The 57,061-nt window shown below is 65.7% G+C and carries 51 protein-coding genes (2 of these 51 cut by a window edge); 36 read left to right on the top strand and 15 right to left on the bottom strand.

The window, feature by feature from the left end:
- Window positions 1-855, bottom strand: the 5' portion of a protein-coding gene (locus tag ACFSCT_RS09380) for an MORN repeat-containing protein (protein WP_379142181.1). It extends 624 nt beyond the left edge of the window; 855 of the gene's 1,479 nt are visible here — the first part of the coding sequence; the start codon lies at window positions 853-855; its stop codon lies off the left edge, out of view.
- A 116-nt stretch (window positions 856-971) separates the two neighbouring features.
- On the opposite strand from ACFSCT_RS09380, the gene ACFSCT_RS09375 reads away from it, so the two are divergent.
- A complete protein-coding gene (locus tag ACFSCT_RS09375) occupies window positions 972-2,642 on the top strand; it encodes an NAD+ synthase (RefSeq protein WP_379142179.1) in 1,671 nt (556 codons plus the stop codon).
- 57 nt (window positions 2,643-2,699) lie between these two features.
- On the opposite strand, the gene ACFSCT_RS09370 is transcribed toward ACFSCT_RS09375, so the two are convergent.
- Window positions 2,700-2,906 carry a DUF1674 domain-containing protein gene (locus ACFSCT_RS09370; RefSeq protein ID WP_379142177.1) on the bottom strand — a complete coding sequence of 69 codons (207 nt, stop codon included), beginning with the start codon at window positions 2,904-2,906 and terminating at the stop codon, window positions 2,700-2,702.
- Here ACFSCT_RS09370 and ACFSCT_RS09365 point away from each other — a divergent pair.
- From ACFSCT_RS09365 to ACFSCT_RS09340, 6 genes are all read left to right on the top strand, one after another.
- The gene (locus ACFSCT_RS09365; RefSeq protein ID WP_379142176.1) at window positions 2,905-4,332 is read left to right on the top strand and encodes an RsmB/NOP family class I SAM-dependent RNA methyltransferase; all 1,428 of its coding nucleotides are present in this window, start codon (window positions 2,905-2,907) and stop codon (window positions 4,330-4,332) included. The genes ACFSCT_RS09370 and ACFSCT_RS09365 overlap by 2 nt on opposite strands.
- Window positions 4,333-4,458: 126 nt before the next feature.
- Window positions 4,459-6,075, top strand: coding sequence for a bifunctional phosphoribosylaminoimidazolecarboxamide formyltransferase/IMP cyclohydrolase (purH, locus tag ACFSCT_RS09360; RefSeq protein ID WP_379142175.1), 1,617 nt, complete (start codon window positions 4,459-4,461; stop codon window positions 6,073-6,075).
- A complete protein-coding gene (gene lspA / locus ACFSCT_RS09355; protein ID WP_379142174.1) occupies window positions 6,075-6,740 on the top strand; it encodes a signal peptidase II in 666 nt (221 codons plus the stop codon). Before purH ends, lspA begins: the two co-directional genes overlap by 1 nt.
- 21 nt (window positions 6,741-6,761) lie before the next feature.
- Window positions 6,762-7,304: a DUF3035 domain-containing protein gene (locus ACFSCT_RS09350; protein ID WP_379142173.1), complete on the top strand. Its 543-nt coding sequence runs from the start codon at window positions 6,762-6,764 to the stop codon at window positions 7,302-7,304.
- 147 nt (window positions 7,305-7,451) lie between these two features.
- Window positions 7,452-8,930, top strand: a complete 1,479-nt coding sequence (locus ACFSCT_RS09345) for a M16 family metallopeptidase (protein WP_379142171.1) — start codon at window positions 7,452-7,454, stop codon at window positions 8,928-8,930.
- Window positions 8,927-10,237, top strand: a complete 1,311-nt coding sequence (locus ACFSCT_RS09340) for a M16 family metallopeptidase (protein ID WP_379142170.1) — start codon at window positions 8,927-8,929, stop codon at window positions 10,235-10,237. The genes ACFSCT_RS09345 and ACFSCT_RS09340 overlap by 4 nt, the downstream gene beginning before the upstream one ends.
- Before the next feature lie 116 nt (window positions 10,238-10,353).
- On the opposite strand, the gene ACFSCT_RS09335 is transcribed toward ACFSCT_RS09340, so the two are convergent.
- Window positions 10,354-10,530, bottom strand: a complete 177-nt coding sequence (locus ACFSCT_RS09335; RefSeq protein ID WP_379142169.1) for a hypothetical protein — start codon at window positions 10,528-10,530, stop codon at window positions 10,354-10,356.
- A 164-nt stretch (window positions 10,531-10,694) separates the two neighbouring features.
- On the opposite strand from ACFSCT_RS09335, the gene mutL reads away from it, so the two are divergent.
- Entirely contained in the window at window positions 10,695-12,563 is a 1,869-nt protein-coding gene (gene mutL / locus ACFSCT_RS09330) for a DNA mismatch repair endonuclease MutL (protein ID WP_379142168.1), read from the top strand.
- Entirely contained in the window at window positions 12,563-13,708 is a 1,146-nt protein-coding gene (locus tag ACFSCT_RS09325; RefSeq protein WP_379142166.1) for a DNA recombination protein RmuC, read from the top strand. Before mutL ends, ACFSCT_RS09325 begins: the two co-directional genes overlap by 1 nt.
- 60 nt (window positions 13,709-13,768) lie before the next feature.
- Here the strand turns inward: ACFSCT_RS09325 and ACFSCT_RS09320 are convergent, their stop codons facing one another.
- The 5 genes from ACFSCT_RS09320 to ACFSCT_RS09300 form a co-directional block, all read right to left on the bottom strand.
- Entirely contained in the window at window positions 13,769-14,917 is a 1,149-nt protein-coding gene (locus ACFSCT_RS09320; RefSeq protein ID WP_379142165.1) for a saccharopine dehydrogenase family protein, read from the bottom strand.
- Window positions 14,914-15,975 carry a saccharopine dehydrogenase gene (locus ACFSCT_RS09315; RefSeq protein ID WP_379142164.1) on the bottom strand — a complete coding sequence of 354 codons (1,062 nt, stop codon included), beginning with the start codon at window positions 15,973-15,975 and terminating at the stop codon, window positions 14,914-14,916. The genes ACFSCT_RS09320 and ACFSCT_RS09315 overlap by 4 nt, the downstream gene beginning before the upstream one ends.
- A gap of 93 nt (window positions 15,976-16,068) precedes the next feature.
- Window positions 16,069-16,734 carry an RluA family pseudouridine synthase gene (locus tag ACFSCT_RS09310; RefSeq protein WP_379142162.1) on the bottom strand — a complete coding sequence of 222 codons (666 nt, stop codon included), beginning with the start codon at window positions 16,732-16,734 and terminating at the stop codon, window positions 16,069-16,071.
- Complete coding sequence (locus ACFSCT_RS09305) at window positions 16,731-17,357, bottom strand: LysE family translocator (RefSeq protein WP_379142160.1); 627 nt, start codon at window positions 17,355-17,357, stop codon at window positions 16,731-16,733. Before ACFSCT_RS09305 ends, ACFSCT_RS09310 begins: the two co-directional genes overlap by 4 nt.
- Window positions 17,354-17,809, bottom strand: coding sequence for a GAF domain-containing protein (locus ACFSCT_RS09300; protein ID WP_379142157.1), 456 nt, complete (start codon window positions 17,807-17,809; stop codon window positions 17,354-17,356). The genes ACFSCT_RS09305 and ACFSCT_RS09300 overlap by 4 nt, the downstream gene beginning before the upstream one ends.
- 176 nt (window positions 17,810-17,985) lie before the next feature.
- Here ACFSCT_RS09300 and rfbC point away from each other — a divergent pair, with 176 nt between their 5' ends.
- The 9 genes from rfbC to ACFSCT_RS09255 all read left to right on the top strand — a co-directional run bounded on the left by rfbC (window position 17,986) and on the right by ACFSCT_RS09255 (window position 29,349).
- Complete coding sequence (gene rfbC / locus ACFSCT_RS09295) at window positions 17,986-18,546, top strand: dTDP-4-dehydrorhamnose 3,5-epimerase (RefSeq protein WP_379142155.1); 561 nt, start codon at window positions 17,986-17,988, stop codon at window positions 18,544-18,546.
- Complete coding sequence (gene rfbB, locus ACFSCT_RS09290) at window positions 18,543-19,583, top strand: dTDP-glucose 4,6-dehydratase (protein WP_379142153.1); 1,041 nt, start codon at window positions 18,543-18,545, stop codon at window positions 19,581-19,583. Before rfbC ends, rfbB begins: the two co-directional genes overlap by 4 nt.
- Window positions 19,580-20,434, top strand: a complete 855-nt coding sequence (gene rfbD / locus ACFSCT_RS09285; RefSeq protein ID WP_379142151.1) for a dTDP-4-dehydrorhamnose reductase — start codon at window positions 19,580-19,582, stop codon at window positions 20,432-20,434. Before rfbB ends, rfbD begins: the two co-directional genes overlap by 4 nt.
- Window positions 20,431-21,306 carry a glucose-1-phosphate thymidylyltransferase RfbA gene (rfbA, locus tag ACFSCT_RS09280; RefSeq protein ID WP_379142150.1) on the top strand — a complete coding sequence of 292 codons (876 nt, stop codon included), beginning with the start codon at window positions 20,431-20,433 and terminating at the stop codon, window positions 21,304-21,306. The genes rfbD and rfbA overlap by 4 nt, the downstream gene beginning before the upstream one ends.
- A gap of 727 nt (window positions 21,307-22,033) precedes the next feature.
- Window positions 22,034-23,041, top strand: a complete 1,008-nt coding sequence (locus ACFSCT_RS09275; protein ID WP_379142148.1) for a calcium-binding protein — start codon at window positions 22,034-22,036, stop codon at window positions 23,039-23,041.
- Window positions 23,042-23,373: 332 nt separating this feature from the next.
- Window positions 23,374-24,315 carry a calcium-binding protein gene (locus tag ACFSCT_RS09270; protein WP_379142145.1) on the top strand — a complete coding sequence of 314 codons (942 nt, stop codon included), beginning with the start codon at window positions 23,374-23,376 and terminating at the stop codon, window positions 24,313-24,315.
- A gap of 136 nt (window positions 24,316-24,451) precedes the next feature.
- On the top strand, window positions 24,452-25,810 hold the full coding sequence (locus tag ACFSCT_RS09265) for a rhamnosyltransferase WsaF family glycosyltransferase (protein WP_379142144.1): 1,359 nt from the start codon (window positions 24,452-24,454) through the stop codon (window positions 25,808-25,810).
- A gap of 5 nt (window positions 25,811-25,815) precedes the next feature.
- The gene (locus ACFSCT_RS09260; protein ID WP_379142141.1) at window positions 25,816-27,759 is read left to right on the top strand and encodes a GSCFA domain-containing protein; all 1,944 of its coding nucleotides are present in this window, start codon (window positions 25,816-25,818) and stop codon (window positions 27,757-27,759) included.
- Between the two features lie 15 nt (window positions 27,760-27,774).
- Window positions 27,775-29,349, top strand: coding sequence for a class I SAM-dependent methyltransferase (locus tag ACFSCT_RS09255; protein WP_379142140.1), 1,575 nt, complete (start codon window positions 27,775-27,777; stop codon window positions 29,347-29,349).
- Here ACFSCT_RS09255 and ACFSCT_RS09250 read toward each other — a convergent pair whose 3' ends face one another.
- The 4 genes from ACFSCT_RS09250 to hpf form a co-directional block, all read right to left on the bottom strand.
- Window positions 29,350-30,309 (bottom strand): hypothetical protein, encoded by a 960-nt coding sequence (locus ACFSCT_RS09250; RefSeq protein ID WP_379142138.1) that lies wholly within the window; start codon window positions 30,307-30,309, stop codon window positions 29,350-29,352.
- 11 nt (window positions 30,310-30,320) lie between these two features.
- Window positions 30,321-31,286 (bottom strand): glycosyltransferase family 2 protein, encoded by a 966-nt coding sequence (locus tag ACFSCT_RS09245; protein WP_379142136.1) that lies wholly within the window; start codon window positions 31,284-31,286, stop codon window positions 30,321-30,323.
- 18 nt (window positions 31,287-31,304) lie between these two features.
- Complete coding sequence (locus tag ACFSCT_RS09240; protein WP_379142134.1) at window positions 31,305-31,766, bottom strand: PTS sugar transporter subunit IIA; 462 nt, start codon at window positions 31,764-31,766, stop codon at window positions 31,305-31,307.
- Between the two features lie 71 nt (window positions 31,767-31,837).
- On the bottom strand, window positions 31,838-32,413 hold the full coding sequence (gene hpf, locus ACFSCT_RS09235) for a ribosome hibernation-promoting factor, HPF/YfiA family (protein WP_379142133.1): 576 nt from the start codon (window positions 32,411-32,413) through the stop codon (window positions 31,838-31,840).
- A 198-nt stretch (window positions 32,414-32,611) separates the two neighbouring features.
- Here hpf and ACFSCT_RS09230 point away from each other — a divergent pair, with 198 nt between their 5' ends.
- Window positions 32,612-33,769, top strand: a complete 1,158-nt coding sequence (locus tag ACFSCT_RS09230) for an MFS transporter (protein ID WP_379142131.1) — start codon at window positions 32,612-32,614, stop codon at window positions 33,767-33,769.
- Between the two features lie 7 nt (window positions 33,770-33,776).
- Here the strand turns inward: ACFSCT_RS09230 and ACFSCT_RS09225 are convergent, their stop codons facing one another.
- Window positions 33,777-34,691: a lytic transglycosylase domain-containing protein gene (locus ACFSCT_RS09225; RefSeq protein WP_379142128.1), complete on the bottom strand. Its 915-nt coding sequence runs from the start codon at window positions 34,689-34,691 to the stop codon at window positions 33,777-33,779.
- Window positions 34,692-34,962: 271 nt separating this feature from the next.
- Between ACFSCT_RS09225 and ACFSCT_RS09220 the strand changes: the two genes are divergently transcribed.
- From ACFSCT_RS09220 to ACFSCT_RS09140, 17 genes are all read left to right on the top strand, one after another.
- Entirely contained in the window at window positions 34,963-36,528 is a 1,566-nt protein-coding gene (locus tag ACFSCT_RS09220; protein WP_379142126.1) for an OpgD/OpgG family glucan biosynthesis protein, read from the top strand.
- Complete coding sequence (mdoH, locus tag ACFSCT_RS09215; protein ID WP_379142124.1) at window positions 36,525-38,648, top strand: glucans biosynthesis glucosyltransferase MdoH; 2,124 nt, start codon at window positions 36,525-36,527, stop codon at window positions 38,646-38,648. The genes ACFSCT_RS09220 and mdoH overlap by 4 nt, the downstream gene beginning before the upstream one ends.
- The gene (opgC, locus tag ACFSCT_RS09210) at window positions 38,645-39,745 is read left to right on the top strand and encodes an OpgC domain-containing protein (protein ID WP_379142122.1); all 1,101 of its coding nucleotides are present in this window, start codon (window positions 38,645-38,647) and stop codon (window positions 39,743-39,745) included. The genes mdoH and opgC overlap by 4 nt, the downstream gene beginning before the upstream one ends.
- A 111-nt stretch (window positions 39,746-39,856) precedes the next feature.
- A complete protein-coding gene (locus tag ACFSCT_RS09205) occupies window positions 39,857-41,389 on the top strand; it encodes an aromatic amino acid ammonia-lyase (RefSeq protein ID WP_379142120.1) in 1,533 nt (510 codons plus the stop codon).
- A 52-nt stretch (window positions 41,390-41,441) separates the two neighbouring features.
- Window positions 41,442-42,353 carry a glycine betaine ABC transporter substrate-binding protein OsmF gene (gene osmF / locus ACFSCT_RS09200; RefSeq protein ID WP_379142118.1) on the top strand — a complete coding sequence of 304 codons (912 nt, stop codon included), beginning with the start codon at window positions 41,442-41,444 and terminating at the stop codon, window positions 42,351-42,353.
- Between the two features lie 54 nt (window positions 42,354-42,407).
- Window positions 42,408-43,616, top strand: coding sequence for an ABC transporter permease (locus ACFSCT_RS09195; RefSeq protein WP_379142117.1), 1,209 nt, complete (start codon window positions 42,408-42,410; stop codon window positions 43,614-43,616).
- Window positions 43,613-44,548 (top strand): ABC transporter ATP-binding protein, encoded by a 936-nt coding sequence (locus ACFSCT_RS09190; protein WP_379142115.1) that lies wholly within the window; start codon window positions 43,613-43,615, stop codon window positions 44,546-44,548. Before ACFSCT_RS09195 ends, ACFSCT_RS09190 begins: the two co-directional genes overlap by 4 nt.
- Window positions 44,545-45,288 (top strand): ABC transporter permease, encoded by a 744-nt coding sequence (locus ACFSCT_RS09185; RefSeq protein ID WP_379142114.1) that lies wholly within the window; start codon window positions 44,545-44,547, stop codon window positions 45,286-45,288. Before ACFSCT_RS09190 ends, ACFSCT_RS09185 begins: the two co-directional genes overlap by 4 nt.
- A gap of 28 nt (window positions 45,289-45,316) precedes the next feature.
- Window positions 45,317-46,696 (top strand): dihydroorotase, encoded by a 1,380-nt coding sequence (locus tag ACFSCT_RS09180; RefSeq protein WP_379142112.1) that lies wholly within the window; start codon window positions 45,317-45,319, stop codon window positions 46,694-46,696.
- Window positions 46,693-47,922 (top strand): Zn-dependent hydrolase, encoded by a 1,230-nt coding sequence (locus ACFSCT_RS09175; RefSeq protein ID WP_379142111.1) that lies wholly within the window; start codon window positions 46,693-46,695, stop codon window positions 47,920-47,922. Before ACFSCT_RS09180 ends, ACFSCT_RS09175 begins: the two co-directional genes overlap by 4 nt.
- Before the next feature lies 1 nt (window position 47,923).
- Window positions 47,924-49,030, top strand: coding sequence for a DUF917 domain-containing protein (locus ACFSCT_RS09170; protein WP_379142109.1), 1,107 nt, complete (start codon window positions 47,924-47,926; stop codon window positions 49,028-49,030).
- Window positions 49,017-50,675 carry a urocanate hydratase gene (locus ACFSCT_RS09165; protein ID WP_379142107.1) on the top strand — a complete coding sequence of 553 codons (1,659 nt, stop codon included), beginning with the start codon at window positions 49,017-49,019 and terminating at the stop codon, window positions 50,673-50,675. Before ACFSCT_RS09170 ends, ACFSCT_RS09165 begins: the two co-directional genes overlap by 14 nt.
- A 17-nt stretch (window positions 50,676-50,692) precedes the next feature.
- Window positions 50,693-51,691, top strand: coding sequence for a TRAP transporter substrate-binding protein (locus ACFSCT_RS09160; protein ID WP_379142104.1), 999 nt, complete (start codon window positions 50,693-50,695; stop codon window positions 51,689-51,691).
- A complete protein-coding gene (locus ACFSCT_RS09155) occupies window positions 51,688-52,239 on the top strand; it encodes a TRAP transporter small permease subunit (RefSeq protein ID WP_379142102.1) in 552 nt (183 codons plus the stop codon). Before ACFSCT_RS09160 ends, ACFSCT_RS09155 begins: the two co-directional genes overlap by 4 nt.
- Window positions 52,236-53,528: a TRAP transporter large permease gene (locus ACFSCT_RS09150; protein ID WP_379142100.1), complete on the top strand. Its 1,293-nt coding sequence runs from the start codon at window positions 52,236-52,238 to the stop codon at window positions 53,526-53,528. Before ACFSCT_RS09155 ends, ACFSCT_RS09150 begins: the two co-directional genes overlap by 4 nt.
- A 48-nt stretch (window positions 53,529-53,576) precedes the next feature.
- Entirely contained in the window at window positions 53,577-54,617 is a 1,041-nt protein-coding gene (selD, locus tag ACFSCT_RS09145; RefSeq protein WP_379142099.1) for a selenide, water dikinase SelD, read from the top strand.
- Window positions 54,618-54,695: 78 nt separating this feature from the next.
- Window positions 54,696-55,733, top strand: a complete 1,038-nt coding sequence (locus ACFSCT_RS09140) for a hypothetical protein (protein ID WP_379142097.1) — start codon at window positions 54,696-54,698, stop codon at window positions 55,731-55,733.
- Between the two features lie 21 nt (window positions 55,734-55,754).
- On the opposite strand, the gene ACFSCT_RS09135 is transcribed toward ACFSCT_RS09140, so the two are convergent.
- Window positions 55,755-56,138, bottom strand: coding sequence for a hypothetical protein (locus tag ACFSCT_RS09135; RefSeq protein ID WP_379142096.1), 384 nt, complete (start codon window positions 56,136-56,138; stop codon window positions 55,755-55,757).
- Window positions 56,135-57,061, bottom strand: partial view of a selenocysteine-specific translation elongation factor gene (selB, locus tag ACFSCT_RS09130; protein WP_379142093.1) — the 3' end only. 987 nt of this gene lie beyond the right edge of the window; 927 of the gene's 1,914 nt are visible here — the last part of the coding sequence; its start codon lies beyond the right edge, outside the window; its stop codon occupies window positions 56,135-56,137. The genes ACFSCT_RS09135 and selB overlap by 4 nt, the downstream gene beginning before the upstream one ends.

Genomic DNA, 57,061 nt, shown 5'->3' with positions numbered 1-57,061 from the left:
ACCGTCGGGATAGGTGATCCGGCCCTCGCCTTCCATCCGGCCGTCGACCCAGTCGCCTTCATAGACAAAGCCGTCGGTGCCGGTGAAGATGCCCTTGCCCTGCCGCTTGTCCTGCGCAAATCCGCCCACATAGGTGTCGCCGTTGGCATAGGTGACCTTGCCCTGCCCCTCGCGCTTGCCATTGGCCATGCGGCCCTCATAGGTGTCGCCGACCGGCTGGGTCAGCTTGCCGTCGCCGTTCATCTGACCGGCCGCCCACATCCCTTCATAGACCAGCCCGTCCGGCCGGGTCAGCTTGCCCTGGCCCGACCGCTGGCCGTCGCGCATCCCGCCCTGATAGACGGTGCCGTCGGCATAGGTGATCTTGCCCTCGCCCGACTTGACGCCATTCTCCCAGTCGCCGTCATAGACATAGCCGCCATCAAGCGTCAGCACGCCCTTGCCCTGATGCATGCCGTTCAGGAACCCGCCGACATAGGTCGAATTATTGGCATAGGTCGCGGTGCCCTGCCCGGACATCTGGCCGTCGACCCAGTCGCCGTCATAGGTGCCGCCATTGGCGAACACGATCTTGCCGCGCCCCGAGGGCTCGCCATTCACGAACTGACCCTCATAGACCGCGCCATCGGGATAGCGCGCCCGCCCCTTGCCAAGGATCTGACCATCGACCCAGTCGCCGGAATATTCGTAACCGGAGGGCAGGGTATAAGTGCCCTGCCCGTGCTGCCGCCCGTTGCGGAATGTGCCCTGATAGACGCCACCGTCATCGAACTGCTTGGTAACGATCTCTTGCGCGCCGGCTGCGCCGGCAAGCATCGCCAGCGCCAGAACCAGTGCCGCGCGTTTGACTGCCATCCTGCCTTCTCCGTATTTTTGCCGGGTTTAACCCAAGCGGGGCTGAGGCGCAAAGCCCGACTTTTCCTTTCGGCGAGGGACGGCTAATCAGGGGCGGACACCAGCCGGAGGCGCATATGACCGACCGTTTCAATCTGACACTCGCGCAGCTTAACCCAACGGTGGGTGATCTGGCGGGAAACGCGGAAAAGGCCCGTAAGGCGTGGGAGGCGGGAAAGGCCGCCGGGGCGGATTATGTCGTTCTGCCCGAAATGTTCATCACCGGCTATCAGACGCAGGATCTGGTTCTGAAACCCGCGTTTGAACGCGATGCGGCCAAGGTGCTGGAAAAGCTGCGCGCCGATTGCGCCGATGGGCCTGCGCTTGGCATCGGCGGCCCGCTACGCCGCAACGGCGGGCTTTATAACGCGTTTTTCGTGTTCCAGAACGGCAAGACCGTCGCCGAGGTGCTGAAGCACGAACTGCCCCACAAGCAGTTGTTCGACGAGATGCGGCTGTTCGACATCGGCCCGATCAGCGGCCCTTACGCGATCAACGGCCTGCGCATCGGCACCCCGATCTGCGAGGACGCATGGCACCCGACCGTCGCCGAAACGCTGGCCGAAACAGGGGCCGAGGTGCTGATCGTGCCGAACGGCAGCCCCTATCACCGCGACAAGCTGGACCTGCGGATGCGCGTCACCGTGCCGCGGGTGGTGGAAACCGGCCTGCCGCTGATCTACCTGAACTCGGTCGGCGGGCAGGACGATCAGCTTTATGACGGCGCGAGCTATGCGCTAAACCCCGATCCGGTGGTGGGCGCGGTCAAGGTCTGGCAACTGCCGCCCTTTGACGAGGCGATCGGGCATCTGACCCTGATTCGCACCCCCGAGGGCTGGCGGATCGAGCCGGCCGGGATGGCGGATCAGCCCGATGTCTGGGAACAGGACTATCGCGCCATGGTTCTGGGGCTTCAGGATTATCTGCGCAAATCGGGCTTTTCCAAGGTCGTGCTGGGGCTGTCGGGCGGGATCGATTCGGCGCTTGTCGCGACCATCGCCGCCGATGCGATCGGCCCTGAAAACGTGCGCGGGGTGCGCCTGCCCTCGACCTATTCCTCCAAGGGTTCGCTGGACGACGCGCAGGATCTAGTCGACCGGCTGGGCATCCGCACCGACACCATCCCGATCGAGGGGCCGCGGCTGGCCATCACCGAGGCGCTGGCGCCGGTGATGGAAGGCACCACCCCCGACACGACCGAGGAAAACATCCAGTCGCGGCTGCGCGGCCTGCTGCTGATGGCGATCTCGAACAAGTTCGGGGAAATGCTGCTGACCACCGGCAACAAGTCCGAGGTCGCGGTCGGTTATGCCACGATCTATGGCGACATGGCCGGCGGCTATAACCCGATCAAGGACCTGTACAAGACCCGCGTGTTCGAGACCTGCCGCTGGCGGAACCGGAATCATCGCGACTGGATGATGGGGCCGCCGGGCGAGGTCATTCCGCAGGCGATCATCGACAAGCCGCCCTCGGCCGAGCTGCGTCCCGACCAGAAGGACGAGGACAGCCTGCCGCCCTATCCGGTGCTCGACGCGATTCTGACCGGGCTGGTCGAGGATGACCTGTCGGTCGCCGATCTGGTCGCGCAGGGCCATGACCGCGAAACGGTGAAAAAGGTCGAAAAGCTGCTGTATACCAGCGAATGGAAACGCTATCAGGCCGCGCCGGGGCCGCGTATCTCGACCAAGGCCTTCTGGCTGGACCGGCGTTATCCGCTGGTCAACCGCTGGCGCGACCCGAATTAGGGCGCAGGCCCAGCCCGGAAACCACGGCCGCGAAATCGCGGCCAGGGGATCGTCGGCTCAGAAATCGACGGCGATGCCCTTTTTCTCATAATCGCCGTAGCGGACCGGCTCGGGTCCGTCGCGGCCGCCAAGCTCGGGCGGCAGGTTCAGGGGCTTGGCGTTGCGGCGGCGCTCCTCGGCCTCGGCCAGCGCGCGCTGCGCGGCGGGCGGCAGGTCGGCCTGTGTATCGGCATCGCCCGGGCCGGAGGATTTGGGGTCTGACATGGCGCTGTCCTGTGAAAACGGCTATGGGGACGTGGTTGACTTAGGCTTTGAGGCGATGATGGGCAAGCCTGCGACGGCAAGGCGACAGGGATCAGGCCCGAGATCAGGTGGCGGATCAGGCGGCGGATCGGGTGGGCGATCAGGCCGGGGTTCGGATCGGCGTACGGGTGCCGATCCGGCACGTCTGGCGGCGCTGACGCTGCTGGCCGGTGTGCGCGGCGGCCAGACCTTGGCCGACCAGATCGGCATGGGCGCGCTTGACCGTCTGGACCCGGGCGACCGGGCCCGCGCCCAGCGGCTGGCGCTGGCGGTGCTGCGGCTGACCGGGCGCGCCGATGCCGTGCTGACGCCGCATCTGGCCCGGCGCCCGGCGCCCGCGATCATGGACATATTGCGACTGGCGGTGGTCGAGATGCTGGCGCTGGATACACCCGCCCATGGCGCGGTCAACGCCGCCGTCGCCGTGGCCCGCGCCGGCAATGGCAAGCAGCGCGCCGCGGCCGGGATGATCAACGCGGTACTGCGCAAGGCGGCCGAGGGGCGCGCGGCATGGGACGCCGCCGGCCCGCAAATGCTGCCGGAATGGCTGCGCGGGCCGCTGATCACCGCGTGGGGCGATTCTGCTGTCCGGGCCATCGAGGCGGTGCAGGAACAGGCCCCGCCGCTGGATCTGACCCTGCGGTCGCCCCTGGAAACCGACCTGCCCGAGGGCATGGCGTTGCCGACCGGATCGCTGCGCCTGACCGGCCCGGTGCAGGTCAGCGCGCTCCCCGGCCATGCGGGCGGCGCGTGGTGGGTGCAGGACGCGGCGGCGGCGCTGGCGGTGCGGGCACTTGCCCCCGAACCGGGCGAAGTCATCGCCGATCTGTGCGCGGCGCCGGGCGGCAAGACCATGCAGCTTGCGGCCGCCGGGGCGCAGGTGACGGCGGTCGATTCCTCGGCCCCGCGCCTGAAACGGCTGGCCGAGAACCTGCGCCGGACCGGGTTGGACGCCAAGGTCATCTGCGCCGACGTGCTGGACTGGCGCCCCGATACGCCGCCCGATGCGGTCCTGCTGGATGCGCCATGCTCGGCCACCGGCACGATCCGGCGCCACCCGGATTTGCCCGTGGTCCGCGACGGCTCGGCGCTGCCCGAAATCACCGACCTTCAGGCAAGGATGATCGACCACGCGCTGGCGATCCTGCGCCCCGGCGGCCGGCTGGTCTATGCCACCTGTTCGCTTCTGCCGGCCGAGGGCGAGGATCAGATCGCCGCCGCACTGACCCGCCATCCCGGCGTGACGGTCGAGCCCGCCGAGGTGCCGGGAACGCGCCCCGAATGGCTGACCGGGGCCGGGGCGCTAAGGCTGCGTCCGGATTATTGGGCCGATCTGGGCGGCATGGACGGATTTTTCATCGCCCGCCTGCGAAAGCCCGCCGGTTAGTCCCGATCCGGGTGCTTCGGGCCCCTGACCCCCTACTGCGACTGGACCTTGGCGCAAGCTCGGGTTAGGCCATCGCCGACCGCATCGCCCCGACCGCCCCTCGTGCCGAACCTGAAGGACCCGCCGATGACCGTGACCGCCCCGACCTCTGCCCCGCCTGACCGCGTAAAGCCAAGCCGCGCGCTTTTGTCGGTCAGCGACAAGACCGGCCTGATCGAGCTTGGCCGGGCGCTGGCGGATGCGGGGGTCGAGATTTTGTCGACCGGCGGCAGCGCGCAGGCGCTGCGCGACGCAGGGCTGGCGGTGCGTGACGTGGCCGAGGTGACCGGCTTTCCCGAGATGATGGACGGCCGCGTCAAGACGCTGCATCCGATGATCCACGGCGGGCTTCTGGCGTTGCGCGACAATCCCGACCACGCACAGGCGATGCGGGACCACGGCATCGACGGCATCGACCTGCTGATCGTGAACCTTTACCCGTTCGAGGCCACCGTCGCCAAAGGCGCCGATTATGCCACGGCGGTCGAGAATATCGACATCGGCGGCCCGGCGATGATCCGCGCCGGGGCCAAGAACCACGGTTTTGTCACCGTGATCACCGATCCCGCGACCTATCCCGATCTGATCGCCGAGCTGCGGGGCAATGACGGCGCGACCTCGCTTGCGTTCCGCAAGCGCATGGCGCAGGCGGCTTTTGCGCATACCGCCGCCTATGACACGGCGGTTTCCAACTGGATGGCCACCGCGACCGGACAGTCCGCCCCGCCCCAGCGCAGCTTTGCCGGACGGCTGGCGCAAACCCTGCGTTATGGCGAAAACCCCCATCAGGCCGCCGCCTTCTATACCGACGGCTCGAACCGTCCCGGCGTCGCCACCGCACGCCAGTGGCAGGGCAAAGAGCTGTCTTATAACAACATCAACGACACCGATGCGGCGTTCGAACTGGTGGCCGAATTCGATCCGGCACAGGGGCCGGCCGTCGCGATCATCAAGCACGCGAACCCCTGCGGCGTGGCCCGGGGCGACAGCGCGCTTGAGGCATATCGCCGCGCCTATGACTGCGACCGCACCTCGGCCTTTGGCGGTATCGTGGCGCTGAACACCACGCTGGACGGCGCCACCGCCGAGGAGATCGCCAAGATCTTCACCGAGGTTGTCATCGCCCCCGACGCGGATGAGGATGCCCGGCGCGTCTTCGCCGCCAAGAAGAACCTGCGCCTGCTGACCACCGGCGGCCTGCCCGATGCCGGCGCGGCGGGGCTGGCTTTCCGGCAGGTCGCGGGCGGGTTTCTGGTGCAGGGCCGCGACAACGGCCATGTCGGCCCGGCGGATTTGCAGCTGGTCAGCGCCCGCAAGCCCTCGGACGCCGAACTGGCGGACATGCTGTTCGCGTGGACCGTCGCCAAGCACGTCAAGTCGAACGCCATCGTCTATGCGCGCGATCTGGCCACGGTCGGGATCGGCGCCGGCCAGATGAGCCGCGTCGACAGCACCCGCATCGGCCGGCGCAAATCCGAGGATATGGCCGAGGTATTGGGCCTGCGCGAGCCGTTGACGGTCGGCGCGGCCGTCGCCTCGGATGCGTTCTTTCCCTTCGCCGACGGGATCGAGGCTTTGGCCGAGGCGGGCGCACGCGCGGTCATTCAGCCCGGCGGCTCGATGCGCGACGCCGAGGTCATCGCGGCCGCTGACCGACTGGGTCTGGCCATGGTATTCACCGGACAACGACATTTCAGGCACTGATGGCACAGACACCGAAACCCACCACACCGCCCGAGAACCCGGCAGAGGCCGCTACCGGCGCGTCCGCGACGCCAAAGCCGCGCACGCCGCGCAAACGCAAACCGGCAGCGCCGCCGCCACCGCCCGGGTATACGATGCGGCTGACGGCGATCGTCGCGGCGGTGACCCTGCTGATCGACCAGATCAGCAAATATATCGTGGTGCACATCCTGCGGCTTGACAGTGTCCGCGAACTGGACCTGATCAACCCGTTCCTGAACCTGCGCATGGCGTGGAATCAGGGGGTCAACTTCGGGCTGCTTTCCTCGGGCGCCAATGCGATGCGCTGGGTCCTGATCGCGGTGGCCGTTGCGGTCAGCATCTGGGTCTGGGTCTGGCTGGCGCGGACCCAGCGCGCCGGTCTTGCCGGGCGCTCGACGCGCATCGCGGCGGGGCTGCTGATCGGCGGGGCGCTTGGCAATGCCATCGACCGGCTGACCTATGGCGCGGTGGCGGATTTCCTGAACATGAGCCTGCCCGGCTGGCAGAACCCCTATAGCTTCAACACCGCGGATATAGCGGTTTTCGCCGGTGCGATCGGGCTGGTTCTGTTTCCACCCGCCACGCCCGAGCCGAACCCGCCAACATCGTCAAAGGCGCGTGACGCGCAGCGGAAATCACGTTAGAAGGCGGTTACAAGAGGAACGATGGGACGGACGGTTATGCGGGTAAACGGGCTGACGATCTCGGCGCTGACGATGCTCATGGCGCTGGCCGCGTGCAGCGATGACGAACCGCGTCTGATGAATATCGACGCGCATCGCAGCACGCCCGACGAATTCGCCATCCTGCCGACCAAGCCCCTGCAACTGCCGCCCGACCTTGCCGCGTTGCCGACGCCGACGCCGGGCGGCACCAACATCACCGATCCCACGCCTGACGCCGATGTGGTGGCCGCGCTTGGCGGTAACCCGGCGCAGCTTTCGGCGGTGGGCGTCTCGCCCTCGGACGCGGGGCTGCTGGCCTATTCCGGCCGTTTCGGCCGCGACGGGGCGATTCGCCAGACGCTGGCCGCCGAGGATCTTGAATGGCGCCGCGCCAATGCCCCGCGTTTCCTTGAAAAGCTGGCCAAGACCAACGTCTATTACCGCGCTTATCAGTCGATGTGGCTTGACCAGCGGGCCGAGCTTTTGCGTTGGCAGCGGGCCGGCGCGCAGACGCCCTCGGCGCCGCCCCGGACCGACAAATAATCCCCACCCCCGCGGGCTTTTGCCCCGACCCATCGCGCACACGCGGCTTCACAGCCGCGCGACAGGGTGCAAAGCGGGCTTGCGCAGCCCCCCCCTAACCGGGCACATCGGGCAGGCCATCACCCACCGCGGAATGACGGAGTGTCCATGCGCGCCTTATCAGCCCTGCTGTTTTCCATCGCTGTCAGCCTTTGCCTGATCAACCCGGCCTTTGCCGAAAACCCGCCGGATGTCAGTCACTTCAAGCTGGACAACGGTCTGGATGTCGTGGTGATCGAGGATAACCGCGCCCCGGTCGTGGTCCAGATGGTCTGGTACAAAGTCGGCTCGGCCGATGAGGTGGCGGGCAAGACCGGCCTTGCGCATTATCTTGAACACCTGATGTTCAAAGGCACGGAAAAGCTGGATCCGGGCGAGTTCTCGAAGGTTGTGGCGGCGAACGGCGGCACCGACAACGCCTTTACCAGCTATGATTACACCGCCTATTTCCAGCGCATCGCCTCGGACCGGCTGCCTCTGGTGATGGAGATGGAGGCCGACCGCATGGCCAATCTGCGCATCGGCGAGGAAGACTGGCAGGCCGAACGGCAGGTCGTGCTTGAGGAACGGGCCCAACGCACCGACGGCGATCCCGGATCGCTGTTCGGCGAGGAACGCAACGCCGCGCAATTCCTGAACCATCCCTACGGCCGCCCGGTGATTGGCTGGCGCAACGAGATGATGGACCTGACCCGCGCCGACGCGCTGGCGTGGTATGACCGCTATTACGCGCCCAACAACGCGATTCTGGTGCTGGCGGGTGATGTCACCGCCAAGAAAGCCCGGGAGCTCGCGCAGAAATACTATGGCTCGATCCCGGCCAAGAAGGGTGCCGAGCGCGCGGACCGTCCGCAGGAACCGATCCAGCGCGCCACCCGGCGGCTGGAAATGCAGGACCCGCGCGTGCCGCAGCCGACGATGATCCGCACCATTCTGGTCCCCGAACGCAACCCGGGCGATCAGAAAACCGCAGCCGCGCTTACCGTGCTGGCGGAACTGCTGGGCGGGTCGGCACAGACCTCGGTCCTTGGCCAGAAGCTGGTCATGACCGGCAAGGCGCTGAGCGCAAGCGCCGGCTATGACGGCTATGCCGTCGATCCGACCAGCTTCTATTTCTCGCTCGTCCCGGTGCTGGGCGAAACCCCCGAAGAGGCCGAAAAGGCGCTGGATCAGGTGTTGCAGCAATTCCTGACCGACGGGGTGGACAGCGCGCAACTGGACCGGGTCAAGACCCAGATCAGCGCCGCGCAGATCTATGCCAAGGATTCCGCCCACGGTCGCGCCTATCAATATGGTCAGGGTCTGGCCACGGGGCTGACGGTCGAGGATGTGAACGACTGGCCCGAGATTCTCGCATCGGTGACGGACAAGGACGTGATGGACGCCGCCAAGATGGTGGTGAACAGCACCGCGACGGTGACCGGCTGGCTGGAACCGGCGGCCGAGGGCGCGGACGCCCCGCCGGCGGAGGAAGATGCCGCCGCCGCACCGGGAATGCCCGCCGATACCGGCGCGCCCGCGCCCGTACAGGCCGCACCGACCCCCGCAACCCCCACCGATGCCCAAAGCGAGGAGGTCAGCCAATGAGCTTTCTGCGTGCCATTCCGTTTCTGCTGACCGCGCTGATCGCCGCCGCCCCGGCCAGCGCCATCGACATACAGCAGATCACCTCGCCCGGCGGCATCAAGGCATGGCTGGTCGAGGATCACACCATACCTTTTGTCGCCCTGAACCTGACCTTTCGCGGCGGGGCGAGCCTTGACGCGCCCGGCAAGCGCGGCGCCATCAACCTGATGACCGCGACGCTGGAAGAAGGCTCGGCCGATATGGATTCGACCCAATTCGCCCAGGCGGTCGAAAGCCAGGCGGCGCGGTTCAACTTTGACGTCGATGACGACGCGCTGGTGGTCTCGGCCAGCATGCTGACCGAAAACCGCGATGCCTCGGTGCAGCTTCTGGCGGACGCGCTGACCAAGCCGCGTTTTGCGACGGCCGATGTCGACCGGGTGCGCGGTCAGGTGCTGTCGATCATCCGGGCCGAGGAAAAGGATCCGCAGTCGATCGCGATCAAGGAACTGGCCAAGGCGGCGTGGGGTGATCATCCCTATGGCACCTCGCTGAACGGCACGGCGGAAAGCGTGGCGGCGCTGACGCCCGATGATCTGCGCGATGCCAAGAACCGGGTGCTGGCGCAGGACCGGGTGCTGGTCGCGGCCTCGGGCGACATCACCCCCGAACAACTGGGCGCAGTTCTGGACAAGATTTTGGGCGGCTTGCCGAAAACCGCCACCGCGCCGCTGCCCGAGCGCCCCGAGATGGGCCTGACCGGCGGCACCACGGTGATCGACTGGGATGCGCCGCAGACCGTGGTTTCCTTTGCCGGTCCCGGCCTTCCGATGAGCGATCCCGACTATTTCGCGGCCTATGTCGCCAACCAGATCCTTGGCGGCGGCGGCTTTTCCGCACGCCTGATGGAGGAGGTCCGCGAAAAGCGCGGGCTGACCTATGGCATCGGCACCGGCCTTGCCAACAGCGTATTGGGCGAGTTGTGGCAGGGCGGCTTCGCCAGCGCCAATGAAAAAGTCGCCGAGGCGCTGGCGATCACCCGCACCGAATGGGACCGCATGGCAAAGGATGGCGTGACCGAAAAGGAACTGAACGACGCCAAGACCTATCTGACCGGGGAATATCCGCTGCGTTTCGACGGAAACCGCAGGATCGCCGGCATCCTTGCCGGCATGCAGTTGATCGGCCTGCCGGCGGAATACGTGAACACCCGCAACGCCAAGGTCGAGGCAGTGACGGCCGAGGATGTGAAACGGGTCAGCGAAAGACTGCTGAAATCCGGCGATCTGCGGTTCGTGCTGGTTGGCCGCCCGGTCGGTATCGACTGACAAGAAACGGCTGACAAGAAACGGCCGACAATAAACGCCGCGTCGCCCGGGCCGTCACGGGCAGAGCCCGTTACCGGCGGCGCGGCGTCATTCAGTCCTGCCGTGGCGGCAAGTGGTCACTTGACCTGAACCGCGCCCGAGCCGCCCAGAGCCGCACCGGCAACCGCGCCGACCGGACCCGCGACGACCGCGCCGGTTGCCGCGCCCGTGGTCGCCCGCGTGGCGGTGTTTGGGCCGCAGCTCGCCAATGCCAAAGTCGCGCCAATGATAAGTACTGAACCAAGTTTTTTCATGGTAAACGCCCCTGCGAAAAATGTTGCGCGTGTTCAGGTAAAAGCAACGGCAGAGTTGAAAAGTTCCCTATTCATGCCGCTTTGGCGTGTCGGCGGGGAATTCGCTCGGGCCGGGTGATGCCGAATCATTCCCTCAGCACGGCCCTTCTGCTAAATATGGGGTTATGAACGCTGACATCCGCAATATCCGGCCCGTTATCAGGCAGCTTGACGAAGCAGACGCCAATCGCATCGCGGCGGGCGAGGTGGTCGAACGTCCGGCCTCGGCGGTCAAGGAACTGGTCGAAAACGCACTGGATGCGGGCGCGCGGCGTATCGAGGTCACCATTGCCCAGGGCGGCAAGGCGCTGATCCGGGTGGCCGACGATGGTTGCGGCATGACCGCCGAGGACCTGCCGCTGGCCCTGGCCCGTCACGCGACCTCGAAACTGGCCGACGGCGATCTGGTCAACATCCGCAGCTTCGGCTTTCGGGGCGAGGCATTGCCCAGCCTTGGCGCGGTCGGGCGGCTTTCGATCACCAGCCGCGTCGCCGCCGAAGCGGCCCGGATCGAGCTTATCGGCGGGCGTCTGTCCCCGGTGCGTCCGGCCGCCGGCAATCGCGGCACGGTGGTGGAGTTGCGCGACCTGTTCTTCGCCACCCCGGCGCGGCTGAAATTCCTGCGCAGCGACCGGGCCGAGCAGCAGGCCGTGCTTGACGTCATTCGCCGCCTCGCCATGGCCGAACCGCATGTCGCCTTTACGCTGACCGATGAAACCGACGGCCGCACCCTGTTCCGCGCCGATGCCGAGCAGGGCGAGCTTTTCGACGCCCTCGCCGCGCGGCTGGATCGGGTCATGGGGCGCGAGTTCGCCGAAAACGCCATGCCCGTTCACGCCGAACGCGACGGGCTGAGCCTGACCGGCATGGCGGCGCTGCCGACCTATTCACGCGGCGCGGCGGTGGCGCAGCATCTGTTCGTGAACGGCCGGCCGGTCCGCGACAAGCTGCTGCTCGGGGCGTTGCGCGCGGGCTATATGGACGTGCTGCCCTCGGGCCGGTTTCCGGCCGCCGCGCTGTTTTTGGGTTGCGCGGCCGAAGATGTGGACGTGAACGTCCACCCCGCGAAATCCGAGGTCCGGTTCCGCGATCCCGCCGCCGCGCGCGCCCTGATCGTGACCGCGATCCGCCATGCGCTGGCCGAGGCAGGTCACCGCGCATCCTCGACGGTCGGCACCGCCACCGTTCAGGCGTTCCGTGCCGAACCTGCTGGCCCGTCCGTCCACACTGCACCCCTGCGCTATCAGGGCGACTATCGCCCCTCGCTCGGCGCCATCCAGTCGTCATTCGCGATGCAGGCCCCGGGCGTTGCGGCCGGTGCGGGCTTTACTGGTGCGGGCTTTGCTGGTGGCGGCTTTGCCGAGGCGCCCTCGGCCCGTGTTGAAACTGATCCAGCGCCGGCAACCGACAGCCCTTTGGGCGCCGCACGGGCGCAGTTGCACGAGAACTACATCATCGCCCAGACCGCCGACGGCATGGTCATCGTCGATCAGCACGCCGCGCATGAACGGCTGGTCTATGAGCGGCTGAAACAGCAGGCCGCCGATACGGGGATCCGGTCGCAGGCGCTGCTGATCCCCGAAATCGTCACCCTTTCCGACTCCGAGGCCGCGCGGATTCTGGCCATCGCCGACGAACTCGCCGATCTGGGTCTGGTGATCGAGCCCTTCGGCGGCGGCGCCGTCGCCATCCGCGAGGTGCCGGCCATGCTGACCCGCATCGACGGCCCGGCGCTGATCCGCGACATTCTGGACGATCTCGAGGAACAGGGCGACAGCCAGCGGCTTCAGGCGCGCATCAACGCGGTGCTGTCCTCGATGGCCTGTCACGGCTCGGTCAGGTCCGGGCGGCGGCTGACGGCGGATGAAATGAACGCCCTTCTGCGCGAGATGGAGGCGACGCCGCATTCCGGCCAGTGCAATCACGGCCGCCCGACATGGGTCAAGCTGCGGCTGGCCGATATCGAGCGGCTGTTCGGGCGGACGGGTCTGTGATGCGCGCCGCATGGGACAGCCTGACGCCCGAAGCGCAACTGCTGGTCCTGCTGGCCGGCGGCGCCGTGGCGCTGATCCTTCTGATGCTGTGGCTGTCCTTGCGCGCCGCCGGACGTTCGGCCGAGATCGCGGCGATGCTGGGTGCCCGGGTACAGGCGATCTCGGACGGGCAGCAGCAACTGACCGGGGGCTTGCGCGCGGTCAGCGACGCGCAGGCCGAAAGTCAGGCCCGGACCCTGCATCTGATGGAAACCCGTCTGGCCGAGGTCGGGCGGGGCATGACGGAAAGCCTTGCGGGCAACGCCACCCGCACGGCGCGCAGTCTGGGCGAGTTGCAGCAGCGGCTGGAGACGATCGACAAGGCACAGGCCAATATCGAAAAGCTGTCGGGCAACGTGCTGTCGTTGCAGGACATCCTGTCGAACAAGCAGACCCGGGGCGCGTTCGGCGAAATCCAGTTGCATGACATCGTGCTCAAGGCGCTTCCGTCCGACAGCTATACGATGCAGGCCACGCTTTCGAACGGCAGGCGCGCGGATTGTCTGGTTCATCTACCGGCCCCGCCGGGCCCGATCGCGATCGACGCGAAATTTCCGCTGAACGCCTATGAGGCTTTGCGCGCCGCCACCAACAACGCCGAACTGATCGAGGCGCAGCGGCGCCTGCGCATCGACCTGCGCGCCCATATTCGCGCGGTTTCCGAGAAATACATCATCGAGGGCGAGACCGCCGACGGCGCGCTTCTGTTCCTGCCCTCCGAAGCGGTCTATGCCGAACTGCACGCGAATTTCCCTGAAATCGTGCGCGAGGGCTTTGCCGCAAGGGTCTGGATCGTGTCGCCGACCACCTGCATGGCGGTTCTGAACACCATGCGCGCGGTGCTGAAAGACGCCCGCATGCGCGAGCAGGCAGGCGCGATCCGGCGCGAACTCGGGCTTTTGTCGCAGGACGTGACCCGGCTGTCGGATCGGGTCGATTCGCTTGATCGCCACTTCGGACAGGCGGCCAAGGATATTTCGGACATCCGCATCTCGGCCGACAAGGCGGGCCGGCGGGCGCGGCGGCTGGACAATTTCGACTTCGAGGAACTGGCGCCGCAGGACGACAATATCGCGCCGCCGCTACCGGGCGCGGCCGCCGAATAACCACCGCGCGTCCAAGGCAGAAAGGCTGCATTGGCGCCGCCGCCGCTCGGTGCTGTGACGTCAGGTCTTTTTCAGATGGTCGACCTTGGCCATATGTTGCGCCAACTGCCCGACCTCGGTCAGCCATTCGCCGACCAGCTCCGGGTCATCCGGCGCGGCGTGGACGCCCGGCTTGATGCGGCCGGCGCCGACCGCCTCGACCGCAAGTGCGACCGGGATCGACACCAGACGCGCCATGGCGGTGCCCTTCTTGTCGCCCCATGCGTCGAGCACCCATTCCTTGTGCCAGACGGGTTTGCCATCGCGGTCCGCGCGCAACGAGACGAACAGAACCACGCGGTCAGCCTCGCCCTTGGCATAGGCGTTCTCGCGCCAGAACTGTTCCGACATCTCGCGCAGACGCGCATCGCCCTCGGGACCTTGCAGGGTCTCGACCTCGCGGAACACCGGCTCCCACGCCTGCGCCCAGCCTTTCAGGCGGATGGTGCCGCGCACGAAATCGCCGATCTTCCAGGCAGGGTCGAAATGGTAATCCTGAAGGAAGGGCAGCGAGTCGCGGTTCGGATAGACCTCGAACCGTTCCGGGGTCGGCAGCGGCGCGTCATAGCCGGTGATCGCGTCCCATGGCCGTTCCACGACCCGCTCGGCCCCGCCTTTCAAGGACCGCGACGGGCTGCGCAGCGCCTTCAGCACGCCAAGCGGCGACCAACTGAACTTATAGCGGAACTTGTTCGGATGCTTCGGAATACCGCCGCAATACGAGGTGAACGAGACCACATCGCCCGGCTGGTTGCCGCCGCCAAGCCGGTAATCGGCGACCAGATCATGGGCCATCAGGTGGTCGATCCCCGGATCCAGCCCGGTTTCATTGACCAGAACCAGCCCCTTTTCGCGCGCCTCGCCGTCCAGCGCGCGCATCTCGGGCGAGATATAGCTTGAACTGACGAAATGGGCGCCATGATCAAGGCAGGTCCGCGCGATGGCGACATGCTGATCGGCCGGCAGCATGGAGACGGCGATATCGCCGGGTCGCAGCGCATCGGCGAAGGCGGTGGCGTCCCATGGCCGGATATCGGATGTCAGATCGCCCACCGCCTCGCGGGCCTTTTCGACGGTGCGGTTCCAGACGGTGACGGGCGTTCGTCCTTTCAGAAGGCGGCGCAGGCCGGGAATGGCCGAGAGACCGGTTCCGATCCAGTGGATTGTCATGCGTTAACCTTTGCGGAATGTTCCGTGTAGATTGCCCGGGCGCGACCCCAGACGCCATCCTCGATCGCGTCCAGCTGCGCCAGAACCGGCAGCAACTGCGCCGCATAATCGGCCGAGGATTCCGCCGGCAGCATCGAGGGCAGATTGTCGATGGCCATCACGTCCAGCGGCGGCTTTTCGGCCACCCGGATGACCGGATGCGCCCAGTCGGTGGTGCGGTCATAGACCTTGACCGGGTTGAATTCGCTGGTCGGATCGCAGGCGACATCGCCGATGACCGTCAGATGCCGCAGCGTGGTCACGGTTTCCGGCGGAACGAAAACGGGACTGCCGGGCATGGCAAGGATCGAGTTGATGAAGACGTCATGCTCCAGCACCTCCGGGAAGGGGCCACCATGCGCGGTTTCGGCCAGATCCCATTTCGTCACACGCACCCCCATCGCGGCACACAGGTCGCTGGCCCCGGTGCCGACGCGGCCCTTGGCGCCGATGACCAGTGCGCTGGGACGCGGGGCGCCGGTCGCATCCAGTTCAGCGCGAAGATCGTCAAGCAGACCCTCCTTGGACCTGTAGGCGTGCACCGGGCCGCAGATCTGCCCGCGCCGTTGCGCGGCCCATGCCTTCAGGGAAACCGCAGCGCCCGCATAGCCCGCCCAGTAACCGAAGGCGGCGACGCGCCGGCCGTTGTCGTCCAGCAGATATTCCAGATCGTAAAGCGCCCCGCCGCCCGCCCTGAACCGGCGCAGAAGCTCCTGCCCCGCCGGCTGACCCTTGTAGGCATGGCCGAACATGATGTGCCGGTGGCGCAGCGGGGTGCCATCCTCGGGCAGTTCCTTCAGGCCGAAGATGATCGCTTCATCCGGGGCGCTGGTCCAGGACCCTTCGGGCACGATCACGGCGCCGGCGTCGCGATACGCGGCGATCGGGATGATGCGACGCGGGCTTTCCTCGACCGATACGTCGAAGCCGCGCGCGATCAGATCCGCCACACCCTCGGGCGTGATACCGACCCGATCCTCATTCGGGCGGCTTTCCGCCCGGACCCAAAGATGCGTCATGCTGGTCCCCTGCAACGCGATTGCCGTTGATCTAATGAAACCCTTGCAGCGCCACAAGGTTTCGCGCGTCCGGGCCGGGCGCTAAAACTGGCGCTAAAACGGCACCGGCGCCGAGAAGGTCATCTGTTTGCCGCTGTCCGGATGGGCGAAACGCAGCGACTGGGCGTGCAACATCAGACGCGCGTGGGCGGCCGTTTCGTCCTGCGCATAAAGCGGATCACCCAGTATCGGATGGCCCAGCGCCAGCATGTGAACCCGAAGCTGATGGCTGCGTCCGGTCAGAGGCGTCAGCCGCACGCGGGTCGCGCCATTTTTACCAACATCATCGTGATACCGCATCACCTGCCAGTCGGTCCGCGCTGGCCGGCCCTTTTCGTGATCGACCATTTGTCGCGGCCGGTTCGGCCAGTCGACGATCAGCGGCAGATCGACGGTGCCGGTCTTTGGCTCCAGCCGGCCATCCAACAGCGCGACATAGGTCTTTTTGGTCCGCCGTTCTTCGAACTGCTTGGACAGATGCCTTTGCGCATGCGGGGTCAGTCCGAAAACCATCACCCCCGACGTGTCCAGATCCAGCCGGTGAACCAGCAGAACGGTCGGAAACGCCGCCCGCAGCCGATTGATCAGGCAATCCGCCCGGTCGTCGCCCCGGCCTGGCACCGACAAAAGCCCCGCCGGCTTGTCGACCACAAGCACCTCGTGATCATCATGGATGATGCGCGGCGGATCGGCGGGCGGGGTATAGATAAAACGGCTCATCTGACGACCAGACGCAGCGCGAGCCCGGCGAACATGACCGCCGCGATGCGGTTCAGGATGCCGATGCGCGGCCCGATGATCTGCCCGGCATAGCCGGCGGCGACGCCGTAAGCCATGGTGATGAGCGTGCCGCCCATCCAGAAGATGATGCCAAGCCCCAGCACCTGCTGCCATACCGGGCCATAGGCAGGGCTGGTGAACTGCGGCAGATAGGCCAGCATGAACATGATCGGCTTCGGGTTCAGCGCGTTGGACAGAAATCCGCGGCGCAGAATGGTCGCGGTCCTGACCGCCCCGCGCGCCGCCGGATCGACCGGCCCGGCGTTCCATGCCGACCACGCCAGCCATAACAGATAACCGGCGCCGATGTATTTCACCACGCGCAGCGCCTCGGGATGGGCGACCATAAGCGCGCCAAGCCCCACCACGGCCAGGGTCAGGTGCATGAGCACGCCCAGCCCGACGCCGACCCCGGCCAGAAATCCGGCCCTTGGGCCGCCCTGAATGCCGCAGGCGCTGGCAAAGAACACATCCGGACCCGGCGCGATGTTCACCACCAGCCCGCCGATGATGCAGGCCAACAGGTCGTCGGTCGGAATGTTGGCCAGCGTGTCCCAGATCATCCGACCGCCCCGAAGGTTTCGGCGAGTATGGCGGCCAGCGCCTCGGCATCCTGCGCGGTGAAGGCGTCGGGCTGGTCGCTGTCGATATCCAGCACCCCGATCAGGCGCCCGTTGCGGTCGTGAACCGGCAGGACCAGTTCCGACCTCGTCGAGCTGGCGCAGGCGATATGACCGGGGAACGCGTCGACGTCGGGCACAAGCTGCACCTGCCCGGTGCGCGCGGCGGCGCCGCAGACGCCGCGTGCGAAGGGAATCACCAGACAGCCGTGACCGCCCTGATACGGGCCGATCTTCAGCACTTCGGGCGCGGTCACCCGGTAAAAGCCGGTCCAGTCAAAGCGGTCGTCCGACCAGTGGATTTCGCTGGCCAATGTGGCCATCAGGGCGATCTCATCGGTTTCGCCATGGGTCAGGGCGCGGATCGTCTCGGCCAGTGCGGCATAATCAGGCATGTCATCCGGCCTCACGAAAGGTTTTTCCTGACATGATCCTCTAGCCTGACCACCGCGCCGGCGAAAGGTGGCACAACAGCGGCGACAACTGGCCTTTGACAAGATGGCGACAAGGTGACAATGCCCGCAGGCTTTGCTAAGCGCAGGTCGCGCGGTTAAACGAAACGAGGTTTCCCTTGCAGATCGAGACTACTCCACTTGCGGGCGTATTGGTGTTGACGCCGCGCCGCTTTGCCGATCATCGCGGCTTTTTCTCGGAAAGCTGGAACCGGCGAACGCTGGAGAATGCCGGGGTGAACCTGCCCGAGTTCGTTCAGGACAACCATTCCATGTCGCGCGATGCCGGCACGTTGCGCGGGCTGCACTTCCAGTCCCCGCCGCATCCGCAGGGCAAGCTGGTGCGTTGCGGGCGCGGGCGGCTGTTCGATGTCGCGGTCGATGTGCGGCGCGGCAGCCCGACCTATGGCCAATGGTTCGGGATCGAACTGTCGTTTGAAAACGGCAAGCAGCTGTGGATTCCCGCCGGTTTCCTGCACGGCTTCGTCACCCGCGAGCCGGATACCGAGATCATCTATAAATGCACCGACCATTACGCACCTGAATGCGATGGCGCGGTGCGCTGGGATTCGGCCGGCATCGACTGGCAGGTCAAGGGCCCGATCCTGTCCGAGAAGGACGCGGTCGCGCAAACTCTGGCGGATTTCGACACACCTTTCGTGTGGGAGAGCGGCAAATGAAGATCCTGATCACCGGCGGCGCCGGCTTTATCGGCTCGGCCGTCGTGCGCGCGGCCATTCCGCGCGGCCATCAGGTCGTCAATCTGGACGCGCTGACTTATGCGGCCTGTCTGGACAACGTGGCCAGCGTCGCGGACGACCCGGGCTATGCCTTCGAGCAGGCGGATATCCGCGACCGCGCCGCGCTGGACCGCATCTTCGCCGAACATCAGCCAGACGCGGTGATGCATTTGGCCGCGGAAAGCCATGTCGACCGCTCGATCGACGGGCCGGGCGATTTCATCGCCACCAACATCAACGGCACCTATGAGATGCTCGAGGCCGCCCGCGCCTATTGGACCCGCAAGGGCAAGCCCGGGGATTTCCGCTTTCACCATATCTCGACCGACGAGGTGTTCGGGACGCTGGGCGATGAGGGAAAATTCACCGAGGACACGCCCTATGCCCCGAACAGCCCCTATTCGGCGTCAAAGGCGGCCAGCGACCATCTGGTGCGGGCATGGCATGAAACCTATGGTCTGCCGGTGGTGATGACCAATTGCTCGAACAATTACGGGCCGTTCCATTTCCCCGAAAAGCTGATCCCGGTGGTGATCCTGAACGCGCTGGCCGGCCGGCCGATCCCGGTCTATGGGCAGGGCACGAACGTCCGCGACTGGCTGTTCGTCGAGGATCATGCGCAGGCGTTGCTGACCGTGGTCGAAAAAGGCGCGCTTGGCCGCAGCTACAACATCGGCGGCAACAACGAGGCCGCCAATATCGACATCGTTCGCAAGATCTGCGCGATTCTGGACCAGCGCCACCCCGAGGGCGCGCCGCATGACAAGCTGATCAGCTTTGTCGCCGACCGGCCCGGGCACGATTTCCGCTATGCGATCGACGCCAGCCGCATCCGCGACGAACTGGGCTGGCAACCCTCGGTCACGCTCGATCAGGGGCTGGAGCAGACCGTCGACTGGTATCTTGCCAACAAGACATGGTGGCAGAACCTGCAACAGCGCCACGGCGTGGGCGAGCGGCTGGGGCTGAAGGGATGAAGGCGCTGGTATTCGGCCGCACCGGGCAGGTCGCGCAGGAGCTGGCGCTGCTTTTGCCAGAGGCGGAGTTTCTGGGGCGCGACCGTGCCGATCTGACCGACCCCGCCGCCTGCGCCGATGCCATCGCGGCGACGGATGCCGCGATCGTCATCAACGCCGCCGCCTATACGGCCGTCGACAAGGCCGAAAGCGACGCCGACACCGCGCGGCTGGTCAATGGCGCAGCACCCGCCGCCATGGCCCGCGCAGCCGCCGCGCGCGACCTGCCCTTTCTGCACGTCTCGACCGATTACGTCTTTGACGGCTCGGGCACGGCGCCTTGGCAGGCAGGCGACAGAACCGGCCCGCTGGGCGTCTATGGCCAGACCAAGCTGGAAGGCGAGGACGGGGTTCGCGCCGCCGGTGGCATGGCCGCGATCCTGCGCACCTCTTGGGTGTTTTCCCCCTTCGGCAACAATTTCGTCAAAACCATGCTGCGTCTGGGGCGCGAACGTGACGCGCTGAGCATCGTCGCAGACCAGATCGGCGGCCCCACCCCCGCCGGCGACATCGCCGCGGCACTGGTCGCGATGGGGCGGCAGATGCTGGACGGGCGCGGCATCGCCGGGACCTATCACTTTGCCGGGACGCCGGATGTAAGCTGGGCCGATTTCGCGCGCGAGATCTTTCGCCAGGCCGGGCTGACCCCTAAGGTCACCGATATCCGCACCGTTGACTACCCCACACCCGCCAAACGCCCGGCCAATTCGCGGCTGGATTGCTCGGCGCTGACCCGCGACTACGGCATCGCCCGCCCCGAATGGACCAAGGGTCTGGCGCGGGTTCTGACTATTCTGGAGACGACATCATGAAACAGCGCAAAGGCATCATTCTGGCCGGCGGCTCTGGCACCCGGCTGTATCCGATCACCATGGGTGTCTCAAAGCAGCTTCTGCCGGTCTATGACAAGCCGATGATCTATTATCCGCTGTCGGTCCTGATGCTGGCCAATATCCGCGAGATCGCGATCATCACCACCCCCGACGATCAGCAGCAGTTCCAGCGGCTGCTCGGCGACGGCAGCCAATGGGGGCTCAGCTTCACCTGGATCGTTCAGGCCTCGCCCGACGGGCTGGCGCAGGCCTATCTGCTGGCCGAGGATTTCCTGAACGGCCACCCCTCGGCGATGGTTCTGGGCGACAACATTTTCTTCGGGCAGGGTCTTGGCCAGTTGCTGGAAGCCGCCGACCAGCGCGAGACCGGCGGTTCGGCCTTTGGTTACCGCGTGGCGGACCCCGAACGCTATGGCGTGGTCGAGTTCGACGACAACGGTCTGGCGAAATCCATCGTCGAAAAGCCGGCGAATCCCCGCTCGCATTATGCGGTCACCGGGCTTTATTTCCTTGACGGCGAGGCACCCGCACTTGCCCGGCAGGTGAAGCCGTCCGACCGGGGCGAGCTGGAGATCACCGATCTTCTGGAAAAATACCTGCATCGCGGCGATTTGCGGGTCGAGCGGATGGGGCGCGGCTATGCGTGGCTGGATACCGGCACCCATGGCAGCCTGCTGGATGCCGGCAATTTCGTCCGCACACTGGAGCTGCGGCAGGGCACGCAGGTCGGCAGCCCGGACGAGATCGCCTTTGAACGCGGCTGGATCGACCGCGACCAGCTTGCAAAGCGGGCAAAGCTGTTCGGCAAGAACCGCTATGGCGCCGCCTTGGCCGCGCTTCTGGACGGCTGAACCGCCATGCGCACGGTCGGGCGTGATCCTGGCGTGTGAATGCGAAGTGGCGGATGACGGCGGGATGGGCATCAACGCCCACCTCGCCGCCGCCGGTTGGGCGCGGCGGCAAACTGAACAGGTTATTTCGATTTTCGGATAAATATCCGAGGCGACGCGCCTTTTCCGGTGCTTTCCGGGCTGTTTTGCAAACATGATGTATGGTGGACGCTTCCCCGCCAAGGCGGCGAAGTGCGGTGAGGGCGTTGGCCGATGATCGGCTTTCAAAGCCCTGCACCGAATCAACGGCGCCGGACGCCGTCGAAATCTGATCCGGATATATTTTTCCCCTCAGACATTCTCGTTCATTTTACGGATACATTCTCATTTATTTTAAGTAGAAAATGGCGCAGCCGCGACAGACAGCCGCGCCTGAAAATAACTTTCTAGGTTACGGAACCGGTTCCGAAACCCAGATAATTATAACATATTTATGTATTAAAATACAAATATATCAATGTGTTATAATAAATTATAGACATTCGTTAAAAATTCATCCGGATAAATCCCGGTATGAAAATAATTGAAATTACAGCAGATCGGTGTAATTTTTATGTGGTCAAGAACCGAGTCACTGACCTGTAGCGTCAAACCTTACTGAATTCAGGTCTCGACGCCTTTCTGTCCCATATTCCGCGATAGATCGCCACACGCGATTATTAACATCGCTTTGCAACTGGAGGTTGTTATGCCTATCATACCTTTTCCCCCTTACCCATCCACATATATAGACAGCGGCACAGGCAGGATCGGAAACATCTCGGCCAATGGAGAGATCGACCGCTATTCCGTCACGATGATCGGCGGGCTCGATTATGTCATCAACGTGGTCGGCTATACTTCCATTTTCATACCCGGCGCGTCGCCACTTAACGATCCTGAAATTTCGCTTGAGAAGTGGAACTGGTTCCCGCTCCCGGGCGGTTGGGATACGGTCGGAACCGACGATGACGGAGGCGCCGGGCTGAATTCCCGACTGGCTTACACACCGACCAGCACCGGAACGTACAGATTGAACGTATTCGAACACAACAACGATGCGACGGGCTTGTATCGGGCTTCGCTTTCGGTCGGGTTTGGTCGCTCGCTGGGGGAGAGCATCGAAGGCACATCCCGCAATGACATGGTCGACGGCCGCGGCGGCAATGACACCATATACGGAATGGACGGCGACGACCGGCTGTGGGGCAATAGCGGCAATGACCTTCTTGGCGGGGCGACTGGCCGCGATCAACTGCGCGGCGGCTACGGCAACGACACGCTTCTGGGGGCGACCGATAACGACATCCTTCGCGGCGGCTCGGGCGACGACCGTATCGTCGGCGGCGGCGGTGTCGACAATCTCGCCGGCGGCACCGGTGCCGATACATTCGTGTTCGAGGCGTGGCAGCATTCGACCTCGGGCGCGCAGGACAAGATCATGGCGGCCGAAGGCGCCGTCGCCTTTGAAGGCGCGGGCGTTCAGGGCGGCGACGTCATCGACATCAGCACGATCGACGCCGATCTGACCACACCGGGCAATCAGGCATTCAGCTTCGGCGGCATCGGCAAGGGGCAGTTGCGCGTCGTCGACTATGGCGCATGGTCTCTGGTCCAGGGCAACATCGACAATGACGGCGCCGCCGAGGTCGCGATCCTGATCGGCGACGACGGTGTGGCGGCGGCGGCCTATAACCAGAACGACTTCATCCTGTAGGTCGGGTTCCCGGCATCGGATGCCAGCAATTCGATCAGGCGCCACCGCCCCATCAACCGGGCGGGGGCGCCAAGCGTCACGCGCCTGCCGAGCACGGACCATTGCCCCGACCGCGAAAAAGCTGCCGTTGCTGGGGCGCGGCATCGCGGGCGTGGCCGACCTACGCCGGTAGGGGCGAGTCCCTGTCCGTTCCAACGCAGGCCATTCGCGGGGCAGCGTGACGGGATAGAACACAGTTGTGATAGCTGCGGCGAAACCAATTGCGCGCGACCAAGGTTTGGTCAGGTGATGGACCGGCAGGTCCCACACCTTTCCAACAAGGAGCAGATCGCATGCCTACGCTATATACAGGAACACGATATTTCGGTTCGATCTCTGCCGCGCAAGAGAAGGATTACTACACCATCTCGCTGATCCAGGATCTGACCTATATCTTCAAGGCAGACCCCGACAATCTGGGCGGCCAGCCGCTGAACGACAGCTTTCTGGCCCTTTACACCGCCGGAGGCACTTTGCTGGCCACCGATGACGACAGCGGCATCGGCAATGCCGCGAAGCTGACCTATACCACCAACACGACCGCGAATTACATTCTTCAGGTCAACGGCTATCAGTCCACCACCGGCGATTACATCCTGTCCTCCTCGGTCGGGTACGGCAGCCAGGGGGGCGACTCGATCGTCGGCACGGCGTCGAACGACATGGTCGACGGGCGCGGCGGCAATGACGTCATTCTTGGTCAGGGCGGCAACGATCGCCTGTGGGGCAATGACGGCAATGACACGATGGGCGGCGCCAGCGGGCTGGACCAGTTGCGCGGCGGTGCCGGCAGCGATTTTCTGGGCGGCGGCGCCGATGCCGACATCCTGCGCGGCGGCGACCAGATGGATACGCTGGTCGGCGGCTCGGGCGCCGACAATCTGGGCGGCGGCCTTGGGGCTGATCGTTTCGTGTTCGAGGAATGGTCCCATTCCACCAGCGGCCAGTTCGACAAGATCTTCGCCAGCGAAGGCGCCCCGGCCTTTGAAGGCGCCGGGGTTGCCGGGGGCGATCTTATCGACCTGAGCGGCATCGACGCCGATGAAACGGTGGCCGGCAACCAGGCCTTTACCTGGGGCAATATCGAGCGTGGCGGCCTGCGTGTCATCAACTACGGCAGTTGGACCGTGGTTCAGGGCAATGTCGACAACGATCCCACGGCCGAGTTCGCGCTGTATATCGCCGATGGCAATCAGACCGCCTCGGCCTATTATTCGGGCGATTTCGTGCTTTAGGGCAATCGCCGCACCACTGATAGGCGGCATACCGGGCGGGACGCAAAGTCCCGCCCGGTATACTTCGAACGGCGGTTTCCTAGGGGAAGGCCCGATGGTATAGGTCCGCGGCACGGTAAAGAGTTAAGGCCTATTCATGAGATTCCGCGACAAGGTTCGGGCCGGGTTGAACATGCTCGGGGCAGAGAAAGGCGTTCGCAACAAGCTTTCGATGGCCCGCAAGCTGGCGCTGATCGCGGCGAGATCGCGGCTGTCGCGCAAAGCCGCCGCCGAGGCGCAGACCGTCGATGTCAAAGCCGAAGCCTGGGCCGAGTATTTCCTGCTGTCCTTTGTCAACCGGCCGGTCAATGTGCGCGTCGACACCGCGCTGCCGCCTCGGCTTTGGCTGGTGGTGCCCGAGCTGAATGCATCGGTCATCTTTGGCGGCTATATCGCGGTTTTCCAGTTCCTGCATTACCTTCAGAACCACGGCGTCAAGACCAACATCCTTGTACTGCGCCCGATCCCCGACCGGGCCGAGTTGCTGGAGAGCTTCGCCGGCAACAAACTGGTCAGCGGCGTTCTTGGCCAGTCGCATATCGAGGGTCTGGGTGCCGCCCGCACGGTCCGCATGGGCCCCGGGGACGCCGTTCTGGCCTATGACTGGACAACCTCGCAGGTCGCCTCGAAACTGGCGAAATCGCTCGAGACGCGGGCTTATTACTATTTCGTTCAGGAAGACGAGCGGATTTTCTATTCCAACGACTCGACGCGGTTCCTTGCGGAAAGCGTCTTTCATCAATCCCCGCGCCCGCGCCTGATCTGCAATTCGGCGCGATTGCTGGAACATTTTGTCAATCAGGGGCTGGTCGAACCGGACGCCGAGGTCGCGGTATTCGAACAGGGGCTGCCGGCGGCCCCGCTGCCCTCTGCGCAGGAAATGGCCGAGCGGCACCCCCGCAAGTTCGTATTCTACGGCCGCCCCGAGGCGCATGCGAAGCGCAACCTTATGACCATCGCGCTGATGGCGATCAGCAGGGCGGTCAAGGACCGCGTCTTTGACAAGGAACCGTGGGAATTCTACATGCTCGGCTCGTCCAGAATGGGTGAAACCTTTGATCTTGACGGCGTGAAGGTGCATGCGCTGCCCAACATGGATTACGATTCCTATCGCAGGCAGATGACGGATTTCGACGTAGGCATGGGACTGATGTACGCCCCCCATCCCAGCGTTCCCCCGTTCGAGATGGTGCGGTCCGGCATCATCACCGTGGTCAATACGACCCGCGCCCGGACCGCCGAATGGTACCGCTCGGTTTCCGGCAATTTTGAGCCGGCCGAGCCGACCGTGCAGGGGCTGGCCGACGCCATCGGCCGCGCCGTCGCACGCGTCGATGACGTTGACGCACGGCTGGCAAGGGCAGACACTTACCACCCGGGCAGCTGGGACGAGAGTTTCGCGAATATCCTTCCGGAACTTTCCCACCCGATTTTCCGCGCAGCGGAGAAAGGATGACGACGATGAATCTGGTGAATAAACTGTTTGGAACCGCCCCGCAGCCACCGGCCCAGGACGCGCGGCTTGACCAGCGCTTGGCGGCGGCGATCGGACCCCAGCTTCCCGATCCGATCATCACCCCGTATGAGGCGATCTCGGAAAACTACAAAACCAACCAGTACAAGCGTTGGCTGAACACCGGCAATGACGCGAACGCCGCGCAGGCCCGCTACGACCGGCCGTTCTTTTACGTGAACAGCACGCCAAAGTTCAAATTCGAGCGCAGCGACAAGTTCTTCGGCATCGGTTCCTGCTTTGCCCGCAACATCGAACGCGAATTGTCGGCGCAGGGAATGACCTGCCTGACCGAAGGCACGAACATCCCGCCGGAATTCTACGCCGATCCGCGCGATCCGCGGGCGGCGATGAACAAGTTCAACATCCCCTCGATGATCGACGAGATCGAGCGCGCCTTCGACCCTGATCTGCGCAAGGACAGCCGGTATATCGAGCTGAGCGAAACCGAATATTTCGACCCGGCGACCTCGGGGCTGCGGCTGTTGTCGATGGAGGAACACGCAATCGTCCGCGAGCGCATCGGCGAAACCACCCGCCGCATCGCCGACGCCGATTGCGTCGTGGTGACGCTTGGGCTGGTCGAGATGTGGCTGGATCGCGAATCCGGGCTTTTCCTGAACACCTCGCCCCACACCCGCGCCATGCGCCAGGAGGCCAAGCGGGTCAAGGATTCGGGCGGCAGGATCCAGAACCGCTTTGTGCATATGCGCCCGAATTTCGCCTTCCTGCGCGATCAGATGCACAAGCTGATCCACACGATCGCCAAATTCGCCCCGCGGGCCAAGGTCGTCATCTCGGTATCGCCGGTGCCGCTTCAGGCGACGATGACCGCCGATGATGTGGTCGCCTCATCCTCGCTGTCGAAATCGCTTCTGCGCTGCGTGGCCGAGGATGCACGCCAATCCTTTGACCATGTTGATTATTTCCCGTCCTACGAGATGGTGATGAACTCGCCCCGCGACCTGACCTGGGAAGAGGACGAGATCCACGTCAAGGGATCGCTGGTATCGCAGGTGACCGGCTCATTCGTCGATGGCTGGGTCAAGCCCGAGGCGGGCCGGCCGGTACGGATGCGCGCGGCCGAGGCCGCTGCGAACGCACCGTCCCATCGCGCCGCCAAGGCGCCGGCGGAAGCGGCCGCTTCCCTTAGCGCCCCTGCGGTTCAGTCCGCGCCCGCGCCGGCGCCCGAACTGCTGTCCTCTTACGGGCCCTTATCGCTGATTTCGGTCCATATTCCCAAGACCGCCGGCACCAACTTCATTCAGGCTCTGGCGCTGATCTATGGCAAACCCGCCATACACACCGATTACGGGACCGAGCGTGATCTGACGGCCGCGCGCACACCGGCCCCGGAAATCGTCGCCGATCCCGCGACATTCGCCCGCAATCACCGGGTCATCCACGGCCATTACCATTACCTGAAATACAAGGATCTTTTCCCCGGCGTGCCGGTCATCGCGACGCTGCGCGACCCGGTCAAGCGGGTGCTGTCGCAGTACCGGCACATGGCGCTGCATGGCGATCCGAACAACGAACGCCACCAGAAGGTGATGGCGGGCGAACTGGACCCGGTGCAATTGTCGCGCTTCCGCTTTGTCGGCAACGCGCAGGCGGCCTATCTGGAGGGGCTTGGGATCGAAAACCTCGCCCACGCGATCATTCAGGAACATTACGCCCGCACCGTGCAGGATTTCTGCACCAAGGTCGGCTTCGACCCGCAGCATCCCCGCATTCAGGAACTGGTCGCGACGCCCATCAACTCACGCGAGGACACCGCGTGGGACACAAAGGCGGTGCCGATAGATCCGGGGATGGCAGACGAGATCCGCCAGAACTGCGCCGAGGATATGGCGATCTATCAACGCGCCTTGGAACGTTTCGCCTCTTGAACTATCGGATAGATGATGCTGCTGCCGCCAAGTGATGTAATTGGTTTCTTTCCTGAATACCGTACCACCCAGACCCCCTGGCAGGGTCTGACGCCGGTCGCGGCCTGGCTGATCCGCAGCCTGCGCCCGGCCCGCGTGGTCGAGCTTGGCTCGTATCGCGGCGACAGCCTGTTCAGCTTTCAGCAGGCCGCGCGGGACATTCCCGAGGTGCGCGAGATCTGGGCCGTGGACAGTTGGGAAGGCGATCAGCACACCGGCGCCTATGGCGAAGGCGTCCTTGCCCAGTTCGAAGAGGAACGCGCCCGGCGTGACGACCCCCGCGTTCACACCTGCCGGATGCTGTTTTCCGAGGCGGTTTCCGAATTCGATGACGGGTCGATCGACCTGCTGCATATCGACGGGGCACATGATTACGCCTCGGTCCGGCAGGATTTCGAAAGCTGGCTGCCCAAGATGGCGCCGGATGGCGTCATCGCCTTTCACGACACGGTCGTACGCAAGGACGATTTCGGCGTCTGGCAGCTTTGGGAAGAGATCGAGAAGGATTATCCGGGGCGGACCTTCAACTTCACGCATTCCAACGGGCTTGGCATCCTGTGTCTGGGCGACAGGACCGATAATGACATCCAGCGTCTGGGCACCCTCACACCCGCCAACCAGCAGTTGATCCGCGATGCGATGGAAATTGCGGGCGAAGGCGTCGTTGACATGACCCGCTATGAAAATACGCTGATCACCCGCAACGGCGGCGAGTTGGCGCTGCAGCATCGCTTTGCCGCCGGGGCTGAACTTGAAACGCTGAAAACGCTGAAGCGGCTGGAGGAAAGCCGTACGCCGCAGGTGCAGGCCGAGGATTGGTCCGACCAGCGCGTCGACGATCTTTATGCAGCGATCGCCCCCCGCATTCAGCAAGAGTTCAACACCGCGACCGAAAGCCTGTTCAACGATCGCGGCGATCAGGTGTTCGCCGCCATGTCCGACAGGATCACCGCAGCGGTCACCGACCGCATAGATCGGCTGTTGCGGGATCAGGCGACAGATGTCTATGCCGCCCTCGCGCCGCAGATAAGGCAGGCCATCGGCGACGAGATCGAAACACTGGTCCGCGACCGCAGGGACGATATCCACAGCGCGCTATCAGACAAGATCGCCCAGCAGATTGATCAGCGCGTGGATCGTCTAATCTCGGACCAGCGAAATGACCTTCACGCGGCGCTGACCCCGGCCATAGGCGACCAGATCGACTTGCGGATCGACCGTCTGCTGTCCGAACAGAAGGGCGACGTCCATGCCGCTTTGGCCCCGGCCATCGACGGGCAGATCGGGCGCGCATTTATCGACAATTCCGATAGCATCCGGTCGTCGGTCGGTGCCGGAATTCTGGCCGATCTTGTTCAGGCGCTTCAGGGTGACGAGCCTCAGAACCGTGAGCTTGCCAACACCATCCGGCAGCTTTCAAAGGACAAGAACGAAGCGCAGGACGACGCGATCATCGGGCTTGGTGCCACGGTCGAGGCGCATGACGAAAGCATTCGGATCCTGCGCGATTATCTTCAGCAGGTGTTCCAGCATCCGCTGTTCAAGGGCTGATCAATTACCACGCTCGGCATAGTAACGGGCGATGCGTTCCCGGTCCTGATCGGTCACCCGGAACTTTCCCTGACCTAACGGCAGGCGCCGCAGCGGTGCCTCCAGCCGATCCCACATCGGCCCTTCGCCAAGATATTCTGGCTTTTCGTCCAGCTTGCTGAACGGCAGCTTGTTCCAGCCGCGAATGGCCAGCTTCACGCCGCGGTGCAATTCCGACACGGCGCGGTTGCGCGAGACATTCAGCACCGTATGTCGGGTCTCGGCCAAAAGGGCCGCGCCCGCTTCGGCAAGTGGACCAGCTTCGCCCAGATAGTCGGCCATGAAGCGGTGCACATCGCGGTGCATGTCGCCCATCTCGGCGTGATGCATGGGAAAATGCGCGCCATACCCGCGTTTGAGTGCTGCCCAATCGTAATAGCGCAGCCCCACGGCGCCGGTCGAGGTTGACCCTGGGCGCAGCGCCTTGTCGATCCATCGCGAAAAGCTGTCATGGATCCAGGCGCGGGCATAGAGCCATTTGTAAAGGCTCAGCAGGGCAGCAACCGGTTCGCGGCGCACATAGACGGCGTGCGCGCCGGGAAAGACCTGGCTCAGCCGCGCCGCAATTTCCACCTGCGACACCACGTCTGAAAGCGTCAGCCGTTCCTCGGACAAAAGGCAAAGCGGCCGGCCCGAGGCGGCGGCGAAGGCGGGCGAATGGGTCAGCCAGTCCTCGACTGCCCGCCGTGCCATGTCGGCGTCAAAATGGCCCAAGGGTGCCTTGGTAACCGAGTCGACCGCGCGATGCAGATTCACGCATTTGTCGTAAGGAACGTCGGGGTTGAACCAGGGTTTGCCCAGATAAACCAGACCGTCGATTCGCGGCAGAACGAGTTCCTGCAGGCTGGTGGTGCCGGTCTTGGGGGGACCGATGTGCAACAGGAAACGCGCGCGGGCAATATGGGGATAAGCGTCGGACATGCCGGCGGCCTTTACAGCTTTCCAAGCAGCGCCGCCAGCCATAGCGCCGCATGCGAGGCCCGCGACTGACGATAAAAGCGTCCGCGCCGCAGGCTGGCCAGACGGTTTGCCCGGCTCGGGCCCAGAAGATGCGCGAATTCGGCCAATACCGCGCGATTCTCGATGGTCAACCGATCGGCGGAATCCGCAAGCGCGTGCAGGTTGATCCGGTTCCGCGCCCCGACATCGCCCCGCAACAGCCGCCGCGCCCTGCCGAAAACCGCGCTGATACCCACATCTGCACCGATTTCATTATGGGCGTGCTGCCGGTAGAACAGCACCGTCTGATCATCGAAAATCACCTTGCCGCCAACCCCGGTGATCAGTTGATAGGTCCACCAGTCATGAATGACGATCGGCCCCGCTTCGGCATTCGCGGCCTTGATCAGCGTCGCGCCCGCGCGGTTCAGGACCATCGTGTTGCCGCTGGCGATATTCTGGACCAGCGCGTTGCGAAAGGACGGCGGTCTGCGCACACCGGGTGAGCTGCCCATCGGGCGCAGATCTTCATCGCAGATCAGCGTGCGCGCGCAGTAAAGCCCCGGCACATCGGCCGGAACCCCGGCCAGCGCCTCGACCGCGCGGGCAAGCTTGTCCGGGCGCCAGACGTCGTCCTGATCGCAGAAGGCGGCATAATCGGCCCCATCGGGCAAAGCGGAGATCAGTTGCCGGAAATTCTCGGCGGCGCCCTTGCAGGGCCCTTTCATGACCACCATCCGCCCCGGATCGGACAGCGTGGCCGCGAACTCGGCCAGGATGGTCAGCGTCGCGTCGCTTGAGCCGTCATCGCTGACCAGAAGCCGCCAGTTCACCCCCGACTGGCCCGCGATACTGGCCAGTTGCTCGCCCAGGTGCCGCGCGCCCTGATAGGTTGCCAACAACACCCATACGACCGGGCCGGTAGGCCGGCTGTCTTCGGTCGGGGTCGGGGATTGCATCTTGGCGCCCGTGCCGGTTCACGCCGCAAGACCCTGCGCACCCGCCAGCACGGCGTGCAATGCCACCGGATCCACATTGGCCCGCAGCTTTGCCCGCAGTTCCGGGTCGCGCAGCGTCCGCGAGACAAGCGCCAACGCCTTCAGGTGATCCACGCCCGAGCTTTTGGGCGCCAGCAGCGCGAACACCAGATCGACCGGCTGGCGGTCGACCGCATCAAACTCGAGCGGCTTTTCCAGCCGCAGGAACAGACCCACGACCCTGTCCAGCCCGTGCAGCCGCGCATGCGGCACCGCCACGCCATTACCGACGCCGGTGGGCCCAAGGGCCTCACGCTCTTGCAGGGCGTCAAGCGTCTGCGCCACGTCCACCCCGTAGACCTGGGCGGCAAGTTCAGCGATTTCGTGGAACAGTCGTTTCTTACTGGCGACCTGCGCCAGGGACTTTACCGCCCCGGGCTGCAGGATATCGGCAAGCTGCATATGGTCTCGATCCTTTTCGACCTCAACGCCGGCGGCGGCGCGCGCGTCGCCACCGGCAGGGTTGAGGCACCTTACTTCAGATCGGCAGGATCAATCCAGCCAACATTGCCATCTTCACGACGGTGGACGACATTCACGCCGCCGTGCTTTTCATTGCGGAACACCAGAAGCTGGGTGCCGGCCAGTTCCATCTGCATCACCGCATCCCCGACGGACAAGACCGGGACGCGGGCCTCCATCTCGGCGATGATCATCGGTTGCAGCCCGGATTCGCCCGCCTGCCACTCGTCTTCGTCGCCGGTCAGCACATAGCTGCCGCCGGCACCGAACTCGACCGGCTCGCTGCGTTCCTTGTGGTGGTCCTTCAGCCGCCGCTTGTAGCGGCGCAACTGCTTGTCCATCTTTTCCCGGCTATCCTCGAAAGCCGCATAAATATCAGTGGCATGACCTTTGGCCTGCGCCGTCAGTCCGGTCGACAGATGAACGACTGCGTCACATTGAAATTCATGCGCGTCGCGCGAAAAGATCACCGTGGCGTCGGTCGGGCGCTGGGAATATTTGCCCACCGTTTCGCCCAACTCGTTCTCGACATGGGTCGAGAGAGCCTCGCCGATTTCGATCTGTTTTCCGCTGATCTGGTAGCGCATGGTGCGTCCTTTCCTTTTGCCCCGACCGTGTTGTCGGGGATTGCATGGCCGGTACGCCCAGAGGTCGGACAGCCGGCCTGTATTCTATTTGGTGACAGCCACGGGCTTCTGTCAATGGAATGACGTTGCGGCCATACCTTAGGCCCGGCATAGAGTTCACCGCCCGGCGGACGGGTGAAAAGCAGCAAAGACAACGGAATGGTTAACCCAAGCAAGGCGCGAATCGCCGTGATCGCCATGTTCATGCTGAACGGCGGGCTGTTCGGCATCTGGGCGTCGCGCGTGCCGGCGATCCGGGCCGGGCTGGCGCTGTCCTATGGCGAGCTGGGCGTCGCGCTTTTGTGTCTGGGCGCGGGGGCGATCTGCGCATTCCCGATCGCCGGCCGCGTGGTCGACCAACGCGGCGCCGCACCTGTCACCCGGGCATTGGCGCTGATCTACGGACCGGCATTGCTGGGCATCGCGCTGGCCGTCAATTTGTGGACGCTGGGTCTGGCGCTTTTTGTTTTCGGGGCGGTCCACGGCGCGATGGATGTCGCGATGAACGGTTGGGGCGCCGAGGTCGAGCGGCGGACCGCGCGCCCCTTCATGTCCTTCTTTCACGCCATGTTCAGCCTTGGCGCGGGCCTTGGCGCCCTATCGGGCTGGCTGGCCGCATCATGGGGCATCAGTCCACGGCTGCATTTCCTGCTGGCCGGCGGGTTTTTGGCCGTGGTCTGCATCCGGGCGACCCGAATCGCCTGGCAGTCGGATCGCGCGCAGCCCGCCGCGGGCCGGCTTTTCACGCTGCCGCACGGGCCGCTGGCGCTGGTCGGGCTGGTCGCCTTCTGCGCATCGCTGGGCGAGGGCGCGATGGCGGACTGGGGGGCGATTTTCCTGCGCGAGATCGCCGGCGCAAGCGAAGGGATGGCCGCGCTTGGCTATGCGGTGTTTTCCGTCGCTATGGTCACGGTCCGGTTGATCGGCGACCAGATCAGCCGCTATTTCGGCACCGTCATGGCGGCCCGGCTGGGCGGCGCCTGTTCCGCCGCGGGGGTTCTGATGGCGGTCCTACTGGGCAGTTATCCAGCTGCGCTGGCGGGTTTCGCGCTGATGGGCATCGGCTATGCGGTGGTCATGCCGCTGGCGTTTTCGCGCGCCGCCAACGACCCGGACACCTCGCCCGGGCGGGCTTTGGCCGGGGTGGCGACGCTTGGCTATGGCGGCATGCTGATGGGGCCGCCGTTTCTTGCCGCTCTGGCTTGGGCCAGCTCGCTGCGGATCTCGTTTCTGATCATGGCGGTTCTATCGCTGGTGATCGTGGCGGCGGCGGGGGTGCTGGCGCCCGCAAACAAACGCCCCGGCGGCAGGCCCTGAACGGGGGTCAGTTCTTCAGCACCAGACACCGCCCGCCGGCAAGCCGGAACTGGGCGCAGAACCGCACCGCCTCGACCTTGTTGTCCCAACCGACCTGCGCGGTATGGACGCGGCGCGGCATTCCGGGCATCCGGGTACGGACATAGCTGACCTTGCGGCCCCCCAGTATCGGCCGCAACATGCGGCTTAGCCGATTGACGGATTTCTGCGCGCCGGCCCGGCTGGGATGGCTGGCGATGATCACGCCCCACGGCCAGATCCGGTCGGGGGTCGCGAATTCCTTGATCTTGCGGGCGCCGGCCAGTTCGACACAGGCAAGGTGAAACGGCGTGTCCTTCTTCAGCCGCAGATCCAGCGTCTCGGGCGGCGCGCTGCGCCATTCCTCGGCGACACGGCCGGTGATCGCCTGCACGTAATCCTCGGTCTCGAACGGCAGCGCGCCGCCCTTTTCCTTGAAGCGCGCGGCCCGGTCCTCGCCACCGTTATAGGCGACGGCGGCAAGGCCGATATTGCCGAACTCCCGCGATAATTCGGCCAGATAGCGGGCGGATTTATGGATCGCCTTGGCGGGGTTCATCGGATCGTCAAGCCCGACGATCTGCGCCGTCGACGGGATGAACTGCGCGATACCCAGCGCGCCGGCCGGGCTGACCGCCGAGGGATCGAAAAGGCTTTCCTTCCACAGCAGCCGGGCCAGAAAATTCGGGTCGAGGTCGTTCTCGCCCGCCGCCCGGGCGATCGCGAGGCAAACATCGGGCACATAGGTCGCCCGCGCGATGCACGAGGTCCCGTCGTCACGGCAACGCCGGTCGTCGCTCCGCGCCAGCGGCGGCGGCGGCGTGCCGTTCAGCGCATCGATCGCCGGACGCGCCGCGCCGGGCATCGGACCGATCCCCACAACCACCGCCAAAAACAGGACCACCAAGCGCCGCATGCGCGGGGTTTTACCACAGGCGCGGCCGGCCGTGAAAGCGGGTTTCAGCGCTGCGGCATGTGGTCGCGCGCCGGGCCGCGTCCGCTTGTACACGGCCAGCCCAAAGCGTGGGCAACGGTCCCAGCGGCGCCGCAAGGCGGGGCAGGTGACTACGCAAGAGATTGCCAATAGCGTGGATTTGACCTTCTGATATTTGCCTGACGACTTGCAGCGATTTACGACAGATGCCAAACCCGCGCATCGGTCAAGGAAGTTAACGATGATCAGACGTGATGTCCTGCGCGGCGGTGCCGCCCTTGCTGTTCTGGGCGGCTCGGCCGGCGGTCTTTTCGCGCAGACCCAGACCGCGCCCACGCCCGCGCCGGACGGGGCAGCCGCCCCGGTCGCTGCGGCGCCGTTCGGCTTTGAATCGGTCGTCGGGATCGCCAAGGATCTTTCGGGTAGCAGCTATGCCGCGCCCCAGATGACGCTGCGCGGCACCTTCGCGAAGCTTACCTATGACCAATATCGCGCCATCCGCTTTCGCCGCGATCGTGATCCATGGGGCGGCCTGCCGAATTTCGCCGTCGATCTTTTGCCGCCGGGCATGATCTATACCCAGCCGGTCGAGATCAACATCGTCGAGAACGGCCAGCCGCGCCCCCTGCCGTTCAATCTCGATACGTTTGAATTCGACCCGAAACTGTTCCCCGAAGGGATCGACACCACAGAAGTCGAAGGGCTCGGCTGGTCCGGCTTTCGGCTGCGCGCGCCCCTGAACCGCCCTGATTTCATGGATGAGTTCGTGGTGTTTCAGGGCGCCAGCTATTTCCGGGCGGTCGCGCGCGGCACGATCTATGGCCTTTCGGCGCGCGGGCTTGCGATCGGCACCGGCAGCAGCGCGGGCGAGGAATTTCCCCTGTTCCGCACCTTCTGGATCCACCGGCCGCAGCCGGGGGACCGCATGGTGCGCGTCAATGCGCTTCTGGACAGCGATTCAGTCACCGGCGCCTATGAGTTCCTGATGGAGCCCGGGGCCGATACGGTCATTCAGGTCCGCTGCGCCCTGTTCCCCCGGCGCGAATTGCAGAATGTCGGCATCGCGCCGTTGACCTCGATGTTCTGGTTCTCGCCCGCCGACCGCCCCGGCATCGACGATTTCCGCAGCGCCGTCCACGACAGTGACGGCTTGCAGATGCTGACCGGCGAGGGCGCGCGGCTGTGGCGCCTGTTGTCGAACCCGGCCAATCTGCAGATCTCGGCGTTTCAGGACAGCTCGCCCCGCGGCTTCGGCCTTGCCCAGCGCGCCCGCAGCTTTGACGACTATCGCGACACCGAGGCGGATTATCAGGATCGCCCGTCGGCATGGGTGCAGCCGGTTTCCGATTTCGGCCGCGGCTCGGTGACGCTGGTCGAAATTCCGGTGCGGAATGAGTTCAACGACAATATCGTGTCTTACTGGCAGCCGGCGCAGGCGCTTGCCGCCAATCAGCGCGCCGATTTCGCCTATGACCTGATCATATCGAAACTGCCGCCCGACAATCCGCCGCTGGCGCGGGCGATGCGCACGATGAGCGGCATTTCCGTCAATGCCGCGGACTGGCGCACCTACAACATCGACTTTTCCGAGACCCAGATCGGCGCGTTGGAGCCGCAATTGGTGGTTCAGGCTTCGGCCGGCAAGATCGGTGCGGTGCATGCCGTCCGCATGCCCGAGCAGGACCTGTTCCGCCTTGCGTTTGAATTCACGCCCGGGAACGCAACCCTGGCCGAGCTTTCGGCGCGCCTTGTCGGACCCGATGGCCCGATCAGCGAAACCTGGTTGCACCGATGGACAAGCGGATGACCGTCCCGGCCTCTGCGGCGGCCGCGCCCCCCGAAGCCGCCGTAGCCCCGCCCGAGACGCTGCCCCCGATGCAGCCGGCGGTGCCGCCTGAATCCCGGCTTGAAATGCCGGTGCAGGATTTTTCGAAACCGCCTCCGCCCGGCCCGGCGCGGCAGCGGCCGACGATGAACACCGTTCTGGCCCGGCTGGTCGCCTTTGGCGGCGCGGCGCTGATCGCGATCATCGGCGCGTGGCAGATGACGCTGGTATTCGGCGAACAGATCACGCCGTTGCAGATGGTGCTTCTGGTCCTGTTCACGCTGACGTTTTCCTGGGTCGGGTTTTCCTTCACCTCGATTCTGGCCAGCTATTTCGCGCCAAAGTTCGACACGCCCGAAGGGCCGAACGCGGCGCGGATCGTGGTGGTGATGCCGGTCTATCACGAGAACGCGGGCGAAACCTCGGGCCTGCTGGCCGCACTTGCGCAGGACATCGAGGCGGTCGGGCTGGCCGACCGGACCGAGATATTCATTCTGTCCGACAGCCGGCTGCCCGATGCGTGGATGCAGGAAACGGCGGCCGTCGCCAATCTGCGCGCGGTATCTCCGATCCCGGTCTGGTACCGGCGGCGCACCGATAACAAGGGCCGCAAGGCCGGCAACGTGGCGGATTTCGTGCGCCGCTGGGGCGGGCGCTATGACCAGATGGTGGTTCTGGACGCCGACAGCGTCCTGACCGGCGACGTGATCCGGATCATGTCGGCGCGGATGAACGCAGATCCGGCGCTGGGGCTGATCCAGACCGTGCCGATGCTGGTCGATGGCCAGACCATCTTCGCCCGGCTTCAGCAGTTCGCGGGTCGCATCTACGGGCCCCCGATCGCGCGCGGCGTATCGGCGTGGTCGGGCGACAACGGCAATTTCTGGGGCCATAACGCGATGATTCGCGTCCGCGCCTTTGCCGCTTGCTGCGGCCTGCCGGTCCTGCCGGGCGGGCCGCCCTTTGGCGGCGCGGTCATGTCCCATGATTTCGTCGAAGCCGCGCTTTTGTGTCGCGCCGGCTGGAAAGTCCGGCTGGACCACGATCTGCGCGACAGTTTCGAGGGCTCGCCGCCCACGCTTCTGGACATGGCGGCGCGGGAACGCCGCTGGGCGCAGGGCAACCTTCAGCATCTGCGCGTGATCGGCGCCAAGGGCTTCACATGGGTCAGCCGGGCGCATTTCGTCATCGGCATTCTGGGCTTCGTGATGTCGCCGCTTTGGCTTGCCATGATCATCACCGGGCTTTGCCTTTCGGCGGTGGTGCTTTTGTCGCGGCCGGATTATTTCCCCTCGACCTATCAGCTTTTCCCGACCTGGCCGACCTTTGACCCGGTGCGGATGGTCTGGCTTTTCATCGCCGCGATGAGCTTTCTGCTGCTGCCCAAGATCATCGCCGTCGCGGTCGGCGTCACGCGCCCGTTGCGCCACGATGCCGGCGGCGCGCGGCGGATGGCCGCCAGCGCCACGTTCGAGGTGCTGTTGTCGTCGCTGATCGCGCCGGTCCAGATGCTGAACCAGACCCGGCAGATCCTTGACATCCTGCGCGGCGAGGACAGCGGCTGGGAAGCACAGGTCCGCGCCGGCACGATGCCGCCGTGGGGCATGGTCCTGCGCCGCCACGCGCTGCATGTCATCGTCGGGCTTTTGACGGCGCTGGGGCTGGCGTGGTTCGCGCCGGCGCAGCTTGCGTGGCTGTCGCCGATTCTGGCCGGTCTGATCCTTTCGCCCGCAATCTCCAGATGGAGCGCCAGCCCCGTCTTTGGCCGTTGGGCCCGCCGTCGGGGCCTGCTTCTGACCCCGGCGGAAAGACGCCCACCGCCGATTCTGACCGCCGCCCACGCGCTGGCCTTTAATCTGGGCGAAGATATTGGATTCGCACGGCTTCACGAGGACCCCGCCGCGCGCGCCCGGCATGTCGCGCTGTTGCCGCCGCGCATCAAACGGCCCGCAGCGCAGCGGCTTGATGAGATCTCGGCAGAGGCCAAAATCAAGGCCGCTGGGAACTCGGCCGAAGCTATGTCGTTTCTTTCTCTGGCAGAGCGCATGGCGGTCTTGGCCAACCCTGAATTGTTGGAAAGCTGGGCAAAGCTGTCGCGATGAAACGAATTGAGACGCTGGATATGCTGCGTGGCTTCGCGCTGGTCAGCATCATGATCGACCATTTTCCCGGGTCGGCGCTCCATCGTGTCACGCTGGTCAATTTCGCGCTTTTCGACGCGGCTGAGCTGTTCGTGGTTCTGTCCGGTTTTCTGGTCGGGCTGGTCTGGCTGTCGGTATCAACCCAGCACGGCACATTCGCGGCGCAGAAGCGGTTCGCCATCCGCGCGTTTCAGGTCTGGCGCGCGCTGATCATCGGCGGCGTGCTGATGGCGCTTCTGTCGGCGGCCCTGATGGCGGCGAACCTGCCCCATACCGCGATATGGACCGGCTATGGCGAGATGATCGTGAACGATCCGCTCGATTATCTCGTCAAACTGGGCAGCCTGTGGATGCAGCCCAACCTGCTCGACGTGCTGTCGATGTATGTGGTGATGATCGCCGCCGTGCCGCTGGTCATGCCATTGCTGGCCCGGCAGCCGCTGGTCTTTGCCACGCTGTCCTTTGTGGTCTGGTGGTTCGCGGTGCCGCTGAACAGCCTTTTGCCGACCGAACGTGCCGAGGGGGGCTTGCTGTTCAACCCGTTCGGCTGGCAGGCGCTGTTCTTCATCGGCGCGGCGATGGGCTATTACCGCAAGCCGCTGATGGAAAAACTGCGTCCCTGGTCGGCGGTCCTGACGTTCGCCGCGGCGGTGATCCTGATCTTCGGTCTGGTGCTGCAATATGCCTTGCGCCACGGGGTCGAGTGGAAACCCGTCGCCGACGCGCTGTGGCAGTTCACCGGGCCGATGGACAAATGGTCGATGGATTTCGCCCGCCTTTTGTCCACCGTCGCCGCTGCATGGATCGTGGCCGGGCCGCTGTCGGGGGCGCTGGCCACCATTGCCGGTTCGGCCGGCGGCAGGGGGCTTTCCGATATCGGACGCGGCGGGCTGGTGACCTTTATCGCCTGCGTGCTGCTGTCGATTCTTGCCGATGCCGTCGCCACGGCCTGGAACGGCCCGAACTTCCTGATCGATCTGGCCATCATCGTGCTTCTTTGGCTGGTGGCGGTGCTGCCGACCAGCGGCCCGATGCTCAAGCGCCTTGCCACGCGCTAAGGCGCGCTTCGCCTCGCGCGGAACGCTTGCACGCGGTCGATCACGCATATTGTCGCGGCAAACGGCGGCCAGCTAATATGGTGGCGAATCAGTTGGCTGTCGACATTTGCCATGAAACGCCCCGCGATCACGCTGGACTCCGCGCCCCTTGGCGTCGCGCAGATGCGTGCGATCGCCGCGGGGCAATTATCGGTCGAAATCCCCCCGACCGCGCTTGAGCGGGTGCAGGCCGGCCGCAACGTCTTCGATGCGGTGATCGGCTCGGGCCAGCCGGTCTATGGCAGCACCACCGGTGTCGGCGCGCTGAAGGACAGCAGCGTCCCGCAGGCCGAGCGGCCCGAGTTCAGTCTGGCCCTTGCCCACGCACATCAGGTTGCCGTCGGGCCGGAACTGCCCGAAGGCGTGGTCCGGCTGGCCGTGGCGATCCGGCTGAACACGGCGCTCAGCGGCCGGGTCGGCTGTTCGACCGATTTCGTCAGCACGCTGGGGGCGATGCTGAACCACGACCTGCTACCGGTCATGCACAGTCTGGGGTCGGTCGGCTGCGGCGACCTTGGCCAGATGGGCGAGCTTGCCACGGTGATGACCGGCCAGGGTCAGGCGCGCCTGAAGGGTCGCGCCCTGCCCGCCGCGCAGGCGCTTGCGCAGGCCGGGATTCAACCGCTGGCCATGTCGACCCGCGACGCCCTTGCTGCCGTTGCCAGCAACGCAAGCGGGATCGCGCGCTCGGCCCTTGCGGTCGCGAAAGGCGGCCGGGCGATCCGGCGGCTGATGGCGACCGGCGCGGCCAGCGCGCAATCCATGTCCCTGATCCGCGAGACATGGGAAGCCGCCGCGGATCTGGGCGGCGCGGCCGAGCAACTTATGGCCGAATGGCTGGTCAGCGCGCTGCCGGACGACGGCCGTTGGCCGGTCACGATCCGGGTGCACGACCCCCTTAGCGCGCGCATGCTGGTGCAAATCCTTGCGGCCTGTATCCCGCCTGCGGTCGAGGCCGCGCAAAGCGTCTCGGACGCAACCGCGAGGGTTGACGACAACCCGGTCATCCTGCGCGACAAGGTGGTGCCGTCCGGCGGAAGTCTGCATATCGGCCTGTCGCAACGGCTGTCGACCATGCAGGTCGCACTGGCGCATCTGGCGCGCAATATCTTCAACCGTTGCCTGTTGTTGACCAACGGCCAGTTGCGCGGCCTGCCGATCAACCTCGTGCCGCCCGGCAGCGTCGCGACCGGCTATGGCCCGATGATGAAACTGGCGCTGGAGCAATCGGTCCGCGTGACCGCCCTGTCACCGCCGGTATCGGTCCTCAACCAGACCCTTGCCGCCGGGCTTGAGGATGAGGCCGTGTTCCTGTCCCTGACCGCCGAGCGGATGGAGGCGCAGGCCGAGGCGCTGGAATGGCTGTCGACGATCGAGGCGGTTCTGGCCGCGCAGGCGCTGGATCTGACCCGGGACAAGCCGGTCGGGGTGGCGGCGCTGGTCTATGAACAGGTTCGCGAATTCGTCCCGTTCCTTGAACATGATTTTCCCCATTCACAGGGGCTTATGCAGCTTAACGCGGCCATGGCCACAGACAGGTGGTTGAAAACCATCGTGAAGGCTGCGCCACTGTTTCCCTTCGACCCGGTTCTTGGTCTAAACTGATTCTATATCCATCGCGGCCATCCTCGCCGCCTTTTGGACAGGAGATTTCGGAATGCAGTTCTTCAAGACTCTGGCCGCCGCCACGGCCATCGCCATCGGCGCGACCGGCGCCTTTGCAAAGGATATCGTCGTCTCGTCAAAGATCGACACCGAAGCGGGGCTTCTGGGCAATATCATCCTTCTGTCGCTGCAGAATGCCGGGCTTCCGGTGGTCGACAAGCTGCAACTGGGCGGCACCCCGATCGTGCGCGATGCGATCACCTCGGGCCAGATCGACATCTATCCGGAATATACCGGCAACGCGGCCTTCTTCTTCAACGAAGGCGACAGCCCGGTCTGGAAGGACGCCAAACAGGCCTATGCCCGCGCGGCCGAACTGGACAAGGAAAAGAACAAGATCATCTGGCTGGACGCAGCGCCCGCCAACAATACCTGGGCGATCGCGCTGCGCACCGACGTGGCCGAGCCGAACAAGATCGTCACGATGTCCGATTTCGGCAAATGGATCGCGGATGGCGGCGAGGTGAAACTGGCCGCCTCGACCGAGTTCGTGACCTCGCCCGCCGCGCTTCCGGCGTTTCAAGAGGCTTATGGCTTTACCCTGAAACCGGAACAGCTCGTCCAGCTTTCGGGCGGCGATACGGCGGCGACCATCGCGGCGGCAGCGCAGCAGACCTCGGGCGTAAACACGGCGATGGTCTATGGCACCGACGGGGCGATCCAGTCGGCCGGCCTGACCGTGATGCAGGACGACAAGGGCGTGCAGCCGGTCTATGAGCCGGCGCCGATCGTGCGCGAAGAAGTGCTGACCGCATATCCCCAGATCGCCGATGTCCTGAACCCGATCTTCGCCACGCTCGATCTGGCCACGCTGCAAGAGCTTAACGGCCGCATCCAGTTGAACGGAGAGCCCGCCGCCGCCGTGGCCAAGGATTATCTGACCCAGAAGGGTTTCCTGAAGTAACCCCCTGACCCCACCCGATGCGGGGTGCCGGCCGCAGCGCCGGCGCCCTGCCCCATGAGCGCCCGATCCGCCATGAGCCATGCCCCTTCCGACACGCTCCGACCGGCCCGATCGCTGCCGATTGACCGGACCGGCGTCCTGTTTGCGGTGCTCGGCGCGGCGGGGCTGGCGTTTCCCTTTATCCAGTTCAAGGCGAACCGGCTGGTCGGCGGCGACGGGCTGCGCCTGCCCGAGGTTCTGGCCGCGCCCGGCGGTTGGCTGGTCGCGGTCGCGCTTGGCCTTATCCTTGTGGCGGGCATCATCCGTCTGCCGCAAGGGCTGCGGCTGATCCTCGCGCTGGGTTCGGTGGCGGCGGTGGTGCTGACGCTGGGTCTGGGCGCCGGTCGGCTGACGCCCGAAGGCAACACGCTGGCCCGCGTATCCCCGGGCGCGGGCTTCTGGCTGCTGCTGACCACCTTCGCGCTGATGGGTGCGGATGCGATGGGAAAGCTTCGGCCGCCGCTATGGGTGCGGGCGCTGGTGCTGGCCGGGGTCTGCGCGGCGGTCATCGGGGTGCTGGCCTCGGGGCTTTTGGACCCGGTTTCGGTCATGCGCGAATATCATGCCCGGCAGGATCTGTTCTGGCGCGAGGCGCGGATGCACGTCTTTCTGGCCTTCGGCTCGCTGGGGCTGGCGCTGGTCGTGGGCCTGCCGCTTGGGGTGCTTCTGTATCAGGTGCCGCGGCTGAAGGTGCCGGTGCTGTCGACGCTGAACATGCTGCAAACCATCCCGTCGCTGGCGCTGTTCGGCATCATGATCCCGATCCTTGGCTGGGTGGCGGCGAATGTGCCGGGGGCGGCGGCGATGGGCATCGCCGGCATCGGCTTTGCGCCGGCGCTGATCGCGCTGTTTCTGTATTCGCTCTTGCCCGTGGTCTCGAACACGGTGGTCGGGCTGGAGGGGGTTTCGGCCGATGCCCGGGACGCGGCGCGTGGCCTTGGCATGACCGACCGGCAGGTGATGTTCCAGATCCTTCTGCCGCTGGCCCTGCCGGTGATCCTTGCGGCGGTGCGGATCGTGCTGGTCCAGAACATCGGCCTTGCCGTCATCGCCGGGCTGATCGGCGGCGGCGGCTTTGGCAGTTTCGTCTTTCAGGGGCTGAACCAGACCGCCATGGATCTGGTGCTGGTCGGCGCGCTGCCCACGGTATTCATGGCCATCGTCGCCGGGATCGCGCTGGATCTGGCGGTCGAGGCGCTGTCGCGGAAAGGCGCCACCCGATGATCGAGATCGAGCATCTGACCAAACGCTATGACGATACCGAGGTCGTCAGCGACGTCTCGCTGAGCGTGCCGAAGGGCAAGATCGCGGCGCTGGTCGGCACCTCGGGCTCAGGCAAGACGACGCTTCTGCGGATGATCAACCGGCTGGTCGAGCCGACCTCGGGGCGGGTGCTGATCGGGGGCGTCGATGTCTCGACCATGCCGCCGCATCTGCTGCGCCGGCGGATCGGCTATGCCATTCAGGGCCACGGGCTGTTTCCGCATCGCACCGTGGCGCAGAACATCGCCACCGTCCCCCGGCTGCTGAAATGGCCCGAGGATCAGGTGCGCGCCCGGGTGGATGAACTGCTGAACCTGTTCCAACTTGATCCCGCCCGGTTCCGCGACCGCCTGCCGCATGAATTGTCGGGCGGTCAGCAGCAGCGCGTCGGTGTCGCCCGCGCGCTTGCGGCGCGGCCCGAGGTGCTGTTGATGGACGAACCCTTCGGCGCGCTCGATCCGCTGATCCGGGCCAAGGCGCAATCCGACCTGTTGGCGCTGCAACGCCAGCTTGGCACCACGCTGGTCATCGTCACCCATGACATGGAAGAGGCGGTAAGCCTTGGCGACCGGATCGCGGTCATGGACAAGGGGCATCTTCTGCAATACGCGCCGCCCGCCGAGATCCTGAAGAACCCGGCCACCGATTTCGTGCGCGAATTGATCGGGCAGGATCAGCGGCCCTTCCATCTTCTGTCGCTGACCCCGGTTTCCGCACTGGTCCGGCCGGGCGAGGCCACCGGCCCCGCCATCGCCCCCGGCACGTCGGCACGCGACGCCCTTGCCGAATGCCTGTGGAACGGGCGCGATGCGTTACCCGTCGAAGGCGGCGGCATCGTGACGCTGGACGATCTGCTGAAACATGCGCGCGGAACGGGCGCGGCAACCAGATGAGACCCGGCGTGATCCTGCGGCTGGCGGCCTTGGCCTTTCTGGTCGCGATGCTTTTGTCGCCGCAAAGCTTCGCGCCGCTGTTCCGGCCCTTTACCCAGAACAACGCGCCGCCGATCTATACCCAGACCAGCCTCTTGTCGCTGACCCTGAACCATCTGATGCTGGTGGCGTTGGCGGTGGGCGCGGCGACGGTCGTGGCCGTCGGGCTGGGCATTCTGGTCACCCGCCCCTCGGGCGCCGAGTTCCGGCCGCTGTCCCGCACCATCACCTCGATCGGGCAGACCTTTCCCCCGGTGGCGGTGCTGGCGCTGGCCGTGCCGGTGATGGGCTTCGGCAACTGGCCGACGCTGATCGCGCTGTTCCTTTACGGGTTGCTGCCGATATTCGAAAACACGCTGACCGCGTTGTCGAACGTGCCCGCCGCCGTCAACGAGGCCGCGCGGGGCATGGGCCTGACCGCGGCGCAGCGGCTGCTCCGGGTCGAGCTGCCGCTGGCGGTGCCGGTCATATTGGCCGGGGTGCGGTTGTCGGCGGTCATCTCGCTGGCCACGGCGACGATCGGATCCACGGTCGCCGCCAAGACGTTGGGCGAGGTGATCATCGCCGGGCTATTGTCCAACAACACCGCTTTCGTGCTGCAGGGCGGTTTGATTGTGGGCATCATGGCGATCTTGATCTATGACGGATTTCAACTGCTGGAGCGGGTGACCGCGCGCCGTACCGGCGCATCCGGGCGCTGAGCGGTAGACAGAACCACAAGGAGAAGACATGGCGGATTTCGATCTGGTGGTGCGGGGCCGCGTCGTCCTGACAGATCGCGAAGTCGAAAACGGCTTCGTCGCCGTCAGCGACGGCAAGGTCGCGCTGATCGGACAGGGCGCCGCCCCGGCCGGGCGCGACAGCCATGATCTGGGGGCGGCGCTGATCCTGCCTGGCGCGGTCGACGCACAGGTCCATTCCCTGTCGCAGAAAGGCGCCGAGGGCTTTGCCGCCTCGACCGCCGCGGCGGCCGCGGGCGGCGTCACCACCATCGTCGACATGCCCTATGACGAGGGCGACCTGATCGCTTCCGCCGCCGCCGTCGGACGCAAGGCCGCCCGCGCCGAGGCCGAGGCCCGCGTCGACGTGGCGCTTTATGGCACGATCGACCCCGAGGAAGGCCCCGCCCGCATCGCCGAACAGGCCGAGGCCGGGGTGTGCGCCTTCAAATTCTCGACCTTCGGCACCGATCCGAAGCGGTTTCCCCGCATCCCGCCGGCGCTGCTGCTGGCCGCCTTTGCCGAGGTGGCCAAGACCGGGCTTGCCGCCGGGGTCCATAACGAGGATGACGCCTATGTGCGCGAGGCGATGGCGGCGGTTCAGACCTCGGGCATCACCGACTGGCGCGCGCATGGCCTGTCGCGGCCGCCGATGACCGAAATTCTGGCGCTTTTGCAGATCTACGAGACCGGGGCCGAGACCGGCTGTCCGGCCCATGTCGTGCACTGCTCGCTTGACCGGGGCTATGAGCTAGCGCGCAGCTATCGCGATCAGGGGTTCGTCTCGACCATCGAATGCTGCATCCATTATCTGACGCTGGACGAGGAAAACGATGTCGCGCGGCTGGGCGGCAGGGCCAAGATCAACCCGCCGATCCGGCCCCGCGCCGAGGTCGAAAGCCTGTGGCGGCAAGTGGCGGCGGGGAATGTCTCGATGGTCTCGACCGATCACGTCAGCTGGTCGCTGGACCGCAAGAACGACCCGGACATGCTGAAGAACGCCTCGGGCGTGCCGGGGCTGGAGGTGATGGTGCCGCTGTTCGTGCGCGGCGCGCTGGATCGCGGCATTCCGCTGACATGGGCGGCGCGGCTGATGGCGGAAAACCCGGCGCGGCATTTCCGATTGGATCATCGCAAGGGCGGAATCGCGGTCGGCCGCGACGCCGACCTGATCGTGCTGGAACCCGTGCCCCGCGTCTATGACGCCGCCGCCAGCAAGTTCTCGGTCGCGGGCTGGTCGCCCTATGACGGGATCGAACTGCCATGGACGGTCGCGGGCACCTGGCTGCGCGGCATGCAGGTTTTTGACGGCGCCAGCGTCGCGCCCGAGGGCACCGGCAGCTTCGTGCGCCCGCCCTCGCCCCTGCCCTTGCGGAGGCCGGTCCATTGAAAGGCAACCTGACCGTATCGACCGACCGTATCGCCGCCGATATCGCGGCGCTGGCCGAGATCACCGAGCCTGAACGGCCGTGGACCCGGCGCAGCTTCACGCCGATGTTCGACCGGGGCCGCGACTGGCTGCGGGATGCCTTCGCCGCCGCCGGGCTTGAGGTTTCGACCGACGCGGGCGGCAACCTGATCGGGCGGCGCCCGGGCGCGGTTTCCGGGCTGGGAACGATCCTGATCGGCAGCCATTCCGACACCGTGCCGGACGGCGGCCGGTTCGACGGCATCGCGGGCGTGATCACCGCGCTGGAGATCGCCCGCGCGCTGGACGAACGCGGCATCAGCTTGCGCCATGATCTGGCGGTGGTGGATTTTCTGGCCGAGGAGGTCTCGGGCTTCGGCGTCTCGTGCATCGGCTCGCGCGCGATGGCCGGGGTCATGCCGCCCGAATGGCTGACCCGCCAGTGGGAAGGGCGCAGCCTGCGTGACGCCATCGCGGCGGTCGGCGGGGCGCCCGCGCAGCTCGGCACGCCCCTGTCGGCGCCGCTGAAGGCCTATCTGGAACTGCATATCGAACAGGGCACCGTGCTGGAACGCGCCGGCATCGACATCGGGCTGGTCGGCGCGATCGCCGGCATCACCCGGATCGAGATTACCGTGACCGGCCGCCCGGATCACGCCGGCACCACGCCGATGGATGCCCGCGCCGATGCGCTGGTCGCCGCCGCCGGACTGGTCACGGCCGTCCGCGACGAGGCCAGCCGCCCGCGCGCGGGCCGGCATTTCACCGCCACCGTGGGCGAGTTCGAGATCGCGCCGAACGCCGCCAACGTCATCCCCGGCCATGTCCGCATGTTGATCGACGCGCGCGCCGAACAGCGCCCCGATATGGAGGCCTTCATCGCCTGGGCGCAGGCGCTGAAAGCGCCGGGGGTCAGTCTCGACATCCGGGTCATTTCGGACAACCCGCCGGTGCCGATGGATCCGGGCCTTTTGGCCGTGCTGGCCCGCGCCGCCGATGACGCCGGCATCAGCCAGCGCCCGATGACCTCGGGCGCGGGTCACGACGCCGCCTATATGGCGCGGCTGGGTCCGGCGGCGATGGTTTTCGTGCCGTCGAAGGACGGGCGCAGCCATACCGCCGAGGAATGGACCGAAACGATCGAGATCGCGCTTGGCGCCGAGGTCATGGCCCGCACGGTCATCGAGATCGACAAGGAAGGGGAATAAGATGGGACGCATCCTGACCGAAGCAGACGTTGAACCCGCCGTGCGCGGCGGATCGGTCTATGCGGCGGGCGGCGGCGGCTGGGCCGATCACGGCCGCAAGCTCGGCTATGCCGCAGTGAACGCCGGCGCGCCCGAACTGGTCAGCGTGGACGAACTCGACCCCGACGATTACATCGCCACCGCCGCCGCCATCGGCGCCCCGGCCTCGACCACACCGTGGGAGATGCGCGGCGTCGATTACGTCAAATCGGTGCAACTGCTGAACGAGGCGCTGGGCACGCCGGTCGCCGGGCTGATGGTCGGGCAGAACGGCAAATCCTCGACCCTGAACGGATGGCTGCCCGCCGCGATCCTTGGCTGCAAGGTGGTCGACGCCGTGGGCGACATCCGCGCCCATCCGACCGGCGACATGGGGTCGATCGGCATGGCGGCCTCGCCCGAGCAGATGATCCAGACCGCGGTCGGCGGCAACCGCGAACAGAACCGCTATATCGAACTGGTGGTGCGCGGCGCGACCGCCAAGATCTCGCCCATCTTGCGCACCGCCGCCGACATGTCGGGCGGTTTCATCGCCAGCGCCCGCAACCCGCTGCGCGCGTCATACGTGGCGAAGAACGCGGCGCTTGGCGGAATCTCGATGGCGCTGGATCTGGGTCACGCGATCCTTGCCGCCGCGCCGAAAGGCCCCGCCGCCGTCATCGACGCCATCGTCGAAAAGACCGGCGGCACCATCCTGATGGAGGGCGAGGTGACCGCCAAGGATGTGGTCTATACCCCCGAGGCTTTCGACATCGGCACCCTCACCGTGGGGCGCGGCGACACGGCGCTGACCCTGCACGTGATGAACGAATACATGGGTATCGACGATGCTTCGGGCAAACGCATCGCCAGCTTTCCCGATGTGATCACGACGCTGTCGCAGGACGCCGAACCGCTTTCGGTGGGTCAGCTTGAAGTCGGCATGAAAATCCACGTCCTGCACGTTCCGAAAACCATCATCCCGCTGAGTGCAAGCGTGCTCGACCCCTCGGTCTATCCCTCCTGCGAGCGGGCGATGGGGATCGAACTGGCCCGTTACGCGCTGGAGGGCGTCGATGCCAAGTCCTAACCCCCGGCACCCGGACTTTCCGATCCCCGGCGGACCCGAGCGGCGGGCGAAATCATGGCGCGCCGAGGGGCTTTTGCGGCTGCTTGAAAACGTCCTAGCGGTGGGCGAAGCGCCCGAGAAGCTGATCGTCTATGCCGCATTGGGCAAGGCCGCGCGCAACTGGCCCGCGCATGACGCCATCGTGCAGACCCTGCTGGATATGGACGAGGATCAGACGCTGATCATCCAGTCGGGCAAGCCGGTGGGGCTTTTGAAAACCTCGGCGGCGGCACCGATGGTCATCATGGCGAATTGCAACATCGTCGGGCAATGGGCCAAGGCGGATGTGTTCTATGATCTGGAACGCAAGGACCTGATCTGCTGGGGCGGGCTGACCGCCGGGGCATGGCAATACATCGGCAGTCAGGGCGTCATTCAGGGCACCTACGAGATCTTCATGCGCATCGCCGAGCGGCGCTTTGGCGGCAGCCTGAAGGGCCGCTTCATCCTGACCGCCGGTCTGGGTGGCATGGGGGGTGCGCAGCCCTTGGCGGGACGCATGGCCGGGGCGGCGATCCTGTGTGTCGACATTGATCCCAAGCGTGCCGAAATGCGCAAGCAGATCGGTTTTCTGGACGAGATCGCGCCCGATCTGGACAGCGCGCTTGCCATGATCGAGGCCGCGAAATCCGAAGGCCGCGCCCTGTCGGTCGGCCTGATCGGCAATGCCGCCGAGATTTACCCTGAGATCGCGGCGCGCGGCATCGTCCCCGATATCGTGACCGACCAGACCTCGGCCCATGATCTGGTCTATGGCTATGTGCCGGCCGGCTACGATCTTGACCGGGTGCGCCGCCTGCGCGACCAGAACCCGGATGAGCTGATCGAGGCCGGGCGCGCCAGCATCGCCAGTCACGTCCGCGCCATGCTGGAATTTCAGAAACGCGGCGCCGAGGTTTTCGACAACGGCAACCTTATCCGCACACAGGCGCAGCAGGGCGGGGTCGAGAACGCCTTTGACATCCCGATCTTCACCGAGGCCTATCTGCGCCCGCTTTTCGCCCGCGCCATCGGTCCCTTCCGCTGGATGGCGCTGTCGGGGGACCCGGACGACATCCGCAAGATCGACGATCTGGTGTTGCGGATGTTCCCCGACAACCGGATCGTGACCAACTGGATTCGCCTCGCCCGCGAAAACGTTCCGTTCGAGGGGCTGCCCGCCCGCATCGCCTGGCTTGGCCATGGCGAACGCACGGCACTGGCGCGCGCGGTCAACGGAATGGTGGCCGATGGCGATCTGGCCGGGCCGGTCGCGTTTTCGCGCGACCATCTGGACGCCGGCGCGATGGCGCATCCGAACATCATGACCGAGAACATGCGCGACGGCTCGGACGCCATCGCCGACTGGCCGCTGATCGACGCGATGACGCTTTGCGCCTCGGGCGCCGATCTGGTGGCGGTGCATTCGGGCGGCGGCGGTTATGCCGGTTACATGACCTCGGCCGGGGTGACGGTGGTCGCCGACGGCACGCCAGCCGCCGATACCCGTCTGGACCGCGCGCTGACCAATGACACCGCGCTTGGCGTCATACGCTATGCTGATGCAGGATACCCTGAAGCCATTGACGAGGCCGATCGCAAGCAGGTCGGCCATATCCCATTGTAGCAGGAAAGGATAACGCTTTGAATATTCGTCCCCTTCTGACCGCTGCCATCCTGTGCGCCGCCGGCGCCGCATTCGCGCAGGATGCGACCGATACGCTGAAATATTCCTCGTTCCTGCCCGCCACCACGGTGAACAACGCCCAAAGCGCGCCGGCGCTGATCAAAGAGGCCGCCACCCGTAGCGATGGCGCACTGAAGATCGAGCTTTATCCGGGCGGATCGCTGGTGTCCGGTGGCGAGGTGCAGTTGAAACTGGTGCAGGACGGTGTGGCCGATCTGGCCGAGGTGCCGCTGCCCTATACGCCGGGCCGGATCGAGGGGCTTGACGTGTTCGAGCTTCCGAACCTTGCGCAATCGAACTCGGACGGGTCGCTGGCCAGTCTGAAGCTGATCGCCGATGGCAAGATCAAGGGCATAGACGATCTGGTTACCGTGGGCGTGCTGCAATCCGGCCCCTATTTCATCCATACCAAGGACAAGATCGAAAGCCTGGCCGACCTGCGCGGCAAGAAGCTGCGGGTTTCCGGGCAGACGCAGGCCCAGATCGTCAGCCGGCTGGGCGCCGTGCCGGTGTCGAACATCCCCGCTACCGGTCTTGCCGAAAACGTCAGCCGCGGGCTGATCGACGGGGCGCTGGTCGACACCGGCAACCTCTATAACTTCGGCGTCGGCGATCTGCTGAAATACCATGTCACCAACCTGCCCCTTGGCAATTTCGCGGTGCTGTTCCCGATGACCAAGACCCGTTACGACGGGCTGTCGGACAAATCCAAGGCGGCGATGGATCAGCTTGCCGGAGAATGGTTCACGACCGAGCTTGGCAAGAACATGGACGCCCAGACCGCCGCGGTCACGGAAAAGCTGAAAGCCGCCGGCGACCATGTGTTCGTCGAGCTTTCGGCCGAGGATCTGGCCAAGGCGAACGAGGTGCTGGCGCAGGTCACCGAGGCTTGGGTCCAGAAAGGCGACGGGCGTCAGGAAATCCTTGATGCGGCCAAGGCGGCCCTTGCCGAATGACCCGACTGGCAAGCTGGGTCGCGGTGATCGGACTGTCGGCGCTGTTGGCGGTGACGGGCCTGACGATACTGGAAATCGTGCTGCGATCCGGCCCGGTGAATAATCTGCGCGCGGGCTGGCCGGGGCTTGACGACGGGCTGCGGACAGCAGGGATGGACGGCCTTTCGGATATCTACGGTCCGCTTGCGATCATCGCGGTCGCGGCCTGCTTTCCCGCGATGCTGGCCAATCGCGCCGCGATCACGGTGCGCTTTGTCGCGGACGCCCTGCCGTGGCGCCTGCGCGAGGCGCTGCGCCTGCTGGGTGATCTGTCGCTTCTGGCGATGTTTGGCCTGATGGCGTGGTGGGTCAGCCTTTACACGCTGGACCTGTGGCGCTCGGGCGAGACGACATGGCTGATCGAGCTGCCGCGCTGGCCTGCATGGGCGGTCGCCTCGGGCTGCCTGTGGATCTCGGTCCTGGTCCAGTGCGGGATCATTGCCGAACAGGCGGCGCGCAGCTTTGCCGCATCCGAACCGCCCCCTCTGGTGATCGAGACCGTCGAATGAGCCTTGTCGCCGTCGGAATCCTTGGTCTGATCGCGCTTCTGGCGATCATCATGCTGGGCGTGCCCATCGCCGCCGCGATGGCGGCGGTCGGGGTCATCGGCACACTGATGATGAGCCCCGGCGCCTCGGTCTTTTCGCTGTTCGGAACCGCCACGGTGCAGGCGCTGTCCTCGCAGGATCTGATCGTCATTCCGCTGTTCATCCTGATGGGCGGTTTCGCGATCGTGGCCGGTCTGTCGTCCGAGATCTATCGCCTGGCGCACGCCTGGATCGGGCATCTGAAGGGCGGGCTTGCCCTGACCACGATCGCCGCCTGCGCGGCCTTCGGCGCGATCTGCGGCAGTTCGGTCGCGACGACCGCGACCATGGTGCAGGTCGCGCTGCCGGAGATGCGCCGGCGCGGCTATTCCGACGCACTGATCGCGGGGTCGATCGCCGGGGGCGGCACGCTCGGGTCGCTGATCCCGCCCTCGGTCATCATGGTGGTCTATGCGATCCTGACCCAGCAGAACGTGCTGGACCTGTTCCGCGCGGCGATCATCCCGGGCCTTGTCGCGGTGCTGCTGTATTTCATAGCGGTGCGCATCTTTTTGCTCCGCAACCCGGGCGACGGCATCCCCATGCCGCGCGCGCCTTGGTCCGAAAGATTCGCCGCACTCGGCTATGCACGGCTGACGCTGGCGGTCGCCGTCGTCATGCTGGGCGGCATCTATTCCGGCATCTTCACCGTCAACGAAGGCGCGGCGGTCGGAGTCGCGCTGGTCTTTGCGACCTGCCTGATCCGGCAGCGGCTGACGCGCGCGAACTTTGCCGACACGTTGCGGCGCGCGGCCGCGAATATCGCGATGATCTATCTGATCCTGATCGGGGCCGAGATCTACAAATCCTTCCTGACCCTGACCGGGCTGCCCGCCGCGACCGTGGCCTGGGTCGGCGGTCTGGACCTGCCGCCCATCGCGATCGTTGCGGTGGTGATCGTGCTGTATCTGGCGCTCGGCTGCGTTTTCGACGCCATGGCGGCGATGATCCTGACCATGCCCTTCGTCTTTCCGCTGGTCGTCGGGCAGCTTGGCTATGACCCGGTGTGGTGGGGGATCATGAACGTCATGATCATCGAGATCGGCATGATCACGCCCCCGGTCGGCATCAACCTGTTCGTATTGGCCGGCATGCGGCCCGACCTGAAACTGCGCGAGATCTATCGCGGCATCACGCCGTTCATTCTGGTGGACCTGCTGCGGATCGTGATCTTCTTGCTGTTCCCCGGACTGATGTTGGTGTTTGTCTGACGCGGTGCTTTGGCGCGCCGCACTGATCTTTGCTGGAAAGGGCTGACCATGACCGAAACCCGATTGACCGCGCTTGCCCATGGCGGTGGATGCGGCTGCAAGCTGGCGCCCTCGGTCCTGCGCGAATTGCTGGCCGATCAGCCCGTCGCGCAGGCCTTTCCGCAGCTTCTGGTCGGGACCGAAACCGCCGATGATGCCGCGGTCTGGCAAATCGACGACAAGACCTGCGTGATCGCCACCACCGATTTCTTCATGCCGATGGTCGACGATCCGCGCGATTTCGGCCGTATCGCGGCGACGAATGCGATCTCGGACGTTTATGCGATGGGCGGCCGGCCGATCATGGCGCTGGCCATTCTGGGCATGCCGATCGACAAGCTGGCCCCCGAGACCATCCGCGAGATCCTTGCCGGCGGTCGCGACATCTGCGCCGAGGCCGGCATTCCGGTCGCCGGCGGCCATTCCATCGACGCGCCCGAGCCGATCTATGGCCTTGCGGTCATCGGCCTCGTCTCGCCCGAAAAACTGCGGCGCAACTCGGCCGCGCAATCGGGCGATCGGCTGATCCTGACCAAGGGGCTGGGGGTCGGCATCTATTCCGCCGCTATCAAGAAAGGCGCGCTGGACCGGGCCGGCTATGCCGAAATGGTCGCCTCGACCACGCTTCTGAACCGGATCGGGACCAGCTTGTCCGACAACCCGCAGGTGCATGCGATCACCGATGTCACCGGCTTCGGCATTCTGGGCCACGCGCTGGAGCTTTCGCGCGGGGCCGGCATGGGGCTGCGTTTGAATCTGGCCGAACTGCCGCTGCTGGCGCAGACGGCGGAACTGGCGCAGGCGGGCTATGCCACCGGCGCCTCGGCCCGCAACTGGGCCGCCTACGGGGCCGACGTGACGCTTCCCAAGGACCTGCCCGAATGGCAGTTAAAGGTGCTGACCGACCCGCAGACCTCGGGCGGACTGCTGATCAGCTGCGCGCCGGATGCGGCACCGCGCCTTGTGAAAACCATACGCGAGGCGGGTTATCCGCTCGCGGCCGAGGTCGGCGAGGTGACAGGCGGCGCCCAAGGGGTTACGCTAGTCTGAACAGGAACCCCGCGCGGCAAAACGGCGTTCGGTTCCTTGAATCGACCCTGCACGCCCTTCGCCAGCATGAGGTTACCGATGCGATCCATATCCCCCCGAATTTGCGGCGCTTTCGCGACCGCCGCGATGACCCTTATGCTGACGGCACCCGCCGGTCTGGCGCAAACGCCGGCACCGGCTGAACCCGCGCCGGGCGCGACCCCGCCGGTCATCGCACCCAGCCCGCCCGTCGTCCCCGCGCCCGTGACACTTCCGCCCGGCCCGCCGCCGGTAACCGTCACCCCGGCGCCGGATGGGGCAGCACCGGCGGCCGCGCCCACCACGCCGCCAGCACCGCCAGCCCCAGCCTCCGGGACAGCCCCCGACCCCACCGCCCCGCAAGGCACCGCACCCGAGACCGACGCGACCGGCGCGGCACCTGCGACGACGGCGGCACCGACGCCGAGCGATGTCCCCCCCGCTGTTCCCACCAAACCGACAATCGCCGAACAGCCGGCGGCCGATGCGACCACCACCGCACCCACCGGCCCCGCGTCCGAGGGAACCCTCCCGGAGCCAGCAACCGCACCCCAACCGGCAGCAGGATCGCCCGACGCGACTGCGACCACCACAGCGCCTGATACAGCGGCCTCGCCGGCGACCGGTGCGACCACCACCGCACCCACCGGCACCGCGACCGAGGGAACCGCCTCGGAGCCGGCGACTGCACCCGAACCGCCAGCAGGATCGCCTGACGCCGCTGCGACCACCGCAGCACCTGATACAGCGGCCTCGCCTGCACCCGATGCTGCGACTACGACCGCACCCACCGGCACCGCGACCGAGGGAACCGCCCAAGGGCCAGCGACCGCGCCCGACCCGGCGGCAGGCGCATCCGGCGCTGCCCCGGCGACTGCTGCAACGCCTGATACTGCCGCCACGCCTGCGGCGGGTGCCACCGCCTCGGTCGAACCCACGCCCGCGCCTTCGCCTTCCAGTCAGGCGCCCTCGCCGACCGCGCAGACCACGCCGGGCGCGAACCCTGACTGTGTGGCGGCGATTGATCCGGCGAAATCGGGGCAGTCGCTGGTCGTGCAGGGTCTGGACCTGCGCCCCCCGCCACCACCTAATTGCTAAGCGAACCCTCTGAACCCCAGTCTAGGTAAGTCGCGGCGGCTGCGGTTCGGCGTCGTCCAGACGCAGGCTCAGCCCGTCGCGGTTGAAAAATGCGCCGTCGCGGATTAGGCCGCGATCGGCGGTCATCGCCCGCATCAGGGATTGCAGCCGGTTGCGGGCCTCGTCGTCGGGCACAAGCCCCTCGCGCCCGGCGCGAAACAGCACGACGCCCGACCACGCGACGCCAGAGCCGTCCAGCATCTGCGCCAGTTGCGCCCATTCAATCTCGGTTCCCATCACATGCATATGGGTCGAGCGCAAAAGATCGACGCGGTCCTCGGCGATGCCGACCAGCACCACCAGAACGGTGAAATCGCCGGCCTCGGCATGGGTCCGGGTCAGCCAGTCGTCGAAATCCGTGCTCATGTTTCTGGTCCCGGGTCAGAGAAGCCGCCGAACAGGTCGGCGCGATGCGGGTTCACGCGCCGCAGATCGCCGCGCCGCTGGGTGAGCCCGTGGCGGTCGAAGAAGTCCAGTATCTCGATCGCGACCTTGCGCCCGTTCATCACCCGGTCCCGAAAGGCCGGCGCGCCGAACCAGCCATCGGGCGTGCTGCGGGCGATGTCATGGATGATCGCGACCATTTCGGTTGTGGTGCTGCGCGCGAAAAAATGGTCATGCGCGATCTGATCGACACGCCCCAGACGCGCGGCCATGCGCAGGACGCGGCGCACATCGACCTCGGCCACCCCAAGATCATTGGCGAAATCGCGGACCCGGGGCGGACGAAAGCGGGCCTCTCCGCTAAGCAGCGGCTCGATCCGGTCAAGCAGATCCTGATCCTGCGCCGACAGCCGCACGACATGGCCGGGCAGCCGCAGAAAGGCGCCTTCCGCGACGACGCGGCCCTCGGCGATCATCCGGCGCAGCAGCGCCTGAAATGCCGGCGGTTGCGGGCGCGGCGTCAGCATCAGGCGCAGCTTTTCCCGGCCCAGCCCCTGATGATCGGGGTTGGTCTCGTGATACGCGGCGATCCGGGCGGAAACGGCTTCGGTCAGCGCATCCAGCAGCCCCGGCGACAGGGCGTGGCCCGAGTCGAGCACCGCCAGCCCCTCGGCCGCATCGGCAAGCTGCGCATCGGACATGGCGCGGTCGCGGGCAAAGACGGCCAGATCGACGGGACCCAACGCCGCCTGCGCGGCAAGGGCCTGCGCCGGGGTGGCTAGGCCGGCAGCATGCCGCAGCGCGACACGCTCGGGCGCGCGGCGATGCCGTGCCGGCGGGCGCAGGTCCAGAAGCCGGCCACCCCCCAGCGTGCGCCGGGCCGAGGCATCGCGCAGGATAAAACG

This window comes from Paracoccus pacificus, from assembly GCF_042680785.1.
GTDB lineage: Bacteria > Pseudomonadota > Alphaproteobacteria > Rhodobacterales > Rhodobacteraceae > Paracoccus > Paracoccus pacificus.
The sequence above is the reverse complement of the archived record's forward strand: the minus strand, read 5'-3'. Positions and strand labels throughout refer to the sequence as shown.

What these genes read in the sequence shown, in the direction of transcription:
- ACFSCT_RS09365 (WP_379142176.1), top strand. Translation starts at nt 2,905, where the DNA reads ATGGCGCTGTCCTGTGAAAACGGCTATGGGGACGTGGTTGACTTAGGC.
- rfbB (WP_379142153.1), top strand. Translation starts at nt 18,543, where the DNA reads ATGAAGATCCTGATCACCGGCGGCGCCGGCTTTATCGGCTCGGCCGTC.
- ACFSCT_RS09185 (WP_379142114.1), top strand. Translation starts at nt 44,545, where the DNA reads ATGAGACCCGGCGTGATCCTGCGGCTGGCGGCCTTGGCCTTTCTGGTC.
- hpf (WP_379142133.1), bottom strand. Translation starts at nt 32,413, where the DNA reads ATGCGCTACCAGATCAGCGGAAAACAGATCGAAATCGGCGAGGCTCTC.
- mutL (WP_379142168.1), top strand. Translation starts at nt 10,695, where the DNA reads ATGAACGCTGACATCCGCAATATCCGGCCCGTTATCAGGCAGCTTGAC.
- ACFSCT_RS09265 (WP_379142144.1), top strand. Translation starts at nt 24,452, where the DNA reads ATGAGATTCCGCGACAAGGTTCGGGCCGGGTTGAACATGCTCGGGGCA.
- ACFSCT_RS09135 (WP_379142096.1), bottom strand. Translation starts at nt 56,138, where the DNA reads ATGAGCACGGATTTCGACGACTGGCTGACCCGGACCCATGCCGAGGCC.
- ACFSCT_RS09255 (WP_379142140.1), top strand. Translation starts at nt 27,775, where the DNA reads ATGCTGCTGCCGCCAAGTGATGTAATTGGTTTCTTTCCTGAATACCGT.
- ACFSCT_RS09325 (WP_379142166.1), top strand. Translation starts at nt 12,563, where the DNA reads ATGCGCGCCGCATGGGACAGCCTGACGCCCGAAGCGCAACTGCTGGTC.
- rfbD (WP_379142151.1), top strand. Translation starts at nt 19,580, where the DNA reads ATGAAGGCGCTGGTATTCGGCCGCACCGGGCAGGTCGCGCAGGAGCTG.
- lspA (WP_379142174.1), top strand. Translation starts at nt 6,075, where the DNA reads ATGGCACAGACACCGAAACCCACCACACCGCCCGAGAACCCGGCAGAG.
- ACFSCT_RS09155 (WP_379142102.1), top strand. Translation starts at nt 51,688, where the DNA reads ATGACCCGACTGGCAAGCTGGGTCGCGGTGATCGGACTGTCGGCGCTG.
- ACFSCT_RS09180 (WP_379142112.1), top strand. Translation starts at nt 45,317, where the DNA reads ATGGCGGATTTCGATCTGGTGGTGCGGGGCCGCGTCGTCCTGACAGAT.
- ACFSCT_RS09170 (WP_379142109.1), top strand. Translation starts at nt 47,924, where the DNA reads ATGGGACGCATCCTGACCGAAGCAGACGTTGAACCCGCCGTGCGCGGC.
- selD (WP_379142099.1), top strand. Translation starts at nt 53,577, where the DNA reads ATGACCGAAACCCGATTGACCGCGCTTGCCCATGGCGGTGGATGCGGC.
- ACFSCT_RS09320 (WP_379142165.1), bottom strand. Translation starts at nt 14,917, where the DNA reads ATGACAATCCACTGGATCGGAACCGGTCTCTCGGCCATTCCCGGCCTG.
- osmF (WP_379142118.1), top strand. Translation starts at nt 41,442, where the DNA reads ATGCAGTTCTTCAAGACTCTGGCCGCCGCCACGGCCATCGCCATCGGC.
- ACFSCT_RS09250 (WP_379142138.1), bottom strand. Translation starts at nt 30,309, where the DNA reads ATGTCCGACGCTTATCCCCATATTGCCCGCGCGCGTTTCCTGTTGCAC.
- ACFSCT_RS09140 (WP_379142097.1), top strand. Translation starts at nt 54,696, where the DNA reads ATGCGATCCATATCCCCCCGAATTTGCGGCGCTTTCGCGACCGCCGCG.
- ACFSCT_RS09270 (WP_379142145.1), top strand. Translation starts at nt 23,374, where the DNA reads ATGCCTACGCTATATACAGGAACACGATATTTCGGTTCGATCTCTGCC.
- ACFSCT_RS09190 (WP_379142115.1), top strand. Translation starts at nt 43,613, where the DNA reads ATGATCGAGATCGAGCATCTGACCAAACGCTATGACGATACCGAGGTC.
- rfbA (WP_379142150.1), top strand. Translation starts at nt 20,431, where the DNA reads ATGAAACAGCGCAAAGGCATCATTCTGGCCGGCGGCTCTGGCACCCGG.
- ACFSCT_RS09340 (WP_379142170.1), top strand. Translation starts at nt 8,927, where the DNA reads ATGAGCTTTCTGCGTGCCATTCCGTTTCTGCTGACCGCGCTGATCGCC.
- ACFSCT_RS09195 (WP_379142117.1), top strand. Translation starts at nt 42,408, where the DNA reads ATGAGCGCCCGATCCGCCATGAGCCATGCCCCTTCCGACACGCTCCGA.
- ACFSCT_RS09305 (WP_379142160.1), bottom strand. Translation starts at nt 17,357, where the DNA reads ATGATCTGGGACACGCTGGCCAACATTCCGACCGACGACCTGTTGGCC.
- ACFSCT_RS09165 (WP_379142107.1), top strand. Translation starts at nt 49,017, where the DNA reads ATGCCAAGTCCTAACCCCCGGCACCCGGACTTTCCGATCCCCGGCGGA.
- opgC (WP_379142122.1), top strand. Translation starts at nt 38,645, where the DNA reads ATGAAACGAATTGAGACGCTGGATATGCTGCGTGGCTTCGCGCTGGTC.
- ACFSCT_RS09350 (WP_379142173.1), top strand. Translation starts at nt 6,762, where the DNA reads ATGGGACGGACGGTTATGCGGGTAAACGGGCTGACGATCTCGGCGCTG.
- ACFSCT_RS09310 (WP_379142162.1), bottom strand. Translation starts at nt 16,734, where the DNA reads ATGAGCCGTTTTATCTATACCCCGCCCGCCGATCCGCCGCGCATCATC.
- ACFSCT_RS09370 (WP_379142177.1), bottom strand. Translation starts at nt 2,906, where the DNA reads ATGTCAGACCCCAAATCCTCCGGCCCGGGCGATGCCGATACACAGGCC.
- ACFSCT_RS09150 (WP_379142100.1), top strand. Translation starts at nt 52,236, where the DNA reads ATGAGCCTTGTCGCCGTCGGAATCCTTGGTCTGATCGCGCTTCTGGCG.
- ACFSCT_RS09335 (WP_379142169.1), bottom strand. Translation starts at nt 10,530, where the DNA reads ATGAAAAAACTTGGTTCAGTACTTATCATTGGCGCGACTTTGGCATTG.
- ACFSCT_RS09220 (WP_379142126.1), top strand. Translation starts at nt 34,963, where the DNA reads ATGATCAGACGTGATGTCCTGCGCGGCGGTGCCGCCCTTGCTGTTCTG.
- purH (WP_379142175.1), top strand. Translation starts at nt 4,459, where the DNA reads ATGACCGTGACCGCCCCGACCTCTGCCCCGCCTGACCGCGTAAAGCCA.
- ACFSCT_RS09315 (WP_379142164.1), bottom strand. Translation starts at nt 15,975, where the DNA reads ATGACGCATCTTTGGGTCCGGGCGGAAAGCCGCCCGAATGAGGATCGG.
- ACFSCT_RS09375 (WP_379142179.1), top strand. Translation starts at nt 972, where the DNA reads ATGACCGACCGTTTCAATCTGACACTCGCGCAGCTTAACCCAACGGTG.
- ACFSCT_RS09230 (WP_379142131.1), top strand. Translation starts at nt 32,612, where the DNA reads ATGGTTAACCCAAGCAAGGCGCGAATCGCCGTGATCGCCATGTTCATG.
- ACFSCT_RS09260 (WP_379142141.1), top strand. Translation starts at nt 25,816, where the DNA reads ATGAATCTGGTGAATAAACTGTTTGGAACCGCCCCGCAGCCACCGGCC.
- mdoH (WP_379142124.1), top strand. Translation starts at nt 36,525, where the DNA reads ATGACCGTCCCGGCCTCTGCGGCGGCCGCGCCCCCCGAAGCCGCCGTA.
- ACFSCT_RS09275 (WP_379142148.1), top strand. Translation starts at nt 22,034, where the DNA reads ATGCCTATCATACCTTTTCCCCCTTACCCATCCACATATATAGACAGC.
- ACFSCT_RS09245 (WP_379142136.1), bottom strand. Translation starts at nt 31,286, where the DNA reads ATGCAATCCCCGACCCCGACCGAAGACAGCCGGCCTACCGGCCCGGTC.
- ACFSCT_RS09300 (WP_379142157.1), bottom strand. Translation starts at nt 17,809, where the DNA reads ATGCCTGATTATGCCGCACTGGCCGAGACGATCCGCGCCCTGACCCAT.
- ACFSCT_RS09345 (WP_379142171.1), top strand. Translation starts at nt 7,452, where the DNA reads ATGCGCGCCTTATCAGCCCTGCTGTTTTCCATCGCTGTCAGCCTTTGC.
- ACFSCT_RS09205 (WP_379142120.1), top strand. Translation starts at nt 39,857, where the DNA reads ATGAAACGCCCCGCGATCACGCTGGACTCCGCGCCCCTTGGCGTCGCG.
- ACFSCT_RS09240 (WP_379142134.1), bottom strand. Translation starts at nt 31,766, where the DNA reads ATGCAGCTTGCCGATATCCTGCAGCCCGGGGCGGTAAAGTCCCTGGCG.